34 protein-coding genes, 2 tRNA genes and 1 pseudogene are annotated in these 40,505 nt (G+C 63.9%); 15 read left to right on the top strand and 22 right to left on the bottom strand.

Going from position 1 to position 40,505, the window contains the following annotated elements; translation table 11 throughout:
- On the bottom strand, positions 1 to 962 hold a 962-nt coding region (locus K8V11_RS04220; protein ID WP_303911151.1), incomplete at its 3' end, for an ABC transporter ATP-binding protein.
- Positions 963 to 1,278: 316 nt separating this feature from the next.
- Between K8V11_RS04220 and K8V11_RS04215 the strand changes: the two genes are divergently transcribed.
- Both K8V11_RS04215 and K8V11_RS04210 read left to right on the top strand, forming a co-directional pair.
- Complete coding sequence (locus K8V11_RS04215; protein WP_303911150.1) at positions 1,279 to 2,859, top strand: fatty acid desaturase; 1,581 nt, start codon at positions 1,279 to 1,281, stop codon at positions 2,857 to 2,859.
- Positions 2,860 to 2,869: 10 nt separating this feature from the next.
- Positions 2,870 to 3,469, top strand: a complete 600-nt coding sequence (locus K8V11_RS04210) for a TetR/AcrR family transcriptional regulator (protein ID WP_303911149.1) — start codon at positions 2,870 to 2,872, stop codon at positions 3,467 to 3,469.
- Here K8V11_RS04210 and K8V11_RS04205 read toward each other — a convergent pair.
- A complete protein-coding gene (locus K8V11_RS04205; RefSeq protein WP_303911148.1) occupies positions 3,466 to 4,230 on the bottom strand; it encodes a PaaI family thioesterase in 765 nt (254 codons plus the stop codon). The genes K8V11_RS04210 and K8V11_RS04205 overlap by 4 nt on opposite strands.
- Positions 4,223 to 5,683 carry an FAD-dependent oxidoreductase gene (locus K8V11_RS04200; protein WP_303911147.1) on the bottom strand — a complete coding sequence of 487 codons (1,461 nt, stop codon included), beginning with the start codon at positions 5,681 to 5,683 and terminating at the stop codon, positions 4,223 to 4,225. Before K8V11_RS04200 ends, K8V11_RS04205 begins: the two co-directional genes overlap by 8 nt.
- A 172-nt stretch (positions 5,684 to 5,855) precedes the next feature.
- On the opposite strand from K8V11_RS04200, the gene K8V11_RS04195 reads away from it, so the two are divergent.
- On the top strand, positions 5,856 to 6,989 hold the full coding sequence (locus K8V11_RS04195) for an alpha/beta hydrolase (RefSeq protein WP_303911146.1): 1,134 nt from the start codon (positions 5,856 to 5,858) through the stop codon (positions 6,987 to 6,989).
- 39 nt (positions 6,990 to 7,028) lie between these two features.
- Here K8V11_RS04195 and K8V11_RS04190 read toward each other — a convergent pair whose 3' ends face one another.
- Positions 7,029 to 7,601 carry a dihydrofolate reductase family protein gene (locus K8V11_RS04190; RefSeq protein WP_303911145.1) on the bottom strand — a complete coding sequence of 191 codons (573 nt, stop codon included), beginning with the start codon at positions 7,599 to 7,601 and terminating at the stop codon, positions 7,029 to 7,031.
- A 75-nt stretch (positions 7,602 to 7,676) separates the two neighbouring features.
- On the opposite strand from K8V11_RS04190, the gene K8V11_RS04185 reads away from it, so the two are divergent.
- Together K8V11_RS04185 and K8V11_RS04180 are read left to right on the top strand one after the other, a co-directional pair.
- Positions 7,677 to 8,255: a TetR/AcrR family transcriptional regulator gene (locus K8V11_RS04185; protein WP_303911144.1), complete on the top strand. Its 579-nt coding sequence runs from the start codon at positions 7,677 to 7,679 to the stop codon at positions 8,253 to 8,255.
- Positions 8,256 to 8,265: 10 nt separating this feature from the next.
- Positions 8,266 to 8,637 carry an iron chaperone gene (locus tag K8V11_RS04180; protein WP_303911143.1) on the top strand — a complete coding sequence of 124 codons (372 nt, stop codon included), beginning with the start codon at positions 8,266 to 8,268 and terminating at the stop codon, positions 8,635 to 8,637.
- A gap of 149 nt (positions 8,638 to 8,786) precedes the next feature.
- Here K8V11_RS04180 and K8V11_RS04175 read toward each other — a convergent pair.
- The 6 genes from K8V11_RS04175 to gyrB form a co-directional block, all read right to left on the bottom strand.
- Positions 8,787 to 8,859 (bottom strand) — tRNA-Ala (locus tag K8V11_RS04175).
- A gap of 72 nt (positions 8,860 to 8,931) precedes the next feature.
- A tRNA-Ile gene (locus K8V11_RS04170) sits at positions 8,932 to 9,008 on the bottom strand.
- A 127-nt stretch (positions 9,009 to 9,135) separates the two neighbouring features.
- Positions 9,136 to 9,705: a DUF3566 domain-containing protein gene (locus K8V11_RS04165; protein ID WP_303911142.1), complete on the bottom strand. Its 570-nt coding sequence runs from the start codon at positions 9,703 to 9,705 to the stop codon at positions 9,136 to 9,138.
- An 8-nt stretch (positions 9,706 to 9,713) separates the two neighbouring features.
- Positions 9,714 to 12,239: a DNA gyrase subunit A gene (gene gyrA / locus K8V11_RS04160; RefSeq protein ID WP_303911141.1), complete on the bottom strand. Its 2,526-nt coding sequence runs from the start codon at positions 12,237 to 12,239 to the stop codon at positions 9,714 to 9,716.
- Positions 12,240 to 12,475: 236 nt separating this feature from the next.
- On the bottom strand, positions 12,476 to 14,344 hold the full coding sequence (locus tag K8V11_RS04155) for an alpha/beta hydrolase (protein ID WP_303911140.1): 1,869 nt from the start codon (positions 14,342 to 14,344) through the stop codon (positions 12,476 to 12,478).
- Positions 14,345 to 14,410: 66 nt separating this feature from the next.
- A complete protein-coding gene (gene gyrB / locus K8V11_RS04150) occupies positions 14,411 to 16,549 on the bottom strand; it encodes a DNA topoisomerase (ATP-hydrolyzing) subunit B (RefSeq protein ID WP_303911139.1) in 2,139 nt (712 codons plus the stop codon).
- 197 nt (positions 16,550 to 16,746) lie between these two features.
- Between gyrB and K8V11_RS04145 the strand changes: the two genes are divergently transcribed.
- Positions 16,747 to 18,465 (top strand): sodium:proton antiporter, encoded by a 1,719-nt coding sequence (locus tag K8V11_RS04145; protein WP_303911138.1) that lies wholly within the window; start codon positions 16,747 to 16,749, stop codon positions 18,463 to 18,465.
- Between the two features lie 6 nt (positions 18,466 to 18,471).
- Here the strand turns inward: K8V11_RS04145 and K8V11_RS04140 are convergent, their stop codons facing one another.
- The 4 genes from K8V11_RS04140 to dnaA all read right to left on the bottom strand — a co-directional run bounded on the left by K8V11_RS04140 (position 18,472) and on the right by dnaA (position 23,712).
- Positions 18,472 to 19,005 carry a DciA family protein gene (locus tag K8V11_RS04140; RefSeq protein WP_303911137.1) on the bottom strand — a complete coding sequence of 178 codons (534 nt, stop codon included), beginning with the start codon at positions 19,003 to 19,005 and terminating at the stop codon, positions 18,472 to 18,474.
- Positions 19,006 to 19,008: 3 nt separating this feature from the next.
- Positions 19,009 to 20,208 carry a DNA replication/repair protein RecF gene (recF, locus tag K8V11_RS04135; protein ID WP_303911136.1) on the bottom strand — a complete coding sequence of 400 codons (1,200 nt, stop codon included), beginning with the start codon at positions 20,206 to 20,208 and terminating at the stop codon, positions 19,009 to 19,011.
- Between the two features lie 44 nt (positions 20,209 to 20,252).
- Positions 20,253 to 21,431, bottom strand: a complete 1,179-nt coding sequence (gene dnaN, locus K8V11_RS04130) for a DNA polymerase III subunit beta (RefSeq protein WP_303911135.1) — start codon at positions 21,429 to 21,431, stop codon at positions 20,253 to 20,255.
- A gap of 781 nt (positions 21,432 to 22,212) precedes the next feature.
- Complete coding sequence (gene dnaA, locus K8V11_RS04125) at positions 22,213 to 23,712, bottom strand: chromosomal replication initiator protein DnaA (protein ID WP_303911134.1); 1,500 nt, start codon at positions 23,710 to 23,712, stop codon at positions 22,213 to 22,215.
- A gap of 617 nt (positions 23,713 to 24,329) precedes the next feature.
- Between dnaA and rpmH the strand changes: the two genes are divergently transcribed.
- From rpmH to K8V11_RS04080, 9 genes are all read left to right on the top strand, one after another.
- Positions 24,330 to 24,473, top strand: coding sequence for a 50S ribosomal protein L34 (gene rpmH, locus K8V11_RS04120; RefSeq protein WP_075845195.1), 144 nt, complete (start codon positions 24,330 to 24,332; stop codon positions 24,471 to 24,473).
- Positions 24,474 to 24,506: 33 nt separating this feature from the next.
- The gene (gene rnpA / locus K8V11_RS04115) at positions 24,507 to 24,893 is read left to right on the top strand and encodes a ribonuclease P protein component (protein ID WP_303911133.1); all 387 of its coding nucleotides are present in this window, start codon (positions 24,507 to 24,509) and stop codon (positions 24,891 to 24,893) included.
- The gene (yidD, locus tag K8V11_RS04110) at positions 24,886 to 25,203 is read left to right on the top strand and encodes a membrane protein insertion efficiency factor YidD (protein ID WP_369693034.1); all 318 of its coding nucleotides are present in this window, start codon (positions 24,886 to 24,888) and stop codon (positions 25,201 to 25,203) included. Before rnpA ends, yidD begins: the two co-directional genes overlap by 8 nt.
- A 69-nt stretch (positions 25,204 to 25,272) precedes the next feature.
- Entirely contained in the window at positions 25,273 to 26,427 is a 1,155-nt protein-coding gene (gene yidC, locus K8V11_RS04105) for a membrane protein insertase YidC (protein WP_303911131.1), read from the top strand.
- A gap of 174 nt (positions 26,428 to 26,601) precedes the next feature.
- A complete protein-coding gene (locus K8V11_RS04100; protein ID WP_303911130.1) occupies positions 26,602 to 27,090 on the top strand; it encodes a R3H domain-containing nucleic acid-binding protein in 489 nt (162 codons plus the stop codon).
- 102 nt (positions 27,091 to 27,192) lie between these two features.
- Positions 27,193 to 27,918, top strand: a complete 726-nt coding sequence (gene rsmG, locus K8V11_RS04095; RefSeq protein WP_303911129.1) for a 16S rRNA (guanine(527)-N(7))-methyltransferase RsmG — start codon at positions 27,193 to 27,195, stop codon at positions 27,916 to 27,918.
- Positions 27,919 to 28,043: 125 nt separating this feature from the next.
- Positions 28,044 to 28,958: a ParA family protein gene (locus tag K8V11_RS04090; protein ID WP_303911128.1), complete on the top strand. Its 915-nt coding sequence runs from the start codon at positions 28,044 to 28,046 to the stop codon at positions 28,956 to 28,958.
- A 5-nt stretch (positions 28,959 to 28,963) separates the two neighbouring features.
- Positions 28,964 to 30,079 (top strand): ParB/RepB/Spo0J family partition protein, encoded by a 1,116-nt coding sequence (locus K8V11_RS04085; RefSeq protein WP_303911127.1) that lies wholly within the window; start codon positions 28,964 to 28,966, stop codon positions 30,077 to 30,079.
- 84 nt (positions 30,080 to 30,163) lie between these two features.
- Positions 30,164 to 30,865: a GNAT family N-acetyltransferase gene (locus K8V11_RS04080; protein ID WP_303911126.1), complete on the top strand. Its 702-nt coding sequence runs from the start codon at positions 30,164 to 30,166 to the stop codon at positions 30,863 to 30,865.
- Between the two features lie 19 nt (positions 30,866 to 30,884).
- On the opposite strand, the gene K8V11_RS04075 is transcribed toward K8V11_RS04080, so the two are convergent.
- From K8V11_RS04075 to K8V11_RS04045, 8 genes and pseudogenes are all read right to left on the bottom strand, one after another.
- On the bottom strand, positions 30,885 to 31,760 hold the full coding sequence (locus K8V11_RS04075; RefSeq protein ID WP_369693035.1) for an N-acetylmuramoyl-L-alanine amidase: 876 nt from the start codon (positions 31,758 to 31,760) through the stop codon (positions 30,885 to 30,887).
- A gap of 87 nt (positions 31,761 to 31,847) precedes the next feature.
- A pseudogene (locus K8V11_RS14645) lies at positions 31,848 to 32,072 on the bottom strand (peptidoglycan-binding protein); the annotation flags it as partial.
- A 283-nt stretch (positions 32,073 to 32,355) separates the two neighbouring features.
- Complete coding sequence (locus K8V11_RS04070) at positions 32,356 to 32,742, bottom strand: co-chaperone YbbN (RefSeq protein ID WP_303911124.1); 387 nt, start codon at positions 32,740 to 32,742, stop codon at positions 32,356 to 32,358.
- A gap of 26 nt (positions 32,743 to 32,768) precedes the next feature.
- Positions 32,769 to 33,785: a thioredoxin-disulfide reductase gene (gene trxB, locus K8V11_RS04065; protein ID WP_303911123.1), complete on the bottom strand. Its 1,017-nt coding sequence runs from the start codon at positions 33,783 to 33,785 to the stop codon at positions 32,769 to 32,771.
- A 135-nt stretch (positions 33,786 to 33,920) separates the two neighbouring features.
- Positions 33,921 to 34,520, bottom strand: coding sequence for an RNA polymerase sigma factor SigM (gene sigM, locus K8V11_RS04060; protein ID WP_303911122.1), 600 nt, complete (start codon positions 34,518 to 34,520; stop codon positions 33,921 to 33,923).
- A 76-nt stretch (positions 34,521 to 34,596) separates the two neighbouring features.
- On the bottom strand, positions 34,597 to 36,279 hold the full coding sequence (locus K8V11_RS04055; RefSeq protein WP_303911121.1) for a protein kinase family protein: 1,683 nt from the start codon (positions 36,277 to 36,279) through the stop codon (positions 34,597 to 34,599).
- Positions 36,280 to 36,479: 200 nt separating this feature from the next.
- A complete protein-coding gene (gene murJ / locus K8V11_RS04050) occupies positions 36,480 to 38,303 on the bottom strand; it encodes a murein biosynthesis integral membrane protein MurJ (protein WP_303911120.1) in 1,824 nt (607 codons plus the stop codon).
- Positions 38,304 to 40,505, bottom strand: a 2,202-nt coding sequence (locus tag K8V11_RS04045) for a hypothetical protein (RefSeq protein WP_303911119.1), incomplete at its 5' end; no start/stop codon positions are given.

Genomic DNA, 40,505 nt, shown 5'->3' with positions numbered 1-40,505 from the left:
ATGATCTCCACGCGCGCGTTCGACAGCGTCGTCAGCGGCGCGTAAAGCCTGGTGAGCAGCAGGGCGAGCGAGACCACCGAGCCGGCCTCCAGCCCGCCGGACAGCGCGCTCCAGCCGCCGACGCCATAGACGACGGCCAGCGCCAGTGTCGACAGCAGCGTCAGCGAACTCATGAACACGCCCATCGCAAAGCCGGTGCGCACCCCGATATCGCGGACCCGGCCGGCACGGGCATCGAACTCCCCGGCCTCGGCCTCCGGCTCGCCCATGAGTTTGACCAGCGTGGCGCCGCCGGCGTTGAAGCGCTCGGTCATCTGGTCGTTCATCGTCGCGTTGAGATCATTCGCCTCCCTGCGCATCGCCGCCAGGCGCCGGCCCATGTACCTGGCGGGGATGAGGAAGATCGGCACGATGACGAGCGTGAGGAGGGTGACCTGCCACGACAGCGAACCCATGACGAGCAGGGTGAGCACGAGCTGGACGAAGCTCGACACCACCCCGGAGAGCGTGTTCGCGAAGGCGCGCTGCGCGCCGAGAACGTCGTTGTTGAGGCGGCTCACCAGCGCGCCGGTGCGCGTGCGCATGAAGAACGCGACGGGCATGCGCTGTACGTGGCGGAACACCGCGCTGCGCAATTGGAAGATCAGGCCCTCGCCGATCTGGGACGACAGTAGACGGTTGATGACGCCGAAGAACGCTTCCAGCAAGCCGAAAACCCCGATTGCCACGGCGAGGAGCACGACCGTCGTCAGCGCTCCCCCCGCCACGATCTCGTCGACGACGCGGCCGGCGAGCAGAGGAGCTGCGACCACGACGAGCGCGCTGAACACAGAGGTCAGAAGGAAGAGCGCGATCTTGCGCGAGTGTGGTTTGGCGAAGCCCCCGACGCGGCGCAGGTTCTCGCGGGTGAAGACGGCGCGGTTGTAATTGCCGTTCTTATTTTCCTCGCCAAAGGCTCGCATCATGGAAAACGGTGTGATTCCCGGCTGCATCGGCCCTCCTCTCTCCAGGTGGAGCAGGGCCGAACACGTGCGCCGGTCCCCTCTGCGTCAACGCGGTGCCGCGCGTATTGATTCCTTGTGCCCCTCACCCGGACCCTGCAGCTTTCCCATCCGGTTGGACAATTATTCGTCTCATGTCTAGACATTTGAAACTTGTTTGTCTAACATGATGCATTACCAGTGGTATTGGTCACAGTTTGTCAATGATCACCACCACGCGATGTTTCGAGAGACGCGTTCCGGCGTGGCTCTCCCGGACGATCGGAGGGGTGAGAAGATGTCGCACAGCGTCTCAGATCACCAGCAGCACGAAGAAGACTTCGATGGCCACGACCACGAACACGGCCATCACCATCACGATCACGTCAGCCCCGACGTCGATCCCTACAACTGGACCGACCCGAAGCGCCACCTCTGGCTACTCGGGCTGATCCCCGCGGGCATGCTCTTCCCCGCGCTCGCCTTCTTCGCAGCGTTCAACTGGCTCGCGAACAACTCCTTCCTGGGCGTGGAGACGCCGTGGACGGTGCTCGCCACGCTCACGATGTTCCTGCCGTGGGTCATGGTCTTCGTCTTCATCCCGATCCAGGACTACCGCTTCGGCCGCGACGGCTCGAACCCGCCGGAGGAGGTGCGCGAGCGCCTCGAGGCGGACAAGTACTACCGCTGGGTCGTGTACGCCTACGTCCCGCTGCAGTACGCCACGCTCATCATGGCCTGCTACCTGTGGACCGCGAACGACCTCTCGTGGCTCGGCCATGAGGGCTCGATGCACATCGTCGGCAAGCTCGGTGTCATGCTCGCAGCGGGCATCGCCGGCGGCATCGGCATCAACACCGCGCACGAGCTCGGCCACAAAATCGAGTCCGGCGAGAAGTGGGCCTCGCGCATCACGCTCGCGACCACCTTCTACGGTCACTTCTTCGTCGAGCACAACCGCGGCCACCACGCGCGTGTCGCCACCCCGGAGGACCCCGCGTCCTCGCGCCTCGGCGAGTCCTACTACCGCTTCCTGCCGCGCTCGGTCTTCGGCTCGCTGCGCTCGGCATGGGGCCTCGAAAAGGACCGTCTCGCGCGCATGGACAAGAGCCCCTGGACGCTGCGCAACGACAACCTCAGCGCGTGGGCCATGTCCGTCGTGCTATTCGCCGCGCTCACCGCGATCTTCGGCTGGGCCGTCCTCCCGTGGCTCATCGTGCAGGCCATCTACGGGTTCTCGCTCCTCGAGGTCGTCAACTACCTGGAGCACTACGGTCTCCTCCGTCAGAAGACGAACAAGGGCCGCTACCAGCGCTGCCGTGCCGAACATTCCTGGAACAGCGACCACATGGTCACCAACATCTTCCTGTTCCACCTGCAGCGCCACTCGGACCACCACGCAAACCCGATGCGCCGCTTCCAGGTGCTTCGCACCATCGACGAGGCGCCGCAGCTGCCCGCCGGCTACGCGACGATGATCGTCCTCGCACACGTCCCGCCGCTGTGGCGCAAGGTGATGGATAAGCGCGTGCTCGCCCACTACGGCGGCGACGTCCACCGCGCGAACATCGACCCGCTTTTCCACGACCGCATCGTCGCGAAGCACACCCCCACCACCAATGACGCCGGACGCGCCGGATCTCAGGTCGGCGGTACCGCGACGCTCGTCGAGGACACCGACGCCGACAAGGCCCTGGCCGCCGGTACCTCCCCGATCGGAACGTACGTGTGCCCCAATTGCGGGCACCACTACATCGAGTCGAAGGGCGAGCCCCGCGAGGGATTCGCCCCGGGTACGCCGTGGTCGGACATCCCGAACGACTGGCAATGCCCCGACTGTGGCGTGCGGGAGAAGATCGACTTCCTTCCCGTCGCGTAAATTGGTGCGCATGGCAGATGCGCGCACCACGAACCGGACTCTCGCCTTCGCAGCCCTCACCTCCCTGCTGCGGGGGCGAGACTGGTCTGAGGTGACGATGGCGGATGTCGCCCGCGAGGCGAAGATGAGCCGGCAGACGCTCTACAGCGCCTTCGGTAACCGCCAGGGCCTGGCCAAGGCCTACGCCCTACAGCTGGCCGAGACGTTCGCCAGCGCCGTGCGCACCCAGATCGAGGCATATCCGGGGGATATCGCCACCGGCCTGAGCGAGGGCATCCAGGCCTTCCTCTCCCAATCTGGGCACGACCCGCTCATCATCGCGCTGCTCTCCGGCGAGACGAAGCCAGATCTTCTCGCGCTCATCTCCACCGAGGCCGAGCCGCTCATCGCGCGCGCTACCCAGGTGCTCAAACCCGCATTCACCAGCAGCTGGATGCACATCGAGGACAACGTCGCCCGGTGGACGGCCGAGGTCATCGCGCGCGTCGGTATCTCCTTCGTATCGAGCCCGCCGAAGGACCTCTCCGGCATCGCCGAGGGCCTGGCGACGATCATCGCGCCCGGCCTCGAAGCGGCGAGCGCCGTCGACCGGAGCGCTACGAGCTCCTAGCGCTCCTCGCCCGGGGCGGTGGCGTCTCGTCCCGGCAGCGGAACATTGGCCGAAATGAACAGGGCGCGCGCCTCGACGCGCAGCTCCCCGCCCGATTCGATGGTCGCCCGCACCCAGATCTTGCGGCCCTCGTGGCTCTCCACCCACGCCTTCATGTCCAGAGGCTCGAGCAGCGGGGTCGGCTTCCGGTAGTCGATCTCGTAGTGCGCCGTCATCCCGCGGAGCCCCACCCAGTGGTTGGCGAATCCGAAGAGGTGATCGAGCATCAACGCGCTCATTCCCCCGTGCACGCAGCCCGGGGGGCCTTGGTACGGCAGGCCGAGCGTGATGCGCGCGGACACCGAACCGTCGGGGTTGCCGAAGGCGCGAAGCGGCGGGGCGATGACGTTCTCGGTGCCACCGACCGGATTGGTCCGCCGCGCACCCGGACCGCCCTTGCGCCACTGGCTCGCCAGGCGCGTGGCCTGGTCGGGCGACTGCGGTTCGACGATGTCGGCGGCGCGGCGTAGGAGTTCGGCCGCCTCGGCGAGATCCGCGCCGCTATCGGCGATCCCGGTGAGCGCATCGCGCAACCGGCGCATCTGCTCGCCCACGTCCTCGAGGTGTGGGTCCGCGCCCTCGAGCTCGCTGAGATCCACGGGCTCGAAATCCTCGCCCCACACGCGCTGCGCGTCCGCGAGCTGCGGGTCGCGCGTACCGAGGACCGGGTGCAGCTTGCCTCCGCTGTGCCACGGGTCCTCGGCGGACGTGTCCTTACTCATGTATCGACTCCTTCGCCGCGTTTCGTCCCGCCCGGCGGCCGAAGAACGATCCATCGCCGAGGGATGTACCCGAAATATATCCCTCCCCGTGCAGGCCGTGGGTGGCGCGTCCGGCGGCGTACAGTCCCGCGATCGGCTCGCCGGCCAGATCGAGGACCCGCGACTCGAGATCGGTGTGGAGTCCGCCCAGCGTGAAGCCCTGCGGCATCGATTCCGAACCCATGAGCCCCTTGCGCATTCCGTTACCGGTCGGATAGGCGCCGTACGGGGACTTGAGCGGCTTGAGGAACCTCGCCTCCTTGCCGAACGCCTTGTCCTCGCCGGCCTCGGCGTCGGCGTTGTACTCGGCGAGGGTATCGGCAAGCCCTCGCTCAGGCAGTCCGCAATCGCGCGCGAGCTCCTCGATGGTCTCCGCGACGTGCGCCGGCCGCATTCCCCACAGCTCGGTTTCGGGGACGGCGTCGACGATGTCCTCGTCGACGATGATCCACGTCGGCGCCGGGCGATGGTGGACGGCGGCGTGCGAGTACAGCCCGGGATAGCGGTCCTCGTTGATGAATCTCCGGCCACCGCCGTCAACCAGAAAACCGTTCGTGACCAGCGGGGCCGCGACGGGCAGGGCGGTCTCGGTCTGGTGCATCCGTCGTACGGCGGCGCCCGCGCGCATCGCCATCTCGATCCCCGAGCCGTCACTGTGGCCGTCGGTGACCTTGCCCTTCCCGACCTGCTGCGGCGCCCACTGCTCGAGCATCCGCTCGTTGTCCACGAAGCCGCCGGTCGCGATGATCACCGCGCCGGCACGGAACTCGAGTTCCTTCCCGAAATTCGTCGCGATGACGCCGCACACCGGAGTCGCCGGGTCGCCGGATTCGCGGACGAGACTTCGCGCCTTGATCTCGGTGCGGATGTCGATTCCCGCCTTTTCGGCTGCCGCGAGGAGCCGCGCCATGAGCGTTTCCCCGGCGAACATGCCCTGCGGTGGGCGGTGGCCGCGCGCGGCGGGCCGGGCGACATCGGAGAACGGCTTCGCGCGCTCGCCCATCCACATGAGCCCGACCTCGGTGCTCGGCATCCACGTCGGCTCGTCCCACACCTCGTGGCGGAATTCGAGGCCGTGGCCAAGTAGCCAGTCGTGGTGCTCGATGGCGCCGTCGCAATAGGCCTCGATCTTCTCCTCGTCCGCGTTCGGACCGAGGGCCGCGGCGAGGAACGCCTTCATCGCCTCGACGGAATCCTCCATTCCCACCGCGCGCTGCGTACCCGTTCCGCCGCCGAGATAGATCTCGCCTCCCGACTGCGCGGACGCGCCGCCGAGGCCCGAGGCCCCCTCGAGCACGATGACCTTCGCGCCCGCCTCGGCCGCCTCGATCGCGGCGCAGATCCCCGCGATGCCGCTGCCGAGGACGAGAACGTCGGTGGATTCGGTTGTGGTGGTGTCGCTGGAAGAAGCCATAAGACGATACTAGAACGTGTTTCAGTTTCGCTTGTCGGTTCGGTGGGATTTCCATGCCGACGTTCCGGAATCTTCTCCTCGCAGGTGCGCCGGAATCGCAGAATTCCGTGCGCTTCGCCCCGGCGTCGGCAACAATGGGCGCACGCAGCAAACTCAGCAGTAAGTGTGTGCCATGTCCACCGGCTTTCTCGTGACCGTCATCATCTGGGCCCTCGTCGTCGCGGCCGTGTTGTGGCCGCCCCGCCGACCGATTCTTCTCGCGCGGGCCGTGTTCCTCATCAGCGTCGCCGTGGGCGAGCTCCCGCTCCTGTTTCTCCTCGCGTTCGCCATTACCGCCGTGCAGACCTACCGTTCTGCTGACGGCGTGGTGGGCCCTGCCGGTTGGGCGTTCTACGCGCTCGCAGTTCTCGTCATCGCCGGTATGGGCGTTCTCTATGTCCGCACGCTGCGCGCCCGTCCGGTGGTCGCCGAATCCGTCGGCCTTCCCCCGCACAGCGCGACCGAGTGGTGGTCCGGGATTTTCGGATTCCCGATCAAACCTCTGCGGGTCGAGCGGATCTCGAACGTGCAGTACTCGGGCAGCGGCCGCGAACACCGCCTCGACGTGTACCGCCTCCGCCGCAATCCCGGCCCCGCACCCGTGCTGATCTTCTTCCACGGCGGAGGCTTCTCCGGCGGGAACAAATATTGGGAGGGCCGCCACCTCTGGTACCGCATGGCCGCGCAGGGATGGGTCGTAATCAGCGCGAACTACGCGCTTCGCCCTCACTCCGGGTACCCCGAACATCTCGCCGACGCCAAGCGGGTCATCGCCTTCGCCCGCGAGAACGCCGACGAATACGGGCTCGACCCGGCGACGGTCGTCGTCTCCGGCAGCTCGGCCGGCGGACACCTGGCGGCGATGTGCGCGCTCACACCGAACCTTCCCGAGTTCCAGCCCGGATTCGAATCCGCAGACACCCACGTCTCCGCCGCCGTGTGCCTCTACGGCTACTTCGGGCGTTACTACGGCGAGCCACGCGGCCACCGGCCCTCCTCGCTCCCCGCCGACTACTCGGCCGCGGACGCGCCGCCGGTGCTCGTCGTCCACGGCACGCACGACAACTTCATCTCCGTGAATAGCGCCCGCCGATTCGTCCGCTACCTGCGCGAGCACTCCCCCTCCGCGGTCGCGTACGCGGAGCTTCCCGGTGCAAACCACGGATTCGACGTGTTCGCCGGTCCGCGCCCCCGCGCTGTCGTCGACGGCATCTCGCACTTCCTCGGCCGAGAGGTCCTGCGCACGGGCCATCCGCGTGGGCGATAAGGATCGTCACCTCCGCCGTCATAGGTGTGGGGCTTTCCCCTATTCCTGACGCCGGACGTACTCCTCCAACACGACGCCGGAGTCGAAGGCGACCGTCCGAACGCGGTCCCACTGCGCCGGCGCGTAGGTCCCGGGCGCGAACAGCGGGATACCGGCGCCGAATACGATCGGATTTCGCTTGAGCACGAGACGATCGATCTCCCCGTCGAGCTGAGCCGCGAGGTTCCCGCCGCCGCACAGCCAGATGTCCGCTCCCTCTTGCGCCTTGAGCTCTCGCACGAGCGTCGCCGGATCCTCGGCGGTGACGGTGAGGTTCACCTGCGGAGCCAGGTCTCGGTGGGTGAATACGTACTGCTTTAGGTGCCGGTATGGGCTCGGCGCATCCGGCAATCCAACAGCGTATGTGCCGGCGCCCAAGAGCACCGTGTCGAACCGCTCCCGGCGCTGGGCGATGCCGAGCTGTTCGGCGATGTGCGTAGGGATCGCGTCGGGCACCTCGGCGGTGATGAACTCGATGTGGTCCCCTTCGAAGATGAAGGCGTCGAACTCGCCATCCGGTCCCGCAATATAGCCGTCGATACTGACGGCAACGTAATAGACGAGTTCTCGCATGATTGCTCCTAACCACTGCAGGTGTAGTGACGACGAGAGTACGACAGGTGTCGTGGTTTGTCTATAGTGGTGCGCATGGTTCGTAATATCGATCGCCGCAACGCACTCGCCGATGCTGGTTTGGGGATTCTCGCCGAGCAGGGGGCGCGGGGACTCACCCATCGCGCGATAGACGGTCGTGCCGGCGTTCCCGTAGGGACCGCGTCGAACTACTTTCGCAACCGCGATGCGTTGATTGCCAGCCTGGTCGAGCGCATCGGCGAGCGCCTCGCACCTACGCCCGAGTTTCTCGCGGCCCACGAAGGCAAGGAGCCGTCCCGGGAACTATTCACCGAATACCTCGCCGACATTGCCTATCGGCTACTCGACAATCGAGAGGTGACGATCGCACTATTCGAGTTGCGGCTCGAGTCGCTGCGGCGCCCCGAGATCGCGGCGGTGCTGCAGGAGTGGAAACGTGCCGGCTTCGAGGGCGATGTGGAGTTCAATCATGCCGCCGGGCTGCCCGGTGATCGCCGCGACATCGCGCTCTTCCACTATGCGATCGAGGGGCTGCTCTTCGACCGGCTCACCGGGCCGCTGATGCCGGAGGCGTCCGTCGACGACATCGTCTCCGATTTCGCCGCCCGCCTCCTGCCTCCCGAATCGCCCTAGGCTGGGATCCATGGCCAAACCCACGACCATTGACGAGTACATCGCCGCACTAACGCCCGAGCAGGCCGAACGTATCGAGGAGTTCCGCCGACTCGGACATTCGACCGTGCCCGACGCCGAGGAGGCGGTGAAGTGGGGCCACCCCGCAATCGTGCATCCGCGCGGGACGATTCTTTTTGTCTTCAGCGCGCACGCCAAGCATGCGAGTATCGCCTTTACCCCGTCGACCCGTGAGCACTTCGATGCCCAGCTCACCGACTTCGACACGGGAAAGGGATCGCTCAAACTCCCCTACACCGAAGAGCTCCCGTCGGCGCTTCTCAAGGAGATGATGTCCTTCAGGCTCCGCGAGTTCGAAGACGATGGCGTCCTCTGGATGTGAGGGGCCCAAAACTCGCGCATACTTTTCGTTCGATTCCGTAGACAGTGGCTACAAAATCCCGAAATGAAATGCACATCTCTCAGCGCCGCGCCCATGTCAAACAAAAAGCCGGGACCTCGACCACGCGAAGTCCCGGCATTCTTCAATTGTGGAGCCTAGGGGATTCGAACCCCTGACATCTGCCTTGCAAAGGCAGCGCTCTACCAACTGAGCTAAGGCCCCGAACTGCCGGAGCTACTCCGGCTCGCTAGGGAAAACGCCGGACCGAATGAACGGATCCGGCGCGAATCTAGCTGGTGGGCCTAGGAGGACTTGAACCTCCGACCTCCAAATTATCAGTTTGGCGCTCTAACCACCTGAGCTATAGGCCCGTGCATCGGCGTTGCCGTGCAACAAGCGAATAATTTACCCGACCTTCACCTGTTACTCCAAATCGGCCGAAATGTACTCCGCCCGCCCCCATTTCATAAAGGCGGGCGGAGCGCAAACGTAGGCAGGCTAGCGGTCGCGATCGGCGAACGTCACCTGGATCCCGCCGCTGGTCATCGACGCGGCGAGGTTGTAGACGAATACGCCGATCGTCGTCATGATCGACCACAGCACGACGTTGAGAAGCCCAACACCGGCGGCGTAGAGCATGATGTTCCCGACGCCGACCACGGATGCCGAACCATCGCCGACGACGTCGGACAGTGCGCCGCCGAGGCGGTCCCACACTCCCATGCCCGACAGCAGGAGGTAGAGCACGCCGACCGCGACCATCCACACGATGAAGAGAGCGAACATCAACGCGAGGATCGTCGTGAACGCGCTCCACGGATCGATGCGACGCAGAATCACCGTGGACTGCAACGGCCCGCGGCGGACGCGCTGGGACTGCGCGACCACCGGGCCCGGCGTGCCGGCCGCTCCGGCGACCGGAGCGCTGGACACGCCTCCCGGCCCGCCTTCACTGCCGTTGAAGGACCGGCTGCGCGCGGTGGCTCCCGTCGACGGGGCCTGGGAACCGGCCGAAGGTCCTTGGCCCGGATTCGGCCCGCCGCTCGGGTTCTTGGGCGTTTCGGTCATCGCTTCACCTACTTCTTGGCGTCGTCGCCGAGCTCGAGCTGCTCATCGACGTCGGGCTCGTCCGCGCTACGCGCGATTGCCAACAGGCTATCGTTATCGGCCAGGTTCATCAGGCGTACGCCCTTGGTCTGGCGTCCTGCCTTACGAACCTGCTTGGCCACGGTGCGGATGACTCCGCCCGACGACGTGATGGCGTACAACTCGTCGTCAAGCTCACAGATGAGCGCACCCACGAGCTTTCCGCGCTTCTTGTCGTACTGCACCGTGAGCACGCCCTTGCCGCCGCGGTTCTGCGCCGAGTACTCACTGAGCGAGGTGCGCTTCGAGTACCCGCGCTCGGTGGCGACGAGAAGGAACAGCTTGTCCTCATCGAAGTCCGAACGCACCACCTGCATCGAAAGCAGGTGGTCGCCCTCGTTGAACCGCATGCCCATCACGCCGGACGTCGCGCGGCCCATCGGCCGCAGGATGTCGTCCGAGGCGTTGAACCGGATCGACTGGCCCTCCGCAGAAACGAGCAGCATGTCGTCGTCCGAGGAACACAGGGCGGCGCCGATCAGCTCGTCGCCATCCCGGAGGTTGACGGCAATCAGTCCGCCCGAGCGCGGCGAATCGTAGTCCACGAGCTTCGACTTCTTGACCAGCCCGTTCTTCGTGGCGAGCACGAGGTACGGGGCGTCCTCGTAGCTCTTGATCCGGATAATCCCGGCGATCCGCTCCTCCGGGCCGAAGGCGAGGAGGTTCGCGACGTGCTGGCCGCGGGCCGTGCGGCTCGCCTCGGGAAGCTCGTACGCCTTGAGCCGGTACACGCGCCCCTTCGTCGTGAACACGAGCAGCCAGTCGTGCGTCGACGAGATGAAGAAGTGGCGGACGATATCGTCCTGCTTGAGTTCGGCCCCGCGCACGCCCTTACCGCCGCGCTTCTGCGAGCGGTACAGGTCTGTGCGTGTGCGCTTGGCGTAGCCGGTCTCGGTGATCGTGACGACAACATCCTCGCGGGCGATGAGGTCCTCGTCGGTGACATCTCCATCGGCGGGGATGATCACGGCGCGGCGCTCGTCGCCGTGCTTGGCGACGATCTCGCCGAGCTCGTCGGCGACGATCTGGCGCTGCCGCTCGGGACGCTCAAGAATGTCCTTGAGATCCGCGATCGTCTTCTCGATTTCGGCCAGTTCGTCGACGATCTTCTGCCGCTCGAGCGCCGCGAGGCGTCGCAGCTGCATGTCGAGAATCGCCTGCGCCTGGTCGGTGTCGATATCAAGCAGGTCCATCAACCCGGTGCGCGCCTCGTCGACCGTCGGCGAGCGACGAATCAGCGCGATGACTTCGTCGAGTGCGTCAAGCGCCTTCACAAGACCGCGCAGGATATGGGCGCGCTTCTCGGCCTCGTCCAGCAGGTACTGGGTGCGCCGGACAATGACCTCGATCTGGTGCGCGACGTACAGGCGCACGAGCTGGTCGAGACGCAGTGTCCGCGGCACACCGTCGACGATCGACAGCATGTTGCAACCGAACGAGGTCTGCAGCGAGGAGTGCTTGTACAAGTTGTTGAGCACGACCTTCGCCACCGCGTCGCGCTTGAGCGTGACGACGATGCGCATACCGACGCGATCGGAGGAGTGGTCCTCGATCTTCGCGATACCGGCGATCTTGCCGTCGCGTACCTGGATGGCGATCGACTCGATCATGTTGTCCGGGTTGACCTCGTAAGGCAGCTCGGTGATGACGATGACGGTGCGGCCGTTTTCCTCTTCGATCGAGGTCTTGCCGCGCATACGGATGGAACCGCGGCCGGTCGTATACGCATCGCGAATACCCTGCTCGCCGACAATGAACCCGGCGGTCGGGAAGTCGGGGCCCTTGATTCGTTCCATGCACGCCGCGAGCGTCGTCTCCTCGTCAGCCTCCGGGTTCTCGAGGCACCAGTAGATCGCCTCGGCGACCTCTCCGAGATTGTGCGGCGGCATCTTCGTCGCCATGCCGACCGCGATGCCGCTGGCACCGTTGATCAACAGATACGGCACGCGCGCCGGCAGAACCATCGGTTCCTTGGTCTTGCCGTCGTAGTTCGGCTGGAAGTCGACGGTGTCGCGATTGATGTCGCGCACCATGTCCATCGCCAGCGGCGTGAGCCGGCACTCGGTGTAACGCATGGCGGCGGCGCCGTCGTTACCGCGGGAGCCGAAGTTACCCTGCCCCTGCACCATCGGGTAGCGCATCGCCCACGGCTGAGCGAGGCGGACCAGGGTGTCGTAAATCGCCAAGTCGCCGTGCGGGTGGTAGTTACCCATCGTGTCGGCAACGGGCTTCGCCGACTTCACGAAGCTGCGTTCCGGCCGGTAGCCGTTGTCGAACATCGCGTACAGGATGCGGCGGTGAACCGGCTTGAGGCCGTCCCGCACGTCCGGGAGCGCACGTCCCACGATCACGCTCATCGAGTAGTCGATGTAACTGCGCTGCATTTCTGCCTGCAGATCGACCGGCTCGATTCGGTCCATCTCTCCACCGGTGGGTGGCAGCGTCGAATCCGTCATGAGCTCCTCTTGGTCCTATCTTCCACAGGGAGCGCGGCGCCGCCGGGAGGTCCCCGAACCGCCTGACCGCAAATCCCTGCACGTCAACCCATACAGTTTATCGCCAAAGTGCGCCCCGGTGGGGTTCGGCTCTCCGGCAAACGCCGTAAAAGCCGCCTCATTGCCCCGTTTATCGATTCGACCGTCGTCCCGGGTATCCCCCTAGGGACGTCTTTTCACCCATGACGTCGGACGCGCTATGCCTCCCAGAGTCGTCGAGCCAGCAGACTGTCCACGCGCGCGGCTGCCGCCGCGAAGAGCGGTGTCGCGGCCGACATGACGTTGAATCCATGCGGAACCGCCGGAAGAACCTGCAGGTCGAGAGCGTTTCCGGCGGCCTTGAGCCGGTACGCGAACGCCAGGGTCTGCTCGAGCACCCGATCTCGCGAGCCTACGGCGAGCTGGACAGGCGGAAGATTCTGCAGCTCGAGCGCCGCCCCCGGTGCCAGCCGTGCGTCGCGCAGCCGCGGATCCGCAGGGTCGATATCTTTCTCGGTCGCGGCGCCGAGGTACCGCGACATTCCCGGCCACAGCGGGATGTCGGTCCATTCGACCACCGGGTAGATCGCCACCACACGGTCCACGACGATTTCCGACTGCGAGCGCAGCTCGAGTGCCACGGACAGGGCGAGCGCCCCGCCGGCGCTGTCGCCGTAGAGCACGATGCGCGAGACTTCCCGGCCCGGCGCCAGGCCGAGATCGGCTCGGCGCGCCCAGGCCTCGCGCACCGACGCGACGGCATCGGCGTAGGCCGCGGGAAATGCGTGCTCCGGCGTCACACGGTAATCGACCTGAAGCACCGGTGCGCCGGTCGCGGCACAGAGACGCGCGGCCGACGGTGCGTGGGTGTCGAGGTCGCCCACGACGAAGCCGCCGGAATGAAATTCGACGATGAGGGGCAGCTCGCGCTCACGACCGAGCGGCACGTAGTCCGGTTCGTGCAGTCGCGCTCCGATCGCGCCGTCGGGGCCGTCGAGAGAGAGGTCCCGGCTGCTCACACCTGGAATCCGCCCGTCGCCCCACGCCTCGTCGACGCCCGCGCGGAATCCTGCGCGCATCTCGGCGATCTCGGCGTCGCTGAGCCGGTGGCCCGGATCGACCTCGTCGGGGTCGCCGAGCAGTTCGGCCGGCACCTCGGCGAACGGGTCGCCGACGGTGCGCCGCAGGAAGTCCAGCGAAGCCTCGATCGCGGGCAGCATCGAATCCGAGCCGGCGAATACGTGCCCGCCCGGCAGCTCGACGAGCTCATGGTTGACGCCGAGCTGGCCCAGCCGCTCGGCGAGCGCGCGGCTCTCCCCGACCGGAACCATGGTGTCGCCCGTGCCGTGCACGAGCAGGACGGGCGGGCAGTCGGCCTGCAGCACCCGCTCCGGGGAAGCGGCATCGGCGTCCCATCCCATTGAGAGGAATTGCTCGAAGTCGGCATGTTGGCGCAGCGCCTCGGGGTTGCCGCCGAGTGCTGCCTCGGCGCTGGTGGCGAGCATGCGCGGCAAATCGGAGGGCCCATACCAGTCGATGATCGCCGCGGGCTTCGGCGCGGGCTCTCCGGGATGGTCGGCTGCACCGCCGAGCGCGGCGAACCGCTCCGAACTAGCACCTGTGAGAAGGCCCAGGTGTGCGCCGGCGGATTCGCCCCACACGACGAGCTTGTCGGCGTCGATGCCCAGATCGTCGGCGTGGGTGTGCACGAACGCCAGAGCTGCGCGCACGTCGGCAGCCGGTCCTGGGAACGGCACCTCTCGCGCGAGGCGGTAGTCGATACTCGCCACGGCGTACCCGGCGAGCAGCAGCCGCTCAATGAACCACGCGCGCTCGACGTCAACCGGTCGGCGTTTGCGCGAGCCGTGGACCCAGGACCCACCATGCACCCACAGCACCAGCGGCGGCGGGGACTCGACGCGCGGATCGCGCGGCACGCGCACGTCCATGAACAGCGGGCGCCAGCCATCGGGAGCCGAGTAGACGAGGCTGTCGAAAACGAGCTCACCGAACTCGCCGGTATGCGGGCGCGGGACGCCGAACGCGTCCCGGCCCAGCGCGGAGGGGCCACTCACACGGTTGAACATGCGCGATAGTCTACGGATCCTCGGGCGCGCGATTCCGCGCCGGGGCCATGCGGCCCCGGGCGCGGGCTACACGTCGAGGAAGCGAACGTCCTTCGCGTTGCGGGTGATGAACGAACGGCGAGAAGCGACATCCTCGCCCATGAGGATCGAGAACAGTTCGTCGGCCGCCGCGGCATCATCGAGGGAAACCTGCTTCAGCACGCGGACCGACGGGTCCATCGTCGTCTCCCACAGCTCCTTGGCGTTCATCTCGCCGAGGCCCTTGTAGCGCTGGATGCCGTCGTCCGTGTTGATCTTGCGGCCGGCCTCCTGGCCCTCCTTGAGCAGAGCATCGCGCTCGGCATCCGAGAACGCGAACCCCGGATCGCCCTTCGCCCACTTGAGCTTGTACAGCGGCGGGTTGGCGAGAAAGACGTGGCCCTCTTCGACGAGCGGACGCATGAAGCGGAACAGCAACGTGAGCAGCAGCGTCGCGATGTGCTGGCCGTCGACGTCGGCGTCGGCCATGAGCACGATCTTGTGGTAGCGCAGCTTGTTGATGTCGAACTCGTCGTGGATGCCCGTGCCGAGCGCGGTGATGATCGTCTGCACCTCGGCGTTCTTGAGCACGCGGTCGATGCGGGCCTTCTCGACGTTGATGATCTTGCCGCGAAGCGGCAGGATCGCCTGGTACATCGAGTCGCGGCCGGACTTGGCCGAGCCGCCTGCCGAGTCGCCCTCCACGATGTAGATCTCGCTCTTTGACGGATCCTTCGAGCGGCAGTCGGCGAGCTTGCCCGGCATGCCGCCGAGCTCGTTCGCGGACTTGCGGCGCACCATGCGGCGGGCGTTGCGGGCGGCGATTCGCGCCTGCGAGGAGTCGACGGCCTTCTTGATCATCGTCTTGGCTTCGGACGGATTGGCTTCGAGCCAATGTCCGAAGTGCTCGGCGACCTGCCTCTGAACGAAGCCCTTGACCTCGGTGTTGCCGAGCTTGGTCTTCGTCTGGCCCTCGAACTGCGGGTCGGTCACCTTGATGGATATGACGGCGGCGAGACCTTCGCGCACATCGTCGCCGGTGAGGTTTTCGTCCTTGTCCTTGATGAGCTTCTTATCGCGGGCGTAGCGGTTGACCAGCGACGTCAACGCCGTGCGGAAACCCTCCTCGTGCGTGCCGCCCTCCACGGTGTTGATCGTATTGGCGAACGTATGCACCGACTCGGAGTAGCCGCCGTTCCACTGCATCGCGATTTCGATCTCGTGGCCCGTGCCGGCCGCGTCGAAGTAGACGATCGTCGGGTGGATCGGGTGCTTGGTCTTATTGATGGAGCGGACGTAGTCCTTGATGCCATCGGGGTAGTGGAACGTACGGGTACGGACCTTGGAGACGGCCGGTGTTGCGGCCCCGGCCTCCGGCGCCGTTCCTGCGTCGGCGGAGTCCGCGGAACCCTGGGATTCGGCATCAGCACCGTCATCCTCGGCATCTTCGTCGAGGACCGGCTCGATGTCGATCGCCTCGTCCTCGTCGCCCGACTCGGCGCTTGCGATGGCCTCGAGCTCCGCGATCTCCGAGGCGCCCTTGCGGTTGTCGGTAAGCGTGATCGTCAGGCCCTTGTTGAGGAAGGCCATTTCCTGCAGGCGACGCGAAATGGTCTCGAAGGAGAACTCCGTGGACTCGAAGATCGTCGGGTCCGCCCAGAACCGCACCGTCGTGCCGTGACCCTTGGTCTTGCCGTGGTCGATCAGCTCGCCCGGCTCGGCGTAGTTGTACTCCTGCGTCCACAGGTGGCCGTCGACCTTGATCTCGACCTCGAGCTTCGTCGACAGCGCGTTGACCACGGAAATACCGACACCGTGGAGGCCGCCTGAGACGGCATAGGCATCGGAGTTGAACTTGCCGCCGGCGTGCAGCTGAGTCAACACGACCTGGACGGTGGGAAGCCCGGTCTCGTGCATGCCCACGGGGATACCGCGGCCATCGTCGATGACCTGCACGCTGCCGTCTTCCTCCAGCGACACCTCGACCTTCGTCGCATGGCCCGCCATCGCCTCGTCCACCGAGTTGTCGACGATCTCCCACACCAGGTGGTGTAGGCCTCGCTCGCCGGTGGAACCGATGTACATACCGGGGCGAAGTCGAACCGCCTCGAGACCCTCGAGGACCGTAATCTGCTCGGCGCCATACGCCGAAGCCTCAGCCGACTTTGAAGGCTCGGACTTTGCCACGTGGTACTCCTTCGCGTGTTACCGCTCAACTTTCGTGCCCTGCCTGAAAACGCGCCCACAACAAGTGTGAACCCACTATCGGGTATGGCATTAGCCCTCACAGTCTACCTGTGACCCGGGGTTAATCGGTGGACCTACCTCTCCCGCGCCGTCACAGCCTCCCGCGGGATCTCGTGTCCGGTGCAAAAATGTGTGTTGTGCATATCTTCGTGTTTCTCGCCGCCGGACTCATGGCCGTGATTTTCGCCGCCAAGTCCTCGGCGCGAACCGGCATCGCGGCGCCCTTGCTGCTGCTCTGCCTCGGCATCGCCGCGAGCTTCCCGTCGTTCATCCCCGACGTCGAGCTCGAGCCCGAACTTGTCCTTGCCGGGTTCCTGCCTCCGTTGCTGTTCTCGACGGCGTCGAATATGCCGGTCGTCGATCTGCGCAGGAACGCGGGAATGATCATTTGGCTGTCCATGGCGATGGTCGTCCTCCCGGCGATCATTATCGGCGCCGTCATCCACCTGGTATTTCCCGAAATTTCCATCGCACTCGCCATCGCTCTCGGCGCGGTCGTCGCACCCATCGACGCGGTCGCGGCGACGAGTATCGGTAAGCGACTCGGGCTGCCGCCGCGGCTCATGGCGGTGCTTGAGGGAGAGAGTCTTTTCAACGATGCCTCGGCACTCGTCACTTTGCGCACCGCCTTGGCCGCGCTCGCCGGCTCGTTCTCTCTCTGGCAGGCGGCGGGAAGTTTCGTGTGGGCGACACTCGCAGGCATCGTCGTCGGATTCATCGTCGGCCAGCTCGTGACCAAGGCGCGCAGGTGGCTCGCCGATCCGGTCTTGTCGACGTCGATTGCGCTACTCACGCCGTGGACGGCGTTCTTCATAGCGGAGGAATTGGAGGCTTCGGGTGTGATCGCGGTGGTCGTCGCGGGGGTGATCTGCGGGCATAAGGCAACCAAGCATCTCACCGCGACGGACCGCAACTACTCGGCGACGATGTGGACGGTTATCTCGTTCATCCTCGAACACCTGGTGTTTCTGCTCATGGGTCTCCAGATCGCCGACCTGTTCCACCGGGCCCAGACCGAACACAACCTCGACTTCGTGTGGCAGGCCAGCATTATCGTCTTTGCACTTTTGCTGGTGATGCGATTCGGCGGTGTCGCGATCGCGGTCGCGGGCACCCGCCTCACCGCGGCTCGCAGCCACCGCAAGATCAGGCGCCTCGATGCGACGACCGAAAGGTTCAACGACGCCGTCGAGCAGAACCTCATCGAGTCCTGGCGGGCGGAGAAGCTCCAGCGCAGGCTCGAGCGGACGAGCGCCGACATCGAGTTCGCACAGTCGACCCCGATCACTCGCCGAGGTGCACTCGTGCTCAGTTGGGCCGGGATGCGCGGCGTGGTCACGCTTGCTGCGGCGCAAACAATCTCGGTGACGGCCGCCGGCGAACCGCTCATACACCGGTCCTCGATCATTCTTGTCGCGTTCCTCGTCGCCGTCGCGACACTCATCGTGTTCGGCGGAACGCTGCCGGCACTGATCCGGGCGCTGAAATTTTCCTCGCCCTCGGCCTCCAAATCGAAACAGGAGGTTTCCGGACTGATGACCTCGCTACTCGATTCCGCGGTCGCCCAGCTCGGTCCCATGTCCGAGCTGGAGATCGACGGCCGATCCTTGTCGCCTGAGCTTGCCAAGAAAATGGAGTCCCGGATCGAGATGATGATGCGCGCACCCGCGCGGCACCAACAGGCGATCGCACAATCCGACAGGGAACTTTTCCACGAACTGCAGGATAAGTATCTGGACGCCCTGCAGGACGCTCTCGACCGCGAACGCGCGATCGGCGCCTATTCCGCGAAGACCTTCAATGCGGCGCAGCGGCGCCTCGATCTTTTCGAGAACGGACTCGACATGGGGCGCTGACCAGCTCTATCCGTAAGTGTCGCGCGGTCCGCGGCCCTTGACGTGCAGTGGACCCTTTCGCCAGCTCGGCGCCGCGGGACCGTTGATTCGCAACCTGCGCACGATGTTCGGGCCGAACGCCTTTGCAATGTTTTGCAGGGTCTGCTTCTGGTACAGCCGCATCTGCGTGGCCCACGCCGTCGAGGAGGCGCGGCAGTACAGCACCCCGTCTTCGAGTTTCTCAGGGACGACGTGGGCGGCATTGCCCTCGCCGATGATCTCGGGCCACCGCGTCTGCATGCGCCCGAACACGACCTGATCGTCCCAGCCCTGCTTCTTGGCGACCTTCGAGATCAGGCTACCGAGCGATTGCGGATCCCAGTGATCGGCGCCGGCCGCCGTCCAGCCGCCCTTGCGCCGTCGCACGGTGGAACGCACCGGATCTCGGCGGCCGCGGCCGGTGAACTGTCCTTTGGCCTTGGCGTTCTCGCGCGCCTCCTCGAGGGCGCGCATGGCCATCGAATGCCCGGCCGAACGCTTGGGCTTCTCGTCGTCCGACATCTGCTACTCCCCCTCCGCGATCTTGCCCGATTCCGGGCGCTCGATTCGCGTGATTCGCGATTCGCGGGCGTCACCGGTTCCCGTCATGTCCACGAAACAGCGGGTCCCGCCGAGCGCGGCCGGCAGATCTTCCGGCACCGCCGCCGTCACCAATACCTGTTCTACACCCGTGGCCACCTCGGCCAGGGCCGCCCGCCTGGCGGTATCGAGCTCGGCGAACACATCGTCGAGCATCAGGATCGGCTCCATATCGTCCTTGCGCAAAAGCTCAAGCGAGGCGATGCGCAGCGCCAGCGCGAACGACCACGTTTCCCCATGCGAGGCGAACCCCTTAGCGGGCTCCTGCCCCAGGTTGAGCTGCAATTCGTCGCGGTGCGGACCGACAAGCGTCTGACCGCGAACGACCTCGTCGTCGCGTCGCGCGGCGATCTCCGCAAGCAGCACGGCCTCCATGAAATCGGTGTCCTGCAATTCGGCGACTCCCGGCCTCTCCCCGCGCAGCCGCGGAACATAGGCGATCGTCGCGGCGCGCGACGTCGGCGCGAGGCGCGCATACGCCTCGGTGACGAGCGGGCCGAGTTCCTCGACCAGTCCAGCGCGCGCCGCGACGATCTGCGCACCTAGCTCGGCGAGCCGGATATCCCACACCTCGATCGACGCCAACGCCTCGTGATCCGGCGCCCGCCGCAACGCAGCCGCCGCATTCTTGAGCAACGCCGTCCTCTGCCGCACAACCTTGTCGTATTCCGAGCGCAACGCCGCCATCCGCGGCCGGCGCTGTACAGCAAGATCGTCGAGAAACGCCCGTCGCCCCGCGGGTTCCGCACGAACGAGCGCGAGATCCTCGGGCGCGAAGATCACCGACTGGACAACGCCGAGAATCTGGCGCGGCGATCGCACCGACGACGTATTCAGCCGCGCACGATTGGCTTTCCCCTTGTTGACGGCGAGCTCGACCGATAGCTCGCGACCGCGGTTGTGCGCGAGCGCGGTGATTATCGCGCCTTCTTTCCCGGTGCGCACGAGCGGCGCGTCCCCGGACACACGGTGAGACGAGAGCGTCGCAAGCATCGTGATCGCCTCGAGAACGTTGGTCTTGCCGAATCCGTTGCGACCGACGAGCACGGTCGTCCCGGTATCCAGCTCGAGATCAAGTTGCGGCCACGAGCGATAGTCGACGAGCCGCAGGCCACGCAGATGCATAGTGTCCAGTCTGCCTGCCGGCGCCTACCGGCTTACGAAGGTGGTCAGCCCGGAAGGCGAACCGGCATGAGGAGGTAGATGTGGTTCGTGTCCAGCGGGGCGTAAGTACCGTCGGACTCGGCCTCGGGAAGCGCCTCGGGCGCCGGACGCAGAACTGCCGGGCTGTTCGGGCGGGTAAATGCCATCACCGACTTCGGCGTGGCGATCGAGTTGAGCCCGTCGAGGAGGTATGTCGGGTTGAACGCGATGGTGAGGTCCTCGCCGACGAATTCCGCCGGCAGGCTTTCCGTCGCGGCCGCCGAATCGTCTCCGCCGGCAGACAGCGCCACTTCGCCCTCGGAGAAAGCCAGGCGAACCTGCACGCCGCGCTCGGCGACGAGCGCAACGCGCTTGATCGCCGCGACGAGCGGAGCGACCTCGACCATCGCGAGCGCACTGTGTTCCTTCGGCAGCAGGCGGCGCACCTCAGGGAACTCCGCGTCGAGAAGTCGAGCGGTGGTGCTGTGATTTCCCGCGCGAATGCCCAGAATGCGGCCGGATCCCAAAGCGGAACCGGCTCCGAGATTCAGCTCGATGGCGCCGCCATGTCCGGCCGAACGCGACACCTCCTGGAGAGTCTTCGCCGGCACGAGTACCTCGCCCGAAGCCTCGGCCTCGGTCGGATCCCATGGGCACTCGCGAATCGCGAGGCGGAAGCGGTCTGTGGCGATGAGCGTCATCTTGTCGCCGACGATCTCCACGCGCACGCCGGTGAGCATCGGAAGCGTGTCGTCCTTGCCGGCCGCCACTGCTACCTGCGAGACCGCTTCCGTAAACGTGTCCAGTTCGGCGCTACCCGAGAGCTCAGGGAAACTCGGAATCTGCGGGTAACCCTCGACCGGAGCGGTAGGGAGCGTGAAGTTCGCCGAGCCACAGCGAATCGACATCTTTGCCTCGGCAACGGCAACCTGGACCGGCTTGTTCGGCAGCGCCTTCGCGATCTCCGCGAGTAGCCGGCCCGACACGAGCGTCGTTCCCTGCTCTGCGATTTCTGCGGACACGCTCACCTGAGCCGAGGTGTCTCCGTTGAACGCCGTCACCCGCAGACCGTCCTCACCAGCCTCGAGCAGGATGTTCTGCATGATCGGCTCACGCGAACCCGAGGGCAGAGACCGAGCGACCCAGGCAACTGCGTTGGCAAATTCCTCGCGCATGACCTGGAACTGGGGATCTGCACTGTCCATCAAAAATGCTCGCTTCGTTTGCTCGGGTACCGGTCGTCCTGGACGCAACCTCGTGCGCGCGGCGATCTCTCGCACGCTGGGTGCATCGTTGCCTCTGCGGATTCGCTTGGATTTGTAAGTTACAACACCATTACGAACGCTCCAGGGGCGCTGACACAAAAGAGTATCCCAAAACCTGTCTCCCGTTTGAGTCGGATCCCCAATTACAACGATGTAATTCTGGCGACGCTTTGTTGTCCTTTGCCGCGAGCGGATGCGAGTCGAATCGTGAGTTGCCTAGAACCTCTCCGCCCATCCACCTACTTTCTTGTTATTTAGAAGGGAGATAAATACTAGTAGTAGTAGGTCCTGTGAATTTGTGGGCAACTGCCCTTCTGCGCACGTCAACGCGCCGCGCGCCCGTGCACAACCTTGTGATCGATTGTGTGTCCATAACGCCGTTTCTGTGGACGACAAATGTTGTGCACGTTCGGTCCACGCTCCGTCCACGAAAATCGCGCTTCGCTCAACATGTAATTCACAGTCCTGTCCACAGGTGTGAATTTTGAGGACTCGTGTGGCGCAGAGTTACAAATGTGGTGGACTACTTGTGCAATAACTGTGTTATTCATGACGTCGGGCATGCCGTTCCACCTCGGCCCAGACCGCCATCCCGACCGTCGATCAAGAGGATTCGTGGCCCGGTATGACACGAAAAACGCCGCCCCCGAAGGGGCGGCGTGAGAAATTCGTGGGTAGTGCTTGAGCGAAATAACACCGTTCGGCGCCGGCATCGCAGAAGCTACGCGCCGCGCGAGCGTTCCTTGATCCGAGCGGTGAGCTCCTGGATCTGATCGTATGTGCGCCGATCGTCCTTCATTTCTTTGAGGATCTTGCGGTTCGCGTGGATCACGGTGGAGTGATCCTTACCGCCGAACGTGCGCCCGATCTTCGGAAGCGACAGATCAGTGAGCTCACGGCACAGGTACATGGCGATCTGGCGAGCTCGCACGAGAGACCTGGTCTTCGACCCGGAACATAGATCGTCGATAGTGGTGTCGAAGAACTCGGCGGTCACCGCCATAATCGAGGCTGCGGATATTTGGAGTGAGTTGTCATCGGAGATGACGTCGCGCAGCACGACCTCGGTGAGAGGCACGTCGATGACCTGCTTGTTGAGCGAGGCGAACGCGACCACTCGGATGAGCGCACCTTCGAGCTCTCGGATATTGCGCTGCACCCGAGACGCGATCAGCTCGAGCACGGGAAGCGGAACCTCGTTGCCGTCCGTACTCGCCTTCTTGGCGAGAATCGCAATGCGCGTCTCCAGCTCTGGCGGCTGGATGTCGGTGAGCAATCCCCACTCGAATCGCGTACGCAAGCGATCCTCCAGCGTGGAAAGCTGTTTCGGCGGGCGGTCCGAGGTGATGACGATTTGCTTCTGCGCACCGTGGATCGTGTTGAAGGTGTGGAAGAACTCTTCCTGAACCTGCTCCTTGCCGATGAGGAACTGGATGTCGTCCACCAGCAAAATGTCCGCTTCGCGGTAGCGCTTCTTGAACATGTTCTGCCGGCCGTCGCGGACGGAGTTGATGAAGTCGTTGGTGAACTCTTCGGTCGAGACGTACTTGACCTTGAGACCCGGTTGCATGTTGAGCGCGTAATGCCCGATCGCATGAAGCAGGTGTGTCTTGCCGAGGCCGGACTCGCCGTAGATGAAAAGCGGGTTGTACGCGTACGCCGGCGCCTCGGCGACCGCGAGCGCGGCGGCACGCGTGAAGCTGTTCGAGCTACCCGTCACGAATGCGGAAAACGTGTAGCGGGAGTTGAGGTCATTATTACTAACGACTGCGGAGAGGGCCTCATCGTTCTCGGGTACGTGCAGGTCGCGCTCGATCTCCAGTCGCCTGTCCGCCTCCAGCTTCGTTTCGGGAGAAGACTGGTCCCGCACTGCTTCCGCGCTTCGGGCAGAAGGGAACCCCTCGTGCACCTCGGGAATGTTCTCCGAACGCTTGGGTTGTTCTGCAAGAGAGGTGTCAATTCGTACGGCGAGGTCGATGTCTTCGCCGATGATCTTTCGCATCTCGTCGGTGATGCGATTACGCAGATCGCCTTCGATGTTGTCGCGAGCCATCTGGCTGGGAGCGGCGAACATCGCGAATCCTTGTGCGAGGGCTATGGGCTTGACCAGCGACAACCAGGCGCGCTGTTGCCTGGAAATGGGAGCTACCGTTCCGTCCGGACTCCCGGTGATGAGCTCGTCGAATACTGTCTTCCAAACCTCGTCCAAACTTGGAGACATTCGGTTCAGGTCTCCTTTCATCGACTTTGAACGAGGGTTACACAAAATGGGTTCAAAATTTCGTGCCAAACATTTGTTATCCACATGATCTCATGGCGCGCGACCTGCATTTCCACAGTCTTGTCCACAGGTGTGGACAAAGAGTCGTCTCCCCCGCGTTCAGGTCGAATGTTCAACCTGTTCCGTGAGGGCGAAGCACCTCGGACGAGTGTAGCGAAGTGCCTGCATGATCGTGCGGACACCTGCTGCAATGGATGTATGAACGTGTTGGCGTCGTGGTTCGAGGGATTACGTTAACAACACTATCTGCATGCGGGCAAGGAGTTGATCACCGGTATTTTCTATGTCAACCATCAGCCTCGTCGGCGTGTCGTAACTTCCGTAACAGTCTCCTGCGGGTTTATCACCAATGTGACAGAAGAGTTCCCGATGGTTTGTGGATTTTCGTCTGCACCAAGTAATCTTTACAAGTCTGCCGTGCGAACCCTATCGCATGGCCCATGGAGCCTGCGCCGGCCGGATTACCTGGACCAGCGCCCCGTGGAAGTAAGAATTGCAGGATCAATGCACTAATGATTCCGCGCCGACCCCGGTGCGGTTCAACGAAGGAGAACGCCGTGGCCAAGGGCAAGCGGACTTACCAGCCGAATAACCGTCGCCGTGCCAAGACGCATGGCTTCCGTCTGCGCATGCGTACGCGTGCGGGTCGCTCGATCGTTGCAGGTCGTCGCCGCAAGGGTCGCGCTAAGCTGACGGCTTAAGCCGTAGCCAGCTAGCCCGAATAGAGCTACGCTGTGCTGCCACAACCGCACCGCCTGCGCATGGCGGCCGATTTTCGTGCCGTCATGCGCTTTGGCGTTCGTGCCGGTCGTGCCAGCGTAGTTGTGCATGCGAGGGCGTTTCCGCCCTCCGTGGACCGCACCACCGGTCCGAGATTCGGGCTGGTCGTGAGTAAAGCCGTCGGCAATTCGGTACAGAGACACCGGATGAGTCGGCGGCTTCGTCATATCTGCGCTGACCTGTTGCTGCCGGAATATGAGGATATCGACTTCGTGGTGAGGGCACTCCCCCCGGCGCTCGCTGCCGACCACCCGCGTCTTCGTTCCGAGGTCCTGGAGGCAGGTTGCCGGGCCGCCGAGAAGGCTCACCGGCGCCTCAACGAATCGTCCGACAATGGTTGAGTCTTCTAAACATTTGAGGAGTCCGGACGCTACACAAGCGGAGGAACCAGATATGTCACGTGACGATACAAACCGTGGCAGCCTGGCGTCCCGCGGCCTGACTCTGATCGTTGTCTTCTACCGCGAAGCGGTCTCCCCCCTCTTTCCGCCGTCGTGCCGATTCGAACCTACGTGTAGTGCGTATGCGCTCGAGGCTCTCAAGGTTCACGGCGCGCTTCGCGGTTCCGGTCTGATTATGTGGCGCATACTGCGGTGTGCGCCATGGTCGAAAGGGGGCTGGGATCCGGTTCCGCCTGCCCGCTCCCCCTAGTCCTTCATACTTGCTCCGCGTCTCCCGTCCTTTTCACACGTTGCTAGAAAGTTCAAAGGTCACCATTCGATGTCCTTCATTACAGACAATCTGATCTATATCCCGATCTCGGCGATCATGTGGTTTTGGCACAAGGTCTTCGCATCGGTCGGTGGAGTCATTCCGGGAGTAGATGATCCGGAATCAAACGGGCTCATCTGGGTGCTCTCGGTTGTGTTCCTCGTGGTCACTCTCCGCGTCCTTTTGTTCTACCCGATGGCCCGGCAGCTACGGTATAGCCGGAAAATGCAAACCATGCAGCCGCGGATGCAAGAGATTCGCAAGCGATACAAGAACGATCAGCAGAAGATGGCGCAGGAAATGCGCGCCCTGCAAAAGAAGGAGGGCTTCAACCCGCTCCTGGGTTGTCTGCCGGCTCTACTCCAGATTCCGGTGTTCCTCGGTCTTTTCCATGTCCTCCGTTCCTTCAATCGCATGGGTTCCGCCTTTGGCGCATTGGGGATGACGGCGGAGGAGACGCGCACCACGGGGAACTACGTCTTCTCCCCCGAGGACGTCCAGAACTTCCTCGACGCGCGCGTTTTCGGTGCGCCGCTGTCTTCGTTCATTTCGCAGTCCGTCGACCAGTTCGCGGCGTTTGTTAACCCGGGCGATCCGCTGGACTTCAGTCGTACGATCATCATTATTATTGCCGTTCCGCTGATGATCGTGTCTTCCTTGATGACGCATCTCAACGCGAAGCAGTCGTTCTCCCGCCAGCCGCTGGACAAGTCAAACAGCCAGGCAGTCATCATGCGGCAGATGATGCTTTGGGTATTCCCTATCGGCATTCTGGTGACGGGTGCATTCTGGCCAATCGCCATCCTCGTGTACATGGTTACGAACAACGCGTGGACCTACGGCCAGCAGCACTTCCTGTTCGCGCAGATGGACCGTGAGGAATCCGCCAAGGAAGAGGTGGCACGCGAGAAGCGAAATGCGCTTGCCCCGCGAGTGGGAGTCAAGCCGGTGAATCCGAAGAAGGCGGGCAATGTCTCAGATAAGGTGAGTCCTTCAGTCTCGACCTCCGACAAGGCAGAATCCGCCGTTGCAGTCAAGGGTGGGACTTCGACTGCTGCGCCTACGTCAGGATCATCGCCGGCACCCGGGTCGAAACCCAAACCGGGTCAGAAGCCGTCGGGCACGAAGAATACGTCGAAGAAGAAGCGCAAGAAGAAAAAGTAAAGTCTGATCTTCCTGGAACAGGGAGTTTGAACTGGCCCCGGCCGTACGGTCGGGGCCAGTACTATTTCCACAGTATGATTGACCGTGAGCGGCCCGCAGGTGTGCACTAGGGCCAGATCGCTGCCGCGGATGATGCCGCTGTTTCACGTGAAACATGGTTCGAAGGGACAAGAGATGAGCGCAGACGAGAAGCAGGAGTCGGACGACATCCTTGTCGAAGAAGGAGAGGTCGCTGGAGACTACCTTGAGGGGCTCCTGGACATCCTCGACTACGACGGAGATATCGACCTTGATGTGGAGGGGGACCGAGCCACGGTAACGGTCGATGGTTCCGACGACCTTAAGAACCTCGTAGGCGGAGACGGAAAAGTTCTCGAGGCCCTCCAGGAACTTACTCGGTTGACGGTGCAACAGGAGCTTGGATCGCGGAGTCGTCTTATGTTGGACATCTCGGGATGGAGGGCTACACGGAAGGTGGAGCTTGCGTCGATGGCTCGAGATGTAGCGGAGTCCGTGAAAGTGTCCCAAGAGTCTGCCGACCTCTCTCCCATGTCACCCTTTGAGCGCAAAGTAGTTCATGATGCTATTGCGGAGTTCGATGGCGTCCGGTCCGACTCGTCCGGGCAGGAACCCGATCGATTCGTCGTCATCCACCCGGTGTAGATTTTGGAAGACCGAGGCGCAGTTGTGTTTCACGTGAAACGCAACTGCGCATTCCATTTACCGCCCCTGGTGTGAACCTCAGTCGCAGGAGACGATGACGAAGTGACAAGTTCCGGTCAGATTCCAGAAGCTGCCGAGTCGGTATTCGGTGACTATGTTTTCCTCGCGGAGAAGTATGTGGAGTTTCTACGTACTGCCGGCCTTGAACGCGGATTGCTCGGTCCAAGGGAGGGCGAACGGCTGTGGGAGCGACATGTTCTCAATTCCACGGCTGTATCGGCCCGACTCCACTCCCCCAGGGGCGGCGAAACGTTAACTGTCACGGATATCGGCTCCGGTGCGGGTCTACCCGGGATTCCGCTCGCGCTGTGCAGGCCCGATATCAAGGTGTCACTAGTGGAGCCGCTACTGAGGCGATCGAACTTCCTAGAAGAAGCAATCGAAACTATTGGTCTCCGAGAGGCCGGGATAGACGTGGACGTCATTCGCGGACGAGCTGACGATGCTCATGTCATTGAAAGGGCGAGTGAGTCTGATGTTGTTACAGCACGTGCAGTGGCGCCATTAGCGAAGCTTGCCGGATGGACCGCTCCCCTAATCCGGCCGGGCGGTCAGCTAATTGCACTTAAGGGTGAGAGCGCTCCGGAAGAGCTCGAAAGAGATGCGTGGGCCCTCCGAAAGCATGGCCTGGTTGATGAAACGTTCGACACTGTTGAAGTTCCGGGCGCTGACCCGACCTATCTGATCATCGCGACCAAATCGGCGAGGAGTGCGGGCCCCACGAAGAAACAACGACGGGATAAGCTGGGGGCGGACAAAAGGCGGTAGCTCGGAGAACTCGCACGTTTCACGTGAAACAATCGGACCGGGAACGATCGTTCAAGTTTCACGTGAAACATGAATCACCGAGCGAAGAAGCAGTACCGCGGTATCAGATTCGGAGAGGCTAGTGCATGAGTGATGACACTCCAATTTTCGCTGCTGCCCGTCAGGCCAGCGAGATTATGCACGGAAATGGGCTTCGATTAGAACGTCCTTCTGAACCCCGTGTCATGTGTATTGCGAACCAGAAGGGTGGCGTCGGGAAAACGACGACGGCCGTGAACCTCGCGGCCGCGCTCGCCGCTGGCGGTTTGGGAGTTCTTGTCATCGATCTGGACCCACAAGGAAACGCGTCGACAGCGCTAGGAGTAGACCACAGCGAAGGGACTCCCTCGTCTTATAACCTGCTCCTCTGGGAACAGAACTTTCAAGAACTCGCACAGCAAAGTCCTACAAACCCGAACCTTTACTGTATCCCGGCGACCATCGACCTCGCCGGCGCGGAGATCGAACTTGTGTCAATGTTCTCCCGCGAACGAAGGCTGGCCGAGGTGCTTGTGCCGGAGGATCTACGTGCTTTGGGAATCGACTATGTGTTCGTCGACTGTCCACCGTCTCTCGGACTTCTCACGTTGAACGCGATGGTGGCTGCGAAAGAAATTCTGGTTCCGATCCAGTGTGAATATTATGCACTGGAGGGCGTAACGCAGCTACTTCGAAACGTAGATCTGGTGACTGAAGCGCTTAATAAGTCGTTGGCGGTATCGACCGTGATGCTCACTATGTATGACGCAAGGACCAACCTCTCCCACCAGGTTGCCGACGAAGTTCGACAACACTTCGGTACCAAGGTCCTTCGCAACGTTATACCTCGGAATATCAAGATCTCAGAAGCTCCGAGCTATAACCAGACAATCCTTGATTATGACCCTGGCAGCAAGGGAGCCTTGGCGTATATCGATGCCGCCAAGGAGATGAACGAGCGATACATCGCGGAGTTTGGCGCTTTGGCCACCGCGGACGAAGATGAAGAGAATGAGAGCTGACACGGATGTCGACCAATAAGCGGCGAAGCGGCCTAGGCCGAGGGATTGGGGCGCTTATCCCCAGCGCCAGCGAGGGCGGAGGTCCCAGCCTAGGCGATGGTGCCGCAGATGTGATTCTGGGTCCGCGGTCCAACCAAGAGAATCAGCTTCCTCCACGCCCAAATGTTTCACGTGAAACGCATCAATCCATAGAGGGGAACGAGGGCGAGCGTAGCTCGGCGTCCCGATCGATGCGTGAACAGGCACCAGGCGACGTCTACGGAAAGGGCATCGCTCAAAATGCAGATGGCACGGAGATTATAGATCCAGGTGCTGTGCTTCGGGAGGTCTCCCCCAAGGACATTGAGCCAAATCCGAAACAGCCGAGATCGGTCTTCGACGAGGATGCTCTGGCGGAGCTGGTGCATAGCGTTCGAGAATTCGGACTGTTGCAGCCCATTGTCGTCCGCGAGCTTGATGGTGGGAAGTACCAACTCATCATGGGTGAACGGCGCTGGCGAGCGAGCCAGAAGGCCGAGCTCGAGACGATACCGGCTATAGTCCGGCAGACAGAGGATGAGAACCTTCTTCGTGACGCACTCCTGGAGAACATCCATCGAGTGCAACTGAATCCACTGGAGGAAGCGTCGGCATACGAACAGTTGCTCGAAGAATTCGGAGTCACGCACACGCAGCTCGCCGAGCGAATCGGACGTTCACGACCGGCCATCACAAACTCGATACGTCTCTTGCAATTACCGACAGCGGTTCAACGCCGTGTTGCCGCCAATGTCCTTTCTGCTGGACATGCGCGAGCATTGCTATCCCTTGAAGGTACGTCAGAGGCCAAGGAGGAGCTTGCCGCGCGTATCGTCGCAGAGGGATTGAGCGTACGCAGTACCGAAGAGATCGTGTCGTTGATGAACGCCGGGAACGACAACTCTGCGGATAAGGGTAAGAAGGGACGGACCCCGTCCGAACCGGATCCCGAGCTCCAAGCCGTCGCGTCGACGCTATCGGACCGGTTCGATACTAAGGTCTCTGTGAGTATGGGTAAAAAGAAGGGTCGAATTACGATCGACGTCGGTTCCTCCGAGGACCTACAACGGATAGTGAAGATTCTTCGCGGGAAGGGCAAGTAACCACGGGTACCAGAGGGCCAGAGCACAAACGTCACGGTGACGGGGAGCGGAGGGGCCTCTTCCGAAGAAGCGTAAGGGCGGTAGATGGCTGGCGAGTTTCTTGAGCCGATAGACGGGGACATTATTGTGACCGCGGTCGAGCTGAACTCGTTCGACCGACTTGATATGCATGCCCGCAAGTGCATGTACTGGCAAACAAATTCTGGGACCCACGAGTACAGTCGAGGCTCTACATTTGAAAAGGAAGCATGGTTATCGAGCGTCCTTCTTCAATGGGGAGTCTGCGCACAGGTTGCCGAAGAGTTCGGTCGCCCAGTCGGATCAGTCACTTACGCTCCCCCGGGGAACGTCGCACGGGTGAGAGCCTTCCCAAGCGGTCCTGTTGGATCGGATGCGGTGCTCATCGCGGATCTCCATGCTCATTCAGAATTCGACACGAATGCCCGGACGGACATCCGAAGCCTGCTTCTCGCTGCAGTCGTGTCAGATGCAGCAAAGCGTGGCGTCAGGGCACTGGAGACATTCGCGCGAACCAACAAGGGCTCCGAGCGCCTCGAGATGGAATTCCATGCGTCTGAACTGCATGCCGGCGGGCCGCTGACGTGTCTCCAGGAAGACGAATTCTTTCTTGCACGCGGATTCGAAGAAGTAGGAAAAGATCCGGAATTTCCGCGACTACGTCTCGAGATTGACGGAGAACACCTCTGGAAAGCAGACGTGGAACATGCCCTGGATCAGTTGATTTTCGAGGCGAATATGCGGCCCTCAGCGGTCAATAGCCAATAACTTGGCGGCGGACCCGGTGCTACTTATTGTTCGGCTCGTAAGACAAGATGTCCTCGACCGAGAACGTTCCTGTCTTCTGATCGCCCTCGCCGAGAAGATAGAGACGCTTGACCCCCACGATTATCGCGTCGACGATCTGCTCGCGTATCTCCTTGTCGAGAAGGTTGGCCATGTCGTGCTCATTATTGATGTAGCCGAGATCGAGCTGGACAGAAGGCATTTTCGTGCGGCGTAGAAGCGGCCAGCTCCGCCCATGGGTGCGGCAGTCGCGGGTGCCCGTGCGCGTCACGATTTCTCGTTGGATATAGCCGGCAAGGGCATCACCCATCATCGAAACAGCGCCGAGTGAGTTGCCGAAGTAGAAGGCGGCAACCCCGTTGGCTTCGGGGTTCGAATGACGATCCAACCGCAGGCTGATAATCAAATCGGCCTGGAACGAGTTGGCTATCTCGGCACGTTCATCGTCACCGGGAAGGATGGTTTCGGGTCGAGACCACAGGACCTCGACGCCGGCCTGGGTCATCAGCGAGGCAAGGCGTTCGGTCAGTTGCCAAACGATTTCGGCATCCGTCGTGGAGCCGTAAGGCGTCTCGATTGAAACGGGACGTTCGGAACCGCCTGGCCCCGGATCGAGAACGATGCGTTTTCCCGTGAGCTGGGGGCCAGCGTTGCGTGCGCGCTCCCGCTCGACGATAGAACTGAGGTTTCCGCCAGTGACAAGTGTGGAGAGGTTGGAGAGACTGGCGAGCGTCTCCGGCCCAGCAACACCGTCCGGGGTGAGCCCCGACGAACGCTGGTATTCGGTAGCCGCATCGTGAGTGAGCGCACCGAAAGCGCCGTCGATATTTCCGGTATAGAAGCCTAGCTCGTGTAGGCGCTGCTGGAAATTGACCACGTCGTCACCCACCATGGGGCGCGTAACGAGGTACGACATATCGCGTGAGCCGAGTTGGTGCACCGTATCAGCGAGCGAAGACGCGGTTGCGGGACCGACGATCCCGTCGGCGATGAGACCACGCTGTTGTTGGAAGGCTCGCACTGCGACCTCGAGGTCGGAATCGAAAAGCGCTTCGGTCTGCTCTGTCGCGCCGCCGGTTTCCGGCTCGGTCAATCCAACCGAGTCCAGATTATGGAGGTGTCCTAACGCTGCGAGTCGCGAGCGAACCTGCGCTACCTCGACACCGCGATCACCTTTGCGAAGAGCCATGACCTCCCTTTTCTCCGTGCACCGTAAGCTAAATCGGTCGAAAACCTATGGCACCCACGGTATTAAAATATGCAGCCCAATTGTAATTGGTCCCCCAACCCTAGTGGATGAAGTAACCGCATAGGTGAAGGTAGAGCCGATGCGCGACCAAACCCGTGTGATAAACAGCGCATTTGAATCAGTGAAGCGCCGAAACAATCACTCGAATCTGCTCCACATCAAGGATACGCGTCACCGCGCCCCTCATCAGATCACCGCCAACTATGCCATAAGGCCTGTGGCACTAGCTATTTGCGATCGAACTGTCGATGAGATCGGCAATAGCTCGCTTGGGTTGAGCCCCGTGAAGAGATGCGACTTGTGTGCCGTCGCGATAAAGGGTCAGCAGGGGAATCGACAAAATCTGCAACCTACTTGCGAGCTCGGGTTCCGTCTGGATATCGACGGCCAGGATGCGGAGCTGATCTCCGTATCGTGCTGCAAGTTCGGCTAATACCGGGTCCATGGCCTTGCACGGGCGACACCACGGAGCCCAGAAATCCACCAGTACGGGGCACGAATGGCTGGCCTCGATGACGCTTTGGTCAAAGTCATCGGTGGTTACGGCCGGTAGCGCCGACTGGGCACCTCGAGAATCCGAGGCGCCCGATCGGCGGCTGAACAAACCCATAGTCGGAGTATCCGTCTATCCGCCGGCTATTCGCCGAGCGAAGCCAGGAAGTGCTCGGCGTCGATTGCGGCGGAGCAGCCGGACCCCGCAGCCGTAACGGCCTGCTGGTAGCGCTTGTCCACGAGATCGCCACAGGCGAAGACTCCTGGGACGTTCGTGGCCGTGGTGGTGGTGTCGGTGAGGACGTAGCCTTCGTCGTCAAGGTCGACCTGTCCCTTGACCAGACCCGACCGCGGGTCGTGGCCGATGGCGACGAACATTGCCGCCGTGTCGATCTCGCTCTGCTCGCCGGTCACGGTATCGGTGAGGGCTAGGCCCGCCACCGACCCCGAGTCATCGCCGCGCACGTTGCTGACGACCTTGTTCGTGAGGATCTCGACCTTGTCGTTGTTGCGCACACGGTCGATCATGATCTTCGAGGCGCGGAACTCTTCACGGCGATGGATGAGAGTGACCTTTGAGCCGAAACGGGTGAGGAAACCGGCTTCCTCCATGGCTGAGTCCCCGCCTCCGACCACGACGATTGGCTTGTCACGGAAGAAGAACCCATCGCAGGTCGCGCAAGAACTGACGCCTCGGCCGAGGAACTCCTGCTCGCCGGGGACGTCGAGGTAGCGTGCTGCCGCGCCCATCGACAAAATGACTGCGCGTGCTGCGTAGACCTCGTCGCCGACGTGAACCTTCTTGATGTCACCGGAGACATCCAGCTTGGTGACGTCCTCCATCCGCAGGTCTGCACCAAAACGCTCTGCCTGGTCGCGCATGTGCGTCATCAACTCGGGGCCCTGGATGCCCTCGGGAAATCCCGGATAGTTCTCGACATCGGTCGTGGTCATGAGCGCGCCGCCGAACTCGAGCCCCTCGAAAACCAACGGCTCGAGCTCGGCGCGGGCGGCGTAGATCGCCGCCGTGTAGCCGGCGGGACCGGAGCCGACGATGATCAGATTGTGGATCTTGTCGGGATCCGCACCGGTCGCCGAAGGGGACGCTGCGGTGTCGTCCTTGTCGGAGTCGAGCGAGAGATTGAAACCGAAGTCGGTCATGGAGTTGGTCCTAAGGTTCTTTGCTTGGCGTCACAATGCGGAATGTCCGCTCCCCAGTGTCCAACATCTTCGGCGCTCGTGTTGTTCCCGCCCTCCCCCAACGCACGTGGAGCGGGAGAATCCGCTGGTACCTGACTAACGCGACAGACTGATGCCCTCGAGATGCGGGGCCAGATGTCGACGGCCACGAGTGCAACGACTCTTCACGGTGCCGACGGGAACGTTGAGCAAGAACGCCGCCTCCCCGACGGATAGACCGAGCATGTCGACGAGGATGATCGCGTTCCTCATGCCGGCGGGTATCTCGCGTAGGGCCTCGGCGACGACGAGGGACCAGATCGGGTCCTGATAGTAAAGCGTGCGGAATGACACCTGCTCCGCGAGCAGCGGCGTGAGTTCGACGCAGCGCTTGCGTAACGAGCGACGCATCCGGTCGCGGCAGGCGTTGACGACGATCGCGTACAACCACCCGCGTACCGGGGAATCTCCCCTAAAGGTGGCGGCCTGTCGATAGGCCGACAAAAGCGCCTCCTGAAGCGAATCGGAGGCGTCCTCGGGGGACAGCGAAGCGCGCGCCGCCGCGCGCCACAGCGTGTCGTAGTGGCGTCGGATCAGGGTCGCGAAAGCGACGTCGTCGCCCGCGACGTGGCGGCGGAGCAGCTCGTTATCGGGCTCCACCGGGGCGGGCGGGGCTACACCAGGGGCGGGATGGTTGCCGAGAGCGCGTGTGGTCACGCATCAAAAATAGGACCCCGAGGCCGCCGGTGGGGGGCGCTACATTTGCGACGGCCAGTCGACCGCCGGAGGGATGTTAGTCCTCGGGGAGCCCGGCCAGATCGACCTCGCCGATTTGCGCGGAATATCCGGAGGCATCCGATCCGCTGAGCTTGGTGATCCAGATGATCACGTACTGCGCATCGGTGTCCATGTCGTCCGAATCGATGGACACAGACTCCTTGCCCCCGGACACGGCCCCCTCGCCCACCAGAGTCGTATCGTCCAATGACGTCGGAGATGCTGTGTCCGACGTGCGGACCTCGAACTCGACTCCCCTATCCGGCGAAGACACGGTGACCTCGGTGAGTCGTGCGGCCTCCTCGAGCGAGAGCAGCAGGCCGAGGCCGGGCTTGAAGGCAGACGGTCCCTTACCGAACTGGTTCTCGTAGGTGTCCGTGCGCCACATTGTGTCCGCGGATCCGTCGGTGACATTGACGGCGAGCGCCGAGTTCTCCGCGCTACCGGCCGAGCTGGACGGCTGCCACGTCGTCGCGTCGGCCACCGTGAGCTTCTCGCCCTTCTCTTCGCGCGCGCTGGACGTTGGCGAGGCGGACGTTTCGGATTCGGACGAGTCGTCTTGGCCCGATTGGGCGGACTGCTCGGCCGCCTCCCGCGAGGCGCGCTGCTCTTCCTGCATCGCGTCTAGCTGCGCGGACAAAGGCACATCATCGTCGCGGCCGCCGAAGCCGCCCATCATCGTGATGAGGAGAACGATGATGACGAGCACGCCGACCGCGCCCGTTCCGGCCATGATGACCCAACGGCGCTGATCGCGGACCCGCTGTTCGGCCGGGGACAGCTCCTCGGATTCGGAGTCCCAAGGTCCGTCGCCCTCGCTGAGGGCCTCGGCTTCCGCATAGTCCGAACGTGAGGGAGAGGTGCGGGCGGAGGACGGCGCGGAGGAGGGACGTGCGCCGTCAAGAAGCGATAGAACGGTGGACGCCGAGGACACGGACGATCCGTCGAGGGTGCGCATCGCAAGCGTGGACTGGCTGACCGGCGCGCCGGACTTCTGCGGGTCGACCGGGGTACCCGAGGAATCGCGCTCGGCGGCCGGAAGACGCGAATCGGTGACGTCGACATCGTCGGATCCGGGCGGCAGGTCGAGCGGCCACGTGCCCGTCTGGGCCGCGTAGAGGACCGCCCCGAGTGCCTTGACGTCGTCCTCCATGGACGCTGCGGGAGTGACGCCGGGGAAGGCGAGGATGGCCAGGCCGTCGTCGGTCACGCGAAGCTGGTCCGGTGACACGAGCCCGACGTCGCGCTGCTCGGCGTGGGCGCGGGACGCGGAATCGGCGAGCGGACGCAAGGCTTCGGCGGCGCCGGAGGCGAGACGCTTCTCGGCGGCCGCGGCGGCAAAGGACTTGCCCGGGGTCCACTCGGCGACGATGATCCCGCCGACCTTCCCGCGGATGACATCGAGCACGCCGGCAACACCGGGCGCCCACAGCTTCGACAGCGCGAGCGTGGCATCGAGAACCTCGCCGGTGGTTTTCTTTCCGTCCTCGGCAGAGTCGCTCGGAGCGGGGTCGACGAAGACCAGCGCGACCTCTCGGCCGAGGCGCTGGTCGCGGGCCTGCCAATAGCGCAGACCGTTGCCGCCGCCATGTGCGGCGACGAGGCGATAGCGTCCGCCGGCGACCGCGCCGCCGGGGGCGAGGCGCGGCGAGGCGGAGTTGTCGCTTCCGCCGTTGACGTTGCCTTCTTTACTGCTCACTTAGCCGCTCCAGGTACCGATTCGAGGTGTACTCGCGAGCTCGCCGAAAGGCGTGAACCCTTCCGACCTCCGCCCAGTCGGCGAGCAGTGCGAACTACACAAGGATACCCAGTGAACCGGCCGCGCAATGCACAACCCGGCAGGCCACGCTGCAACACCGCGGCGGGTGCAGGTAGGGGGCGTCGGCGACCGGCGCGGGGCTAGCCGCTCTTGCGTGAGAACAGCGCGGAAATCCGGTTGGTCAGCGGCGCCAGCTCGGGCAGGTGCGAGCGCATGAGCACCGCGATGATGACCACGAGCGCGATCGGGGTGAGGATCGCCATGCGGATGATGTCGCCGAACGAACCGATGGCCCCGACCAGCAGATGTAGGTGGAGGATCCAGTCGGCGGCGAGCGCCGCGGCACAGCCGATGACGGAGGCGAGGAGAACCCATCCGGAGGATTTGAGCACCTCTCCCCCGCTGAGCGGGCCGAGGCTCCGTTTGAGCAGGATGTAGCCCATGACCGCGCCGGCGAGGAAGCCGAGGCCGTTGGACAGCGCAAGGAGCATGACCACGTCCTGCGAGGACGTCGCCACGTGGGGTGCGAGGTAGGCGCAGCCGACGCGGACCGCGGTGACGACGGTGATGATGATCGTCGGGGTCCAGTAGCTCTCCCGCGCGTAGAACACGCGCTGCTGGAGCAGGACGATGGCGTACGGGATGAGCGTGAACGCCGAGGCCGACATCGTGTTACCGAGGATGTTCGCTTCCTCGGGAGAGAAGTTCTGGTAGGCGAACAGGCCGGAGGCGATGACGGGGCCGAACGCCGTCATGAGCGCGATGATGGGCAGCAGCCCGGCGACCGAGAGACGGGTACCGAGCGAGATGTCCGCGACGACCTCCTTGTTTCGGCCTGCGGTGCCGTTGTCGGCGAGGCGCGGGTTGATCGCCGTGAGGAGGGTGACGCCGAGAATGCCGTAGGGCACCTGCAGCAGGAGCCAGTTGGACTGGTAGATCGCGATGGCGCTCTCGTCGGCGGCCGAACCGATGCGGTTGGTGACGACCAGCCCGACCTGGCTGATGAGCACGTAGGTGAACCCGGCGAGCGCGCTCGGCGCAAAGTCCTTGAGGCGAGCGTCGATGCCCCATTGCGGGCGAAGGTTGATACCGAGCTTGTGGAGAGGCCACAACAGCACAACTGCCTGGACGACGACGCCGAGAGTGGTGCCGATGCCGAGAAGAAGGATGGCCGGGTCGAGGATGTTGACCGGTGCCTTCGGGTCGATGTCCTTGGCGAACAGGACGTAGGCGAAGAGGGTCGCGATGCCGATGAGGTTGTTCCACACCGGGGCCCAGGCGCCGGGGCGGAACACCTCGTTCTTGTTGAGGACGGCCAGCAACACCGAGAACACCGCGTAGAAGAAGATCTGCGGCAGCAGCAGGAACGCGAACGCGGTGGCGAGGGACGTGTTGACCTTGCCGTCCGAGAGGTTGATGTCGGTGAGCCACGGGGCCGCGGCGACGGCGATGAGCGTGACGAGGAATGCGCCAGTGGCGGTGACGGTGATCAGGCGTCTGACGAACCCCAGACCTCCGTCGTCATCCTCCCTGGATGCACGCGAGAGCAGCGGCATGAACATGCCCGTGAGCACGGAACCGAGGACGAGCTCGGTGACCATGTTCGGCAACTGGTTCGCCGTGTTGAACGCCGAGGCGACGGCGCCGCCGAGGGTCCACAGGATGAGGCTCATCCGGACGAAGCCGGTGATGCGGGAGACGAGGTTGGCGATCGCCATCGAGCCGGTGGCGCGCAGCAGGCTTTGTGAGCTGCCTCGGGCGGCGTCCTCGGCGCTGTGAGTCTCGCCCTGCGCCAGCGGACCTGGATCGGCGTCCGCGAGGTACTGCGACTGGACGATCTGCAGGTCGCCGAACGCGCCCTCGGAGACCGGTGGCGGCGCGGTGGCCGCACGAATCACGGAACTACCGGGCTCCCGGCGCCGCCCGCGCATGCCGAAGTCGGGTCTGCGTGGCGAATCGTTCACCTATTTGCTCCCTTCGCCATGGCTTGGTTCGGCACGTTCGCCGTCAGGATCGGATGGATAGCCGGTGCTGGGATCCTCCCACGTTCCATCGGCTTTCGCGCGGCGCACCGTGAGGAAGCGGCGGAACATGAGAACCACCGCTGCGATGCCGGCGACGAACATGAATAGCCACGCCAGCCGGGAACCCCCAGTCTGCACCTCGATGTCGATGGGCTCGGAGAGCGCAACACCGTCGGGAGATACTAGCTGCATGGTGATGCCCGCGCGCGTGCCGGACTGCTCGGAGTCGGTGGGCAGCTGCATGGTGCGCGAACCCGAGGCGGGGACCGAGATGATGCCCTGGTTCTCGACGGTGATGCCGGGCGGAGTGTCTATCTGCACCGAGACTCGCACCGGGAAGGGCATGCCGTTGCGGGCGACGAGCAGGAGCGGGGAGTTCGGCGAGGCCATCGTGTAGACCGCGCCCGGCGGGATGAGCGAGATCGACTCGAAGGCGTTGTCGAGCGCGTTCTCCAGTCGGTCGAGCGAATCCGCGCTGGCCTGGCGTGCGGTCCGGCCGGTATCGGGGCCGGCGAGGGGATCGTCGGCGTCGAAGCCGTGGGACTCGATGGAGCCGTCGCCGCCGGCCCGGCGGGCGGTCGTGGAAAGGGTGCGCAGCGCCTCCGAGCGCAGCGGATCGATGAACGCGGGGGCGATGTGCGAGGTCGGGTCCGAGGTGTCGACGACATGGCGAAGCGTGGAGACGCGGACCATGGCGTCGCCGACACGGGCGATCGTGTCGGTGTCGATGGCGCCGGGATCGGAATCGGCGATCGGCTGCCCGCCGGCGCCGGTCGGGAGAAAGCGCTCGATCTCGGACCGTTCGCTCGCGTCGGAGGCCGGGGTCTCGGCGTCCTCCTCGCGTGCCGGCTCCCGCCCGAGCGTGTCCGGGGTGATCGGCAGGCCCTGGCGGGTGGAGTCGAGGCGGACCGGCTCCTCGTCGGGCGCCTGGGCGAGCGCGTCGCCGAGCGAGAGCGGCCGCATGTTTCCCGCCTCGATCTGGCCGGACACGGTGTCGAGGAGAGACTGCACTCCGTCGTCATCCAGCGTCCATACCGCCGGCGGCATGACGAGCAGCTTGCGGGCCTCGTCGGAGGTGTCTTCGGGGCTTTCGCCCGCTTCCGCGTCTGGGGCGGCTTCTGCTTCGATGTCGGGCCCGCTATCGGCGGCCTCGGACATGTTCGCGAGGACCGGCGCGAGCAGGGAGGCGCGAGCCGATTGCAGGCGCGCCGCCGGGGAATCGGACTCGAGCCAGTAGCGCTGGTTCGCGCTGGAATACCGCGGATTCTCGGCGATCGCGCCGGTCGCGGCGAGCGAAGAGGCCAGGTAGGGATCGTAGGCGAGGGCGTGCTGACCGGATTCGAGCCGGTGGACCCCGGAGCGCGGGATCGCCGAATCGGGGGTGCTGACGGCGGACGACGCAACGACCAATGGTGAGTCGCGCAGCGCCGGGATCTGGTCGACGGTCGGCTGGGTGATGGTGCCCGAGGTGGGGATCACGGCATCCGTCGTTGACTCGACGCCGAGCACGCGTGTGAGTTCGTTCGCGGGGCCGTCGCCGACGGCCGAGGCGAGAGCGTTGGACTGCGTCGCGGCGACGGCGTCGAGATCTGCCTGGTTCGGAGGAAGAGGGACCGTGCAGTGGTCGCCGGCGAGCTCGCGGAGGCGGTCGAGCCACGCCGACGCCATCGGAGCCGCATCGGAGATCCGCTCGGCCTCCTCGGGGCCGTCCACGATGACCTCGAGACCGTCGGCGATATCGGCCGTGGTGCGCAGGAGCTCGGGGTCGACGGCGAGGCACACCGCGGTGGAAAGCTCGTCGTTGGACTGCTCCGCGTCCTCGAGGGCGTCTAGCAAACCACTGAGTCGGCCCCCGTCGCCGAGCGAGGTGAGCAGCGAATCGTCGGTGAGATGCACCGTCGGCGCGGGCCCATCGAGGCCGGGGCTGATGGCGCGGCGCGTCGGCGCGGCCGCGATCGGGTACACCACGGTGACGTCGCTCGCGGGGCTCGTCTCCGCGCGGGAGGCGAGCTCGGTACCGGCGGCGCCGGGAAGCAGCTGAAGCGCGGAGGGCATTACCGGGAGCAGCACGCGCGCATCATCGAGCCGCGCCGCCGAGCCACCCGCCGGGGTGCCGTTGACGTTGACGAGCAACGGGTACAC

Source organism: Dietzia timorensis, assembly GCF_020742175.1.
GTDB lineage: Bacteria > Actinomycetota > Actinomycetes > Mycobacteriales > Mycobacteriaceae > Dietzia > Dietzia timorensis_A.
This window is presented reverse-complemented; position numbering and strand designations above follow the sequence as displayed.

Coding starts and splice junctions, on each gene's coding strand:
- K8V11_RS04070 (WP_303911124.1), bottom strand. CDS start 32,742: ATGGGTTTGTTCAGCCGCCGATCGGGCGCCTCGGATTCTCGAGGTGCC.
- K8V11_RS04080 (WP_303911126.1), top strand. CDS start 30,164: ATGGCTGGCGAGTTTCTTGAGCCGATAGACGGGGACATTATTGTGACC.
- K8V11_RS04085 (WP_303911127.1), top strand. CDS start 28,964: ATGTCGACCAATAAGCGGCGAAGCGGCCTAGGCCGAGGGATTGGGGCG.
- K8V11_RS04215 (WP_303911150.1), top strand. CDS start 1,279: ATGTCGCACAGCGTCTCAGATCACCAGCAGCACGAAGAAGACTTCGAT.
- K8V11_RS04140 (WP_303911137.1), bottom strand. CDS start 19,005: ATGTCGGACGACGAGAAGCCCAAGCGTTCGGCCGGGCATTCGATGGCC.
- K8V11_RS04190 (WP_303911145.1), bottom strand. CDS start 7,601: ATGCGAGAACTCGTCTATTACGTTGCCGTCAGTATCGACGGCTATATT.
- K8V11_RS04180 (WP_303911143.1), top strand. CDS start 8,266: ATGGCCAAACCCACGACCATTGACGAGTACATCGCCGCACTAACGCCC.
- dnaA (WP_303911134.1), bottom strand. CDS start 23,712: ATGTCTCCAAGTTTGGACGAGGTTTGGAAGACAGTATTCGACGAGCTC.
- yidC (WP_303911131.1), top strand. CDS start 25,273: ATGTCCTTCATTACAGACAATCTGATCTATATCCCGATCTCGGCGATC.
- K8V11_RS04155 (WP_303911140.1), bottom strand. CDS start 14,344: ATGTTCAACCGTGTGAGTGGCCCCTCCGCGCTGGGCCGGGACGCGTTC.
- yidD (WP_369693034.1), top strand. CDS start 24,886: ATGGTTGAGTCTTCTAAACATTTGAGGAGTCCGGACGCTACACAAGCG.
- K8V11_RS04100 (WP_303911130.1), top strand. CDS start 26,602: ATGAGCGCAGACGAGAAGCAGGAGTCGGACGACATCCTTGTCGAAGAA.
- recF (WP_303911136.1), bottom strand. CDS start 20,208: ATGCATCTGCGTGGCCTGCGGCTCGTCGACTATCGCTCGTGGCCGCAA.
- K8V11_RS04200 (WP_303911147.1), bottom strand. CDS start 5,683: ATGGCTTCTTCCAGCGACACCACCACAACCGAATCCACCGACGTTCTC.
- dnaN (WP_303911135.1), bottom strand. CDS start 21,431: ATGGACAGTGCAGATCCCCAGTTCCAGGTCATGCGCGAGGAATTTGCC.
- K8V11_RS04205 (WP_303911148.1), bottom strand. CDS start 4,230: ATGAGTAAGGACACGTCCGCCGAGGACCCGTGGCACAGCGGAGGCAAG.
- K8V11_RS04090 (WP_303911128.1), top strand. CDS start 28,044: ATGAGTGATGACACTCCAATTTTCGCTGCTGCCCGTCAGGCCAGCGAG.
- K8V11_RS04210 (WP_303911149.1), top strand. CDS start 2,870: ATGGCAGATGCGCGCACCACGAACCGGACTCTCGCCTTCGCAGCCCTC.
- K8V11_RS04185 (WP_303911144.1), top strand. CDS start 7,677: ATGGTTCGTAATATCGATCGCCGCAACGCACTCGCCGATGCTGGTTTG.
- gyrA (WP_303911141.1), bottom strand. CDS start 12,239: ATGACGGATTCGACGCTGCCACCCACCGGTGGAGAGATGGACCGAATC.
- K8V11_RS04195 (WP_303911146.1), top strand. CDS start 5,856: ATGTCCACCGGCTTTCTCGTGACCGTCATCATCTGGGCCCTCGTCGTC.
- K8V11_RS04165 (WP_303911142.1), bottom strand. CDS start 9,705: ATGACCGAAACGCCCAAGAACCCGAGCGGCGGGCCGAATCCGGGCCAA.
- trxB (WP_303911123.1), bottom strand. CDS start 33,785: ATGACCGACTTCGGTTTCAATCTCTCGCTCGACTCCGACAAGGACGAC.